The organism is Opitutia bacterium (assembly GCA_016217545.1).
Lineage (GTDB): Bacteria > Verrucomicrobiota > Verrucomicrobiia > Opitutales > Opitutaceae > Didemnitutus.
Window position 1 is genome coordinate 402,383 of sequence record JACRHT010000016.1, and the last position, 57,671, is coordinate 460,053.

General features: G+C 66.9%; 35 protein-coding genes (1 of these 35 cut by a window edge). 18 read left to right on the forward strand and 17 right to left on the reverse strand.

From position 1 onward, the window contains the following. From HZA32_14250 to HZA32_14280, 7 genes are all read right to left on the reverse strand, one after another. A protein-coding gene (locus HZA32_14250; protein ID MBI5425236.1) for a family 78 glycoside hydrolase catalytic domain crosses the window boundary here: on the reverse strand, positions 1–333 show its 5' end (the start). 2,397 nt of this gene lie to the left of the window's left edge; only the first 333 of its 2,730 coding nucleotides appear in the window; the start codon lies at positions 331–333; its stop codon lies beyond the left edge, outside the window. Positions 334–431: 98 nt separating this feature from the next. Next, positions 432–1,628 carry an MFS transporter gene (locus HZA32_14255; GenBank protein MBI5425237.1) on the reverse strand — a complete coding sequence of 399 codons (1,197 nt, stop codon included), beginning with the start codon at positions 1,626–1,628 and terminating at the stop codon, positions 432–434. 121 nt (positions 1,629–1,749) lie between these two features. Then, complete coding sequence (locus HZA32_14260; protein MBI5425238.1) at positions 1,750–3,810, reverse strand: glycoside hydrolase family 127 protein; 2,061 nt, start codon at positions 3,808–3,810, stop codon at positions 1,750–1,752. 16 nt (positions 3,811–3,826) lie between these two features. Continuing rightward, complete coding sequence (gene glpK, locus HZA32_14265) at positions 3,827–5,320, reverse strand: glycerol kinase GlpK (GenBank protein MBI5425239.1); 1,494 nt, start codon at positions 5,318–5,320, stop codon at positions 3,827–3,829. A gap of 114 nt (positions 5,321–5,434) precedes the next feature. Next, positions 5,435–6,472, reverse strand: a complete 1,038-nt coding sequence (locus HZA32_14270) for a transketolase family protein (protein ID MBI5425240.1) — start codon at positions 6,470–6,472, stop codon at positions 5,435–5,437. Positions 6,473–6,608: 136 nt separating this feature from the next. Next, entirely contained in the window at positions 6,609–7,442 is an 834-nt protein-coding gene (locus HZA32_14275; GenBank protein MBI5425241.1) for a transketolase, read from the reverse strand. Position 7,443: 1 nt separating this feature from the next. Then, the gene (locus HZA32_14280) at positions 7,444–8,868 is read right to left on the reverse strand and encodes a fucose isomerase (protein MBI5425242.1); all 1,425 of its coding nucleotides are present in this window, start codon (positions 8,866–8,868) and stop codon (positions 7,444–7,446) included. A 168-nt stretch (positions 8,869–9,036) separates the two neighbouring features. Between HZA32_14280 and HZA32_14285 the strand changes: the two genes are divergently transcribed. After that, the gene (locus HZA32_14285; GenBank protein ID MBI5425243.1) at positions 9,037–9,900 is read left to right on the forward strand and encodes a helix-turn-helix domain-containing protein; all 864 of its coding nucleotides are present in this window, start codon (positions 9,037–9,039) and stop codon (positions 9,898–9,900) included. Between the two features lie 452 nt (positions 9,901–10,352). On the opposite strand, the gene HZA32_14290 is transcribed toward HZA32_14285, so the two are convergent. Both HZA32_14290 and HZA32_14295 read right to left on the reverse strand, forming a co-directional pair. Then, a complete protein-coding gene (locus HZA32_14290) occupies positions 10,353–12,230 on the reverse strand; it encodes a right-handed parallel beta-helix repeat-containing protein (protein ID MBI5425244.1) in 1,878 nt (625 codons plus the stop codon). Continuing rightward, complete coding sequence (locus HZA32_14295) at positions 12,227–13,030, reverse strand: helix-turn-helix domain-containing protein (protein MBI5425245.1); 804 nt, start codon at positions 13,028–13,030, stop codon at positions 12,227–12,229. The genes HZA32_14290 and HZA32_14295 overlap by 4 nt, the downstream gene beginning before the upstream one ends. Positions 13,031–13,230: 200 nt before the next feature. On the opposite strand from HZA32_14295, the gene HZA32_14300 reads away from it, so the two are divergent. The 6 genes from HZA32_14300 to HZA32_14325 all read left to right on the forward strand — a co-directional run bounded on the left by HZA32_14300 (position 13,231) and on the right by HZA32_14325 (position 25,711). Then, positions 13,231–14,508 carry a hypothetical protein gene (locus HZA32_14300; GenBank protein ID MBI5425246.1) on the forward strand — a complete coding sequence of 426 codons (1,278 nt, stop codon included), beginning with the start codon at positions 13,231–13,233 and terminating at the stop codon, positions 14,506–14,508. After that, positions 14,505–16,895, forward strand: coding sequence for a prolyl oligopeptidase family serine peptidase (locus tag HZA32_14305; GenBank protein ID MBI5425247.1), 2,391 nt, complete (start codon positions 14,505–14,507; stop codon positions 16,893–16,895). Before HZA32_14300 ends, HZA32_14305 begins: the two co-directional genes overlap by 4 nt. A gap of 230 nt (positions 16,896–17,125) precedes the next feature. Beyond that, the gene (locus HZA32_14310) at positions 17,126–20,590 is read left to right on the forward strand and encodes a TonB-dependent receptor (GenBank protein MBI5425248.1); all 3,465 of its coding nucleotides are present in this window, start codon (positions 17,126–17,128) and stop codon (positions 20,588–20,590) included. A 119-nt stretch (positions 20,591–20,709) separates the two neighbouring features. After that, the gene (locus HZA32_14315) at positions 20,710–21,354 is read left to right on the forward strand and encodes a DUF3826 domain-containing protein (GenBank protein ID MBI5425249.1); all 645 of its coding nucleotides are present in this window, start codon (positions 20,710–20,712) and stop codon (positions 21,352–21,354) included. Between the two features lie 23 nt (positions 21,355–21,377). Beyond that, positions 21,378–23,195, forward strand: coding sequence for a polysaccharide lyase (locus tag HZA32_14320; GenBank protein ID MBI5425250.1), 1,818 nt, complete (start codon positions 21,378–21,380; stop codon positions 23,193–23,195). A 161-nt stretch (positions 23,196–23,356) separates the two neighbouring features. Then, complete coding sequence (locus HZA32_14325) at positions 23,357–25,711, forward strand: glycoside hydrolase family 95 protein (GenBank protein ID MBI5425251.1); 2,355 nt, start codon at positions 23,357–23,359, stop codon at positions 25,709–25,711. A gap of 228 nt (positions 25,712–25,939) precedes the next feature. On the opposite strand, the gene HZA32_14330 is transcribed toward HZA32_14325, so the two are convergent. From HZA32_14330 to HZA32_14365, 8 genes are all read right to left on the reverse strand, one after another. Beyond that, a complete protein-coding gene (locus tag HZA32_14330; GenBank protein MBI5425252.1) occupies positions 25,940–27,157 on the reverse strand; it encodes an acetylxylan esterase in 1,218 nt (405 codons plus the stop codon). After that, on the reverse strand, positions 27,151–29,862 hold the full coding sequence (locus HZA32_14335) for a family 78 glycoside hydrolase catalytic domain (GenBank protein MBI5425253.1): 2,712 nt from the start codon (positions 29,860–29,862) through the stop codon (positions 27,151–27,153). The genes HZA32_14330 and HZA32_14335 overlap by 7 nt, the downstream gene beginning before the upstream one ends. Next, entirely contained in the window at positions 29,859–30,899 is a 1,041-nt protein-coding gene (locus tag HZA32_14340) for an exo-alpha-sialidase (protein MBI5425254.1), read from the reverse strand. The genes HZA32_14335 and HZA32_14340 overlap by 4 nt, the downstream gene beginning before the upstream one ends. An 8-nt stretch (positions 30,900–30,907) precedes the next feature. Continuing rightward, on the reverse strand, positions 30,908–32,179 hold the full coding sequence (locus HZA32_14345; GenBank protein ID MBI5425255.1) for an MFS transporter: 1,272 nt from the start codon (positions 32,177–32,179) through the stop codon (positions 30,908–30,910). A 4-nt stretch (positions 32,180–32,183) separates the two neighbouring features. Continuing rightward, complete coding sequence (locus tag HZA32_14350; protein MBI5425256.1) at positions 32,184–33,152, reverse strand: glycoside hydrolase family 43 protein; 969 nt, start codon at positions 33,150–33,152, stop codon at positions 32,184–32,186. 92 nt (positions 33,153–33,244) lie between these two features. Then, entirely contained in the window at positions 33,245–34,855 is a 1,611-nt protein-coding gene (locus HZA32_14355) for a DUF5060 domain-containing protein (protein ID MBI5425257.1), read from the reverse strand. A 64-nt stretch (positions 34,856–34,919) separates the two neighbouring features. After that, positions 34,920–37,571 carry a pectate lyase gene (locus HZA32_14360; GenBank protein ID MBI5425258.1) on the reverse strand — a complete coding sequence of 884 codons (2,652 nt, stop codon included), beginning with the start codon at positions 37,569–37,571 and terminating at the stop codon, positions 34,920–34,922. Beyond that, positions 37,568–39,112, reverse strand: coding sequence for a glycoside hydrolase (locus HZA32_14365; protein MBI5425259.1), 1,545 nt, complete (start codon positions 39,110–39,112; stop codon positions 37,568–37,570). Before HZA32_14365 ends, HZA32_14360 begins: the two co-directional genes overlap by 4 nt. A gap of 472 nt (positions 39,113–39,584) precedes the next feature. Between HZA32_14365 and HZA32_14370 the strand changes: the two genes are divergently transcribed. From HZA32_14370 to HZA32_14420, 11 genes are all read left to right on the forward strand, one after another. Further along, positions 39,585–40,745 (forward strand): iron-containing alcohol dehydrogenase, encoded by a 1,161-nt coding sequence (locus HZA32_14370; GenBank protein ID MBI5425260.1) that lies wholly within the window; start codon positions 39,585–39,587, stop codon positions 40,743–40,745. Further along, positions 40,742–41,662 carry a dihydrodipicolinate synthase family protein gene (locus HZA32_14375; protein ID MBI5425261.1) on the forward strand — a complete coding sequence of 307 codons (921 nt, stop codon included), beginning with the start codon at positions 40,742–40,744 and terminating at the stop codon, positions 41,660–41,662. Before HZA32_14370 ends, HZA32_14375 begins: the two co-directional genes overlap by 4 nt. Continuing rightward, positions 41,644–42,801 (forward strand): four-carbon acid sugar kinase family protein, encoded by a 1,158-nt coding sequence (locus HZA32_14380; protein ID MBI5425262.1) that lies wholly within the window; start codon positions 41,644–41,646, stop codon positions 42,799–42,801. Before HZA32_14375 ends, HZA32_14380 begins: the two co-directional genes overlap by 19 nt. Then, positions 42,798–43,811 carry a 4-hydroxythreonine-4-phosphate dehydrogenase PdxA gene (pdxA, locus tag HZA32_14385; protein MBI5425263.1) on the forward strand — a complete coding sequence of 338 codons (1,014 nt, stop codon included), beginning with the start codon at positions 42,798–42,800 and terminating at the stop codon, positions 43,809–43,811. The genes HZA32_14380 and pdxA overlap by 4 nt, the downstream gene beginning before the upstream one ends. A 120-nt stretch (positions 43,812–43,931) precedes the next feature. Further along, positions 43,932–45,725: an exo-alpha-sialidase gene (locus HZA32_14390; protein MBI5425264.1), complete on the forward strand. Its 1,794-nt coding sequence runs from the start codon at positions 43,932–43,934 to the stop codon at positions 45,723–45,725. Positions 45,726–45,749: 24 nt separating this feature from the next. Next, entirely contained in the window at positions 45,750–47,291 is a 1,542-nt protein-coding gene (locus HZA32_14395; GenBank protein ID MBI5425265.1) for a sodium:solute symporter, read from the forward strand. Positions 47,292–47,296: 5 nt separating this feature from the next. Continuing rightward, positions 47,297–49,900, forward strand: a complete 2,604-nt coding sequence (locus HZA32_14400; protein ID MBI5425266.1) for a hypothetical protein — start codon at positions 47,297–47,299, stop codon at positions 49,898–49,900. 6 nt (positions 49,901–49,906) lie between these two features. After that, on the forward strand, positions 49,907–52,756 hold the full coding sequence (locus HZA32_14405; GenBank protein MBI5425267.1) for a glycoside hydrolase family 2: 2,850 nt from the start codon (positions 49,907–49,909) through the stop codon (positions 52,754–52,756). Beyond that, on the forward strand, positions 52,753–55,986 hold the full coding sequence (locus HZA32_14410; protein MBI5425268.1) for a DUF4982 domain-containing protein: 3,234 nt from the start codon (positions 52,753–52,755) through the stop codon (positions 55,984–55,986). Before HZA32_14405 ends, HZA32_14410 begins: the two co-directional genes overlap by 4 nt. A 20-nt stretch (positions 55,987–56,006) precedes the next feature. Then, positions 56,007–56,915: a sugar phosphate isomerase/epimerase gene (locus tag HZA32_14415; protein MBI5425269.1), complete on the forward strand. Its 909-nt coding sequence runs from the start codon at positions 56,007–56,009 to the stop codon at positions 56,913–56,915. A gap of 138 nt (positions 56,916–57,053) precedes the next feature. Continuing rightward, a complete protein-coding gene (locus HZA32_14420) occupies positions 57,054–57,302 on the forward strand; it encodes a hypothetical protein (protein ID MBI5425270.1) in 249 nt (82 codons plus the stop codon). Positions 57,303–57,671: the final 369 nt, after the last annotated feature.

The following is a 57,671-nucleotide window of genomic DNA, read 5'->3' on the forward strand; positions in this document are numbered from 1 at the left end:
CGCCGAGCGCGCGCTCGCACCGGTTTCATCCCAGACCTCCACCTGCCAATGGCACGCATCGCGCGACTGCAGCGCGCGACCCGCGTAGGCGATGTGCGTGGTTCGCGCACTCTCGACCCGGCCGCTGTCCCAGCGATCTGCGTCATCCGCGGCGAGTTTCCCAGGCGTCGAGGCGACGCGCACGCGGAACGCCACTTGGCGCGCGCCGCGACGGCGGCTCTCGAGGAGCCAGCTCAGCCGGGGACTACGCTCGTCGACACCGAGGGGATCGACGAGGTATTCACAGCGGAGGGAGATGACGCGGGTATCGGACACGATTGTTTCAGTTGTCATCGCGAGGTGCGCGAAGCGCACCGTGGCGATCCATCTAGCTGGATTGCTTCGTCGCTCCGCTCCTCGCAATGACAAGCCATGAGGAAACGATGCCGCGCTCAGGCGCGCTCGGCCTCGATTTGTTCGAGCGACTTGCCCGAGGTGTCGGGCATGAAGAAGTAACCGACCACGCCGCTGATCGCGAGGAACAGCGTGAGGAGGCCGGCGATCTGCTTGATGCCGGCGTGCGCGAGGATCGGCACGAAGAAGCTCCAGATGCCGAGGATCGTGCGCGCGATGCCGAATGTGAAACCTTGCGCGGTGCCGCGCAGCGCCGTGGGGAAAAGTTCCTGGCTGAACACCTTGTAGAACGCCTCGCCCGAGAGCGCGGCGCTGGCGGAGAACAGCACGATGTTGCAGATGACGGTCGTGATCGTGAACGGGAAGAACAGGAAAAGACCGTAGGAGATCGTCTGCATCACGGCACCGACGCCCCAGATCAGTTTGCGCGTCTCGTAGGACTTGTCCGAGTAGCGCATGAAGATCGTCACGGTCACGATCATCGTGATGACGAAGTTGGCGCTCGAGAGGCCGACGCTCATCGCCTGGCCGCCCGCGTGGAGCGTGGAGATGATGTAGGGGTTGAAAATGCCCGCGGTGCCCGCGGCGAGATTCCAGAAGAGATAGATCGTGGCGGTCCAAACGATGGCCTTGAGGTTCGAGCCCTTGAAGAGCAACGCGAGGTTCTGCCCGACGGCCTGGCCGGACTTCGCCGCCTGGGTCCAGCGCGCCGACTCGGCGAGGCCGCGGCGCAACGCCCACGTCACCACGGCGACGACGAACAGGTGGAGGAACACGATGCGGATGCCGAGCAGGCCGAACGGCGCGAGGGCCAATGCCATCCACAGGACGATCACCGGACCGAGACACCACGCGACCTGCGTGAAGCCAAGGAGCTTGCCGCGCGCCTTGTCGGGTGCGAATTCGCCCACGAGCGCGAGCGACGTCGGGACGTCCGCGCCGACGGCGACGCCGACGATGAACGTGCCGAGGAACAGCATCTCCTTGTTCTGGCACAGCGCGCAAAGGAGGATGCCGAACGCGTAGACCATGAGGTCGTATTGGTAGATCTTCTTGCGGCCGAGTTTGTCGCCGAGCCAGCCGCCGATGAGCGCGCCGAGCGCGCAACCGAGGGCGTTCGGGCCGATGGCCGCGAGCACGCCGACGGCGGTGTCGCTCATGCCGAATTCCTTCTGGAGGATCGCGAGGCCGGCGCCGAGGGCGACAATCGAGCCGGCGTCGAGATACGACGCCATGCCCGCGAGCGCGGACCATTTCCATTGCTGGGCGGTGATGGCGGTGCCGTCGCCGGCGGGGCCGGCAGGAGCGGAGGACGTGACTTGACTCATGGGGTTTGAACGGGGTTGCGGGAAACGTTTAGCGGGCAGGAATCCAGACGGTCATGTCGGCTTCGCCGCGATTGCCCCATGCGTAGTAAGGCACGGCTTTCACGGCAATGGTGCGCGGGGCTTGACCGTCAACCTGTCGATAGAGCTGCTTGCCGGTCCATTCCGGTCGCTGCAGCGCGAGGGCGTCGAAGGTGAGCGTGAGCACGGAAGCGTTGACGATGCGCTCGCGCTGCGCGGTGAAGTTCGCGGGCTTCTGCAGTGAAAGCGCCACGTCCTTCAGCTGCACGCCGGCCGGGAGATCGGTCGACTCGAGGCAGTAGACGAGCGGACCGTATTTGATCGTGACCTGGTCGACGGTCTCCTCGACGAGCGGGTTCGCTTCCCAGAGCGTGGCCTTGAACTCCATGTCGAACTGCACGACATCGCCCTTCTTCCAGGTGCGCTTCACGTCGGCGTAGGAGCCGGGCTTGCGCGCGGCGGCGACGGGCTGGCCGTTAATCTTGAGGGAGACTGCTTCGCTTTTGAGCCAACCCGGGACGCGCAGCTTCAGCGTCACGTCGCGGGCGGGCGCTTCGTCGACGATGATCTTCACGGCGCCGGCCCACGGGTAGTCGGTTTCCTGCCGGAGCTTGATCGGCGTGCCGTCGAGCCACTTCGACTCGAGCGTGCTGGCGGCGTAGAGGTTCACCCACACGGTGTCGGGCGAGAGCGCGTAGACGTAGTTGTGCATCTCCACGATCGTGCGGACGACGTTCGGCGGGCAGCAGAAACTCACCGGGATGTTCGCCTCGCGAGTGCGCGACCAGCGGAGCGGCACGTCGAATTCGCGGAGCTTCTTCAGCACGTTGACGTAGAAGTAGTGCGTGCCGTCGAGGCTGATGCCCGGGAGAATGCCGTTGTAGAGCGTCTGCTCGAACAGGTCCGCGTAACCGGCGTCGCCCGAGACGGCCAGCATGCGCCAGAGCCACATGCCGTAGCCGATGGTGGCGCAGGTTTCGTTGTAGGCGGTGAGGTTCGGCAGCTGGTAATCACGACCGTAGGCCTGATGGATCGTCTTGATGTATTTGTGCTGCGTGTAGTCGACGCCGTCGGGCGAGGCGCCGTCGTAGATCGCACCGGTCATGCCGGTGATGTAGAGCTTTCGGTCCGCGACGTTCTCGGAAATTGTCTCCAGCGTCTTGAGCAACGACTTGTCGCCATCCTCGGCGAAGACATCCGCGACACCGGCGTAGAGGTAGTTCGCGCGCACGGCGTGGCCGACGGCCTGGGTCATCTGGCGGAACGGCATGCGGTCCTGATTGTGGTCGCTGCCTTCGTTCGGCGGCACGAGGCTCCGAATCTCGATGAGTTGCTCCGCGAGCTTCAGGTAGCGCGGCTCGTGGGTGACGCGATAGAGCTCCACCACGCCCATGTAGTGCGACGGGCAGATGGCGTTACGCGCGAGTTCCTGCGGTTTCTCGGCGCAAAGCTTGTCGATGTAGTCGGCGGCCTTGCGCGCGCAGTCGAGCAGCGTGGTCTTGCCGGTCGCGCGGTAATGGACGCACGCCGCCGTCATGAGGTGCCCCATGTTGTAGGTCTCGAAGTGCTCGCGATCCGCGAACTCCTTCGTCTTTTCTCCGTTGCGCTGCGGGATGATCGTCTGCGTGTGCAGGTAGCCGTCCTCGCGCTGGGCCTTGGCGACGACCGCGATGATCTCGTCCATCTGCCGGTCGAGGGCGGGATCCTTCGTCACGGCGTAGACCTGCGCGAGCGCTTCGAACCATTTCAGAAAATCGCCGTCATTGAACGGCGGGCCGGAGAACTTTCCCTGCTCCAGCCCGGCGGCGATGCGGTAGTTGCGCCACGCGGGACTCGTCGCCGGGTTGCTCATCAGCTCGCCCATGTGCGGCACCATCGAGGTGCGCGCGACCTCGAAGCGCTCGCCGAGCAGGCCGCCCTGCCAGCGCACGTCGCCGAGATCGGGCATATACATCCGGGCCTGCGGCGAGCGCGTGGTGTCAATCAACGCCTTCTCCGCTGCCGAACTGGCGCACGGCGCTAGCGCGATCAACCCCAGGACAACGGGAACGAGAACAGCGGAGTGTTTCATGCGTGGGCGGACAAGTTCAGGGTTCGCGGGGGAAGATCGTCTGTCGCACCGCGTGACGCCAGCCCAACGCGAGCTCCGCGACGCGAGCATCGTCCATCATCGGACGATACACCCGGCCCGCTCGCGGCGTGGTCGCGAGCTCGTCGAGCGAGGAAAAAACGCCGAGCCCGAGCAACCCCGCACTGACGGCGCCAAACGCCGAGCATTCCGCGAACGGTGCGAGCCGCAACTCGGCGCCGGTGACGTCCGCCGTGAACTGCATCAAAAACCGGTTGTTGGTCGGGCCGCCGTCCGCGTGGATCGCGCTCACCTCGAGCGCGGCGTCGGACCGCAGGGCCTGCAGCGCGTCGCGCAACTGGAACGCGATCGATTCCTGGGCCGCGCGCAGCACGTGTCGGCGGTCGCTGTGCGTCGTCAGGCCAACGATCGTCGCGCGCGCATCGGCCTTCCAATACGGCAGACCGAGCCCCGAGAAAGCCGGCACGAGGTAGACGCCGCCATTGTCCGGCAGCTCGGTCGCCATCGCCTCCACGCCGTCGAGCGAGTCGACGAGTTTCAACTGGTCGCGCAACCACGTGAGCGTCGACGCCGCCGCGATGATGATGCCTTCGAAAGCGTAGGTCGGCGCGCCATCGCGCACCCAAGCGAGCGCGGTCACCACGCCTTGCGACGAACGGCGGAACTCGCCGCCGATGTTGAGCAACACCGACGAGCCGGTGCCCAGCGTCACCTTGGCGGAGCCACGCGCAAAGCAACCGTGCGCGAACAACGCGGCCTGCGAGTCGCCCATCACGCCGCAAATCGGGAGCGCCCGCGGCAGAATGCCGTCCACCGTGGTCGTCCCGAACCGCGCAAAACTCTCGCGCACCTCGGGCAGCGCCTGCGGGGGAACTTGCCACAGCGCGCACAGCTCCGCGTCCCAACGCAGGCGGCGCACGTCGAACAGGAGCGTGCGGCTCGCGTTCGTGTGGTCGGTCGCGAACACGGCGCCGCGCGTGAGACGGTAGATCAGGTAGGCGTCGACGGTGCCGATGAGCGCCGCGCCGCTCTCGAGTTGCGCGCGAAGATCGGGACGCTCACGCACGAGCCACTGGAGCTTCGACGCGGAGAAATACGGATCGATGCGCAGACCGGTGCGCGATTGGACGAGTTCATCGTGCCCGGCGGCGGCGGCTTCGGCGCAAAGCTTCTCGCTCCGGCGGCACTGCCAGACGATCGCGCGATGCAACGGGCGGCCGGTGGCGCGATCGAAAACGACGATCGTCTCGCGTTGATTCGTGAGACTGAAACCGAGGATCTCCCCCACCTCCGCGGCATGCCGCGCGAGCAGCGCGCGGATCGCCGCGAGGACGTTCTGCCAGATTTCCTCGGCATCGTGCTCGACCCAGCCCGGCTGCGGGTAGTGCTGCGCGTGGTCGCGCGACTCCTTGTCGAGCAGACGCCCATCGGTCGCGAAGAGCATCGCCTTCGTGGCGGAGGTGCTTTGGTCGACGGCGAGGACGAAGGGCATGGAATTCTCGAACCAGTTTTACCCACGAATGAACACGAATGAGCCCGAATGCCCGGAAATGACATCCACAGCCGATTCGTGTCCGTTCGTGTTCATGCGTGGTTTTTTCAGAACTCAGGGAGCCAGCAGTGCGAGCGCGGTGTCGCGCAGGGCCTCCATGCTGATCCCGTAGTGCCGGAACAGATCGGCTTGGGCGCCAGTGACAGTGTCTTCGTCGGGGAAGCCGACCATCTTGAACTTCGGGGCGAGGCCGGTTTGCAGCAACGTCGCGGCGACCGACTCCCCCAGCCCGCCCGCGAGCATGTGTTCCTCGACGGTGACGACCGCGCGACACTCCCGCGCCGCCGCGAGCACCGCGGCGGTGTCGAGCGGTTTGATCGTGTGGAAACTCAGCACGCGGGCGCTGACGCCTTTCTCGGCCAGCGCCGCGGCGGCGAGCAGCGCGTGGACGACGGTCTCGCCGCTCGCGAGGAAAGCGACGTCGGTGGTGGGAGCGAGCTTGCTCGCGACGGCTCCCGCTGAAGTCGGGAGCAAGCTCCCTCCCACAGGATAGATGACACGGGCACGTCCGGCCTCAAACGAGCCGTCCGCATGGGGAAGATCCAGCATCGCGGCCTTGCCAAAGCGCAGGAACACCGGGCGCTTCGCCGCGGCAGCGTAGCGGACGGCTTCGCGCGTCTCGAAGTTGTCGGCGGGCGCAATGATCGTGATGTTGTGGATCGCGCGCATCACGGCGAAGTCGTGCAGCGAGTGGTGCGTCGAGCCGAGCGCGCCGTAGCTGACGCCGGCGCTGATGCCGACGAGCACGGCGGGGACATTCGAGTAGCAGATGTCATTCTTGATCTGCTCAAGCGAACGCGCGGTGAGGAAGCACGACGGCGAAACGCCGAACGGTTTTTTGCCGCAGGCGGCGAGGCCGGCGGTGATGCCGACGAGGTTCTGCTCGGCGATGCCGACCTCCACGATCTGTTTCGGCAGCGCTTTGCCGTAGGGAGCGAGTTTGCCGGAGCCGCGCGAGTCGGAGGTGACGGCGACGATGTTGCGGTCGGTGGCCGCGAGCGTGAGCAAGGTGTCCGCGAACTCCTCGAGATTGGCGCGGCCTTGCTTGAGGCCGAGTTTCCCGGCCATCGCCTTGGCGGCGGGCGTGAACATGGACGGTGCGGGCGCGCTCATCGATTCGCCTCCTGGGAGAGCCCGCGTCCTCGCGGGCCGGGGTGCGCGGGTGTGAACCGGATAACGTTCGCGGCCCGCGGGGACGCGGGCCCTCCTGCGCAATGCCGGGGCGCGCTCATGCGGAGGCCTCCTGAAATCTCTTTTCGGCCGCGTCGAGTTCGGCGAGCGCCTGCGCGAGTTCGGCGTCGTTCGGGACGCCGTGGTGCCACTTGCCGACGTTTTCCATGAAGCTGACGCCCCTGCCCTTCACGGTGTTCGCGATCACGAAGAGCGGCTTGCCGGGGTGCGGCGTGGTGAGCGCGGCGGTGAGTTGCGCGTAGTCGTGGCCGTTGACCGTGCGAACGTCCCAGCCGAACGCGCGCCACTTCTCGTCGAGCGGCTCGTTCGACATGACGTCGCGCGTGTGACCGGTGATCTGGAGCGTGTTGTGGTCGAGAATGGCGACGAGGTTATCCAACTTGTAGTGCGCGCCGGCCATGGCAGCTTCCCAGTTGGAGCCCTCGGCGAGTTCGCCGTCGCCGAGCAGCGTGAACACGCGGTAGCTCGCGCCGTCCATCTTAGCGGCGAGCGCCATGCCGAGGCAGATCGGCAGGCCGTGGCCGAGCGCGCCGGTGTTCATCTCCATACCGCGAATTTTTCGCGTGGGATGTCCGACGTAGTAGCTCTGGTAGTGGCAGACGGTGGCGAGGTCGGCATCGGGGAAGTAGCCGCGATCGGACATCACGGCGTAGAGCGCCTCGACGCAGTGGCCTTTGCTCTGCACGTAGCGGTCGCGCGTGGGCGAGGCGACGGTCTCGGGCGCGATGTTGAGCACGCGGTTGTAGAGCGTGTTCAGGATGTCGAGGCACGAGAGCCCACCGCCGGTGTGCCCAGCCCCGGCCTCGTGGATGAGGCGGAGCATGCGGCGGCGCAGCGCGAAGGATTTGAGCGCGAGATCGCGGTCGGTCATGTCACTCCTGCGGCGCGCCGTGGTGGTAGACTTCCCAACCGAGGTAACGCTCGAAGGCTTCGGCCAGCACACCCGCGGTGCGCGAGGCGTTCATGACGACGTGGTGCTCGAAGCCTTCGCGGCAGACGTGCCGCATCAGCTTCTGCAACTGCGGCACATGGGCGACGGCACGGTTGCCGAAGGTCTTCAATTCGTCGTTGGTGAGCTGGCCCTCGCCGACGTAGGTGCGGATTTTGCCGGACACGTCGTCGGTCGTGATGCGGCCGTAAGTGAGCGGCGCGGCGGGCGTGCGTCCGTCGAGCGCGCCCCAGGTGTTTTCCACGCCGAGCGTGGAGCCGAGGATGGGCGCGTTGAGGATCTTGATGTCGGGGAGGAAGGACTTGGCCCAGTTGCCGCAGTGGAAGAGCACGCACTTGTCGTCGGCGGCGCCGTAGTTGTTGTTCCAGTCGACGAGGGCGCTCGGCGATTGCGAGGCGAGCTGCATCGCATACATCGTGAGCACGCCGGTGACGTCGACCTCACACGCGCTCGGGAGGAGATTCTCGCTCATCATGCTCATCGAGGTGCAGACGTTGCAGCCGTGGTTGGCCTGCAGCGACGTCCAACACTGGATGGCGGTCGCGTCGAGGTAGTTGGCGGCGACGAAATCGTCGAGCACGACGCCGAGGCGCGCCATTTGCGCGAGCTTCGCAGGCGGCACGGCGGTGGCGTTGGCGTAGGCGCGAATCTCTTCGATCTTGGCGACGAGCTTGGCGTCCTTGTCGCCGAGCTTGCCGGCGGTGCCGAGGATTTCAGAAAGGTCGACCGTCGTGACGCTGATGCCGTGGCGCTCGAGGATTTTTTCCGAGTAGCGGACGGTGTTGAACGCGCCCGGCCGCGCGCCGACGGCGCCGATGCGAACCTCGCGAAGGCCTTGCACGACCCGGCAGACCGCGACGAAGTTTTCGAGGTCGGCGCGGAACGAGGCATCGGCCGGATGCACGACGTGCTTCGTCGTGAGCGTGTAGGCGATGCCGGCTTGGCGGAGATTGTTGCAGACGGAAATCTTGCCGCACCACGAATCGCGGCGGCGCACGACGTCGAGTTTGTCGAGGTCGTCCGGGTAGCCTTGCACGAGCACGGGGACGTTGAGGCCGGCGAGCTTCAGCGTGTCGGCCACGCCCTTCTCGTCGCCAAAGTTTGGCAGGCACACGAGGACGCCGCTGAGGCGGTCGCGGTGCTGGCGGAAAAGTTCGGCGCACTTGCGGGCGTCGTGGTGCGTCTCGACGCTGCCGAGCTTCGTGGCATTCGGGTCGAGCATGACGGCCTCGATGCCGAGTTCGCCGAAGAGCTTCGTGATGTCCGCGCGCGCATCCGGCACCAGCCGGTCGGGGAAGAAGTCGCGGTTGCCGAAGATGACGCCGAGCGCCACGGGAGTTTTTTTCATGTGAACGGCGGACGCGGTTCCAGACCGCGCCGGATGGGGCTAGTGGTGAAGGAAAATGTCGGGGTGGACGCGGTCGCAGTTGACCGGCCGGAAAAGACTATCCTAACTTCCGGGTGGTTTCTTCCGCGTTTGCGCCTAATTCTGCCGGAATCCTAAGCCGGAAATTCGATGGTTCAGTTCGACCCCAACCGCCCCGATTTCACTCCCTACGGCTTCACCTGCGTCCGGTGGAATCCGTCGCCGATGCGCCGGCCGGACCACCACAATGAAATCGAGATCAACCTGCTGCAGTCGGGCTGGGTCACTTACCTGCTGGGCGGGCGGAAGGTTCGCATCCCCGCCGGGATGCTGAGCGCGTTTTGGGCGGCGGTGCCGCACCAGATCATCGATTTCGGGCCGAAGACCGAATACTTCGTCGCGACGATTCCGCTCTCGTGGTTCCTCCAGTGCCGCGTCTCCGAGCGGTTCGTGCAGCAGCTCATGCAGGGCGAGGTGCTGATGGAAAAGACGGAGGACCGCGCGGCGTTCGACGAGGCGCTGTTCGCGCAATGGGAGCACGATCTCGAGAACGCGAACGACAAGGTGAAAGACATCGTCATGCTCGAGATCGAGGCGCGGCTGCGCCGGCTCGAGTCGCGCCTGCCGGCCAGCGCCGAGGCGCGCAAGCGGCAACGGCTCGCGCTGCAAGCCGGCGGCTTGAACAAGGTCGAGCAGATGGCCTGCATCGTCGCGCAACGCTACACCGAGCAGCTCACCGTCGCGGAGATCGGCAAGGCCGTCGGCCTGCACCCGAACTACGCGATGAACCTTTTTAAAAAGGCCTTCGGCACGACGCTGATCGACTACATCACGACCCACCGCGTGTCGCACGCGCAGCGGCTGCTGGCGACGACGGACGAGAAGATCGTCGATATCGCCTTCAGCTCCGGCTTCAACTCGATCAGCCGCTTCAACGAGGCGTTCCGCCGCGCGTGCGGCTGCACGCCGCGCGAATACCGCGTCGAGCACGAGACCTCCGAGACGGAACGCTGACGGCGCGGACCGCGGCGCGACGAACCGGAGCGCGACTCCCTCATCGATCGTCCGGCTTGCTCGTCGCCGCGCGTATCGAGGATATCATTTCACGAGGAGGATTCTGTTCCTCGCTCGGAACACAGCTGCCGGAGGAACCCGGTCGCGGCGTTCCCCCGAACGCCGCGACCGAGCGCCTAACCAAACGACCGGCAGAGGGCGCGATCGCCGCGTTGGAACGGGCAATTCGCCAATCCGGTCTTTTCGGCAAAGGGATTCATCGTGGGAGGCTCGCACCCAGGCAGTGATTGGGCGCCCGGAGGGGAATGGCGCGCAACTGGGGTTGAGGTGACGCCCCACCCTACCCCACAAACGCGCTCGGCGCCTCCGGTCTTCGCACAAATATTCCCAGCATCCTAAGCGCGCCCGCACGCGCCGACCGGCGGCAATAGCCCGCCGCTGTGCGCGACGGGTCAGCGCGCGAGCTCGGCGGCGCGGCGTTGGCGCCACGCCGGCTCGAGTCCGGCAGCGGCCTTGATCGTCGCGCTCACCTGCGGGCCGTTGTTCGTCCACACGTTGCCCGGACCGGTGGCGTTTTGCAGGAATCGCTCGGCCGGGCACCAGTTGTCGCGCACGGTGATGAACGTCGAGCCTTCGTCCGTGTAGAGGTAGAACCAGTGTTCGGAATCGTGCACGTAGGGACTCATGACGATCTGATCGACGACGTTTTCGCTGACGATCGTGCCCGGCTGGTTGGAGAGCGTGTAGATGCCGGCGTTGTCGGCGGTGCGCGTGGCGATGCGTTGGAGCAGGTTCGCGTGCACGCGGTTGTTGCGCATTGCGTTCGGCGTGCGCGTCCAGCCGAAGCCCAGGCTGATGCCCGTGTAGGACGTGTCACGGATCTCATTGTGCTCGATCGCGGCGTCGCGCACGAAGCCGGCGATGATCCCCACTCCGCCCCAATCCTCGTTCGCGCAATCGGCGATGAAATTATTGGCGACTCGCACACCGGAGACCACGGCGCGCTCGTCCGCCGGCGCGTAAGGCAGATGCGCTTCGAAGCCGCCTTCGGCAAACGAGCCTAGCATCACGCCGTTGATTCCGATATCGCGCCCGACGCAGCCCTCGACCGCGCTGTCGCGCACGCCGGTCTGCAAATCGATCCCGTTCGCCGCGACGTGGCGCACCGCGCAATCGACCACGCGCACATCGCGCGCCGCGCTGACTTCGATCGCCGCCGGCGGACGCCCGAGCCACGCCTGATTGTCGAGGCTCCGCCAATCGGGCGTGCCCTTCGGCTTCAGCGAATACGCATCGAGCATGAACAAGCCGGCCTGCAGCGGCACATGGCCGAGCAGCGACGGGCGCAGCCAAGTGGTGTGAGCAAACTCGATGCCCTCGATCGTCACGTGCTCGACCGGCCGGTCGAGCGTGCCCGCGACGCGCACGAGCGTCTCGAGCGCCGGCGCAACCACGTCCGCGCGCGCAAGGTCCTCGTTCTCGCGCGGCCAGTAATAGACGACACCCGCGCGCTGGTCCGCGAACCACTCGCCCGGCGAGTCGAGAAAAACGAGGGAGTTGCTGAGGAAAAACGGTGCGTTCTTGCCGTCCTTGCCCGGCATGGGCGGCTGCGGCCACGGATGCTCGAATTCCACGCGGCTTTCCGGATCGTGAAACTCCAAGCGCGCCACCTCGCCGGTCACGGCGCGGCTCTTGATCCGGAGCACGGCAATTTCCCACGCCTGCAACAGAGTCATTTCCACGCCGCGCAAGTCCTCCGACAGCGCGAGGCTGGCGGGTATCTCAGCGCGCCGCGCCGTGCGATCCCAACCGGTCAAGCGCTCCATCTCATCGCCATTCGGCGTGCGCGCGCGAACCGCTTTGCGACCGTTGACCCACAGTTGGCGGAACTCGAGCAAGCGTCCGTTGAACGTCGGCAGCGGCGCCGCCCAAACGTGACCGCGCGCCGCGACCGGCAAACCCGCCGGCGCGTCGTCGACCTTGCGCCAGTCCTCCACGCGCACGCCGCCGCTGACCACCGGACGTTCGCCCGGAGCCGCGATGATTCTCGTCGGCGCGGTCACCATGCCGCCGTCTTCCGGGCGCAGGAAAACCGGTTCGTAGAGCGAGTAAGTGCCACCGCGCAGGACGACGCTCACGCCGTCCGCGGCCTCTGGCGCCTTGAGCCGGCGCCATTCACGACCCTGGCGCAACGCGGCGTGCACAGTCGCGAGTGGCGCATCGACCGTGCCGGGATTGGTGTCCGCTCCGTTGGGCGCGACCCAAATCTCACCGGCACCGGCGACGACGGCGCCGGCCAACGTGAGGGCGGCGAGACAGGCCGCTCTCATTTCTTCGTTCCCTCGTGCAGCGCGTGCTGCAGGCGATACTCGCGCGGCGTGCAGCCGCACGCGCGGCGGAACGTTTCGTTGAAGCGGCTGATGGAGTTGAAACCCGAGGCGAACGCGACCTCGACGATCTTGTCGTCGGTCGTCGCGAGCAGGCGCTGCGCATGCGAGATGCGGTGGTGCATGAGGTAATCGAGCAGCGTCGTCCCAAACGCCTTCTTGAACAGGCCCATCGCGTAGTTGGGATGCAGGCCCACGCTGCGACCGATTTCCGTCACCGTGAGTTGTTCGGTGTAGCGCTGGGCGATCACGCAGGCGATCTGCTCGACCTTGTTGAGTTCACCGCCTTGCAGGCTGGTGGCGCGCGCCTTGGCTTTCGGACCAGCCGAGCCGACCGCAAGCGGCAGCGCCCCGATCATGCGCCGCAGGCGGGCTTCCATCTCGAGCATGACGACGTGACGCACGTCGTCGTCGGGCTGCTGGAGATCCTGTTCCCATTGGGCGAAGAGATCCTGATCGTGGCGCTCGCGCGCGCCGAGTTTTTCGGTCAGCACCTCGCCGCGCAGCAGTGGCTGCACGAAGCGGTCCGTGAGTTTGCACTGCAGGAACCACGCGAGCGGAATCGTCGCCACGAAATACGAGGTCTCCTTCGCGAAATCGACGATCTGGTGCGGAATCGCCGCCCAGAACACGTTGAGCGAACCGGCGTCGAGCTGCACCTTCCGCCCGCCGAGCAGGTAGCTGACGTTGCCCTTGGTGAGGAGGTTCAGTTCGATCTCGTTGTGGTGATCCGGCCGCCGCATGGGCGAAGGCGTCCAGTGCACGCAGGAGAATCCATACGGCGTGAAGTCGGGGCGATCGGGATCGAAGGAGACGTAGGGCAAGTCTTAGGAACGCGACAGTAACAGCGGGAAAACCGATAGCAGGGAGCCGGAAAATTGGATAAGAATATTGGCAGGTCAACCCCCACAGTCCGTCGGGCCGAAATTTTTCCGTGCCATTGTTGAACCCTGTCGCTCGGCCATTGCGGGCAGCGCGCGCTGCGCTGCTCAGCCTGAGCATTGCCTGCGCGGCCGCCATCGTCGCGCCCGCCGCAACGCTCGCGTGGAAAAGCACCGCCACCGGCCGCGACGTGCCGGTCGAGCTGCTCGCCTCCCCTCGCAGCGATTCCGCGCCGGCGCCGCTCGTCGTCTATTTGAAGAATCTCGCCGCGCCGCGCCTCGGCACCGAGAGCGACGAGGCGATCGTCGCCGGTTTCCGGCGCGAGGGCTATCAGGTGGCGGTTTTCGACTACGGGAAGAATTCCCGCGCCCGCTGGCCGTGGATCAATCGCGACTTCGCGGAGCTGCGCGCAGCGATCCACCGGCGCGCGTTTCTCGCCGACGTGAAACTCGATCCGGCGCACATCTTCATCGTGCCGGCCGGCCACCGCCTGCGCCGCGACGTGCCGTTCGCGCGCGACGGCGCGCGCGTGCTCGCGATGGATATTCTCTACCCGGCGAAACCGGCGCGCCCCGTCGGCACCGTCCTCGAATTCTCCTGCGACAACGCCGATCGCATGGGCAATTTCTCGCTGCAATTCTGCACCGACACGCTGCTCGAGGGCGCGGCGACGGAGGGCTTCGCCACCGCGATGGCCGACCATCCTGTGCCCGCGCCCTACAAGGGATTCGACGCCATGCCGGAGTGCGCGCAACGCATCAAGGCCGCCGTGCGCACGCTGCGCGCCGCAGCCGGCGAGTTTCCGCTCGATGGCCGCATCGTGCCCGTCGGCTTCTCGCGCGGCAGCGGCATGGCCCTGATGCTCGCGACGACGCAGGGACGCGCGGAGTTCGACTCGCTCGGTGCGCATCGCGGCATTTCCAGCGACGTGCAGGGCGCCGTCGTGCTCTCGGGCCGCTTCACCTACCTCGACTTGCTGCCGCAGGACCCGATGATTCCGCGCTACGTCGCGGCGTGGGGCGAGCGCGCCGCGCACCTCGAAACGTGGCGCGCCCACGGAGCGCTCGACTACCTCGCCGCGCCGACCGTGCCGCTGTTCCTCAGCATCAACGCCACCGAGTCGCCCGAAGCCCTCCACCAAATGGAAGTGCTGCGCACGCGGCTCGGCGCACTCGGTTCTCCATTTGAATTTCATCCGGAGAACGAGCCACGCGGCCACCGCGTGCCGCTCGCCCCCGAGGTGCTCGATCCTTTGCTCATCTACCTGCGCGCGCGGCTCGGAGTGGCCGCGACCGGGCCCGCGCCCTCTTCTCCGCCCGTCCGTTCGCCTCCGCCATGAAACTACGGCTCGCAGCCCTGCTTCTGTTTTCAGCCGCGCTTACCCTCACCCGCGGCCAGGAATTTGCCCCCACCGGCATCACCAATGCCAACCGGGTGCCCGAGACGGCGCTGCCGCCGCCCGTCGTGCCTGACGCTGCCCGCTTCAACGACTACTTCGAACCGCTCCGCACGGAACACGCCGCGATTTCACCCGACGGCCGCTACCTTGCCTTTTCGATCCGCGAGGACAGCAAGCTCTACGTCGTCACCGCCGACTTGAACCAGCCCGACGCCGCGCGCGCCAAAATCCTGGTCGCCGACGACGCGACTTCGACCCCGGCGCAGATCGCGCATCAATTCGAGCCGACGCCAGCGCGCATCCTCTGGATGTCGTGGTCCACGCCGACGCGCCTGGTGATCCAGACCAATCGCGTGACCGACACCGCCATCGGCTTCCCGCCTCGCTGGATCAGTGCGTCCGGCGCCCTCTTCGGCCTCGACTTCGACGGCCGGAACGCCGGCCAGCTGGTCGGTCCGCGCGACCTCGCAGAGAGCCAACTCTCGCTCCCCAAGTCGACGCTCGTCGACCGCTTCACCGTGCAACGCGACGACACCTCGTTCGAACAACGGGTGAACACGCCCGACCGTCCCGCCGCGACCGACACCTCCGGCGGCAAATTCGGCAACGATCTCTCGCCGACCACTAACCCCGAAGTCAACTCGGCTCCCGATGCGGCCGCGTCGTCCCTCACCGAACGCCCCGGCAAGGAACCGCGCTCGCTGCGCACGCTCCGCCGCGATCCGCTGCACCCGGACGCCGTGCATCTCCTCGCAACCGGCGCGGGAGAGACGCGTTCGCTCCAGCTTCTCTCGGTCAACTCCACGACCGGCAAACTGACCGTCGTGAACAGCGACCGCGTCCGCGCCGACCAGGACTTCCTCCTCGATCAACAAGGCTTCATGCGCCTCACGATCCCGAACTCGATGCTCTCGAAGTTTCCGTTCCGCTACGACTACCTCGGCGCGAAGGCGGAAGGCGCAGGCAAGCCGCTCGCTGCCGCCCTCGGTTTCGGCGAATTCGCGATCTCGCCACAGAATTATTTCGGCGAACGCGAACTGCCGCTCGGCTTCGACTCGACGGGCGACGTGCTCTTCTACGCCTCCAACCGCGGCCGCAACACCTTCGCCGTCTACGGCCGCCATCTCAGCAACGGCCAGCCGGCCAACGTCGCGTTCGAGAGCCCGCACTTCGATCTGATCGGCGCTCCCGCCGACGCGTTTCCGCCGGACACGCTCGTGTTCGATCCGCACACGCAGGAATTCGCCGGCATCCGCTACGATGCCGCCATGCGCACCACCGCCTGGCTCAAACCCGAGTGGCGCGAAGTGCAGGCCACGCTGGAAAAGAAATTCCCCGGCCACGCGGTCGACATTCTCGATTGGGATGCCGCCGGCCGCCGCTTCATCATCGCGACGCAGAGTCCGGCCGACGCCGGCGCGTTCTACGTTTTCGACCGCGAGCGCAGCCAGCTCTCCCAATTCGCGCGCCGCGCCCCGTGGCTCGACGCGCAGCACACCTTCGCGACGATTCCGTGGCGTTACGAACGCGCCGACGGCACACCGATCACGGGACTCGTCACCGTTCCGACCAGCGCACGCATCAAGCCGTTTCCCATGGTCATCGTCTGCCCCGATGTGCCGTGGCAGCACGTGAGCTCGAATTTCCGCACGGAAATCCAGGCGCTCACCGACATGGGTTTCGCCGTCGTGCAATTCAACGGCCGCGGCGCGTGGGGGCTCGGCGTCAAGCACCGCGACGCACTCCGCGCCGGCTACGATCTCGTGCAGGTCGACGACATCCTCACCACCATCGACGAGCTGGAAAAACGCTTTCAGGTGAACCCGAAACGCGTCGCGCTCTTCGGCCGCGGACACGGCGGCTTCATCGCGTTGCGCGCCCTGCAGGATCATCCCGAGCGCTTCCGCTGCGCCGTCGCACTCGACGCGCCGATCGACCTCGCCGGCTGGATCCGCGAGCAATACTGGACCGAAGGCGCGGCGTTTCCACAACTCGTCCGCGGCGCCTTCGGCGACGAGGCGCGTCTGGCCGCGACACCGCTCAAGAGCCACCCGGAAAAAATCAAGAAGCCGATCCTCGTCCTCTCGTATCCGGGCCGCGAAGGCGAGTTGCGGCGCGGGCAATATCTCGCCGCGCGCGCCTTCGCCGCCGCGGCGGAAAAGAACACCGACGTCACCTTCGGCGACCTGCCGACCGACTACGCCCGCGGACTCCCGCGTGCGCGCGCCGGCTCGTTTTCGAAAGTCGAGGAGTTCCTCAACCTCCACGTCTACAGCTACAACGTGAAGCCCGGCGACATCCGCGAAGTGAAGGAGCCTGCGAAGTGATCCGCGCCGTCCACCACGCTGCGACTGCTCAACGTTCAGATTTGAAATTCCGGAATCCTCATCCCGGGCTTAGGAACTAGGCAGATTTCGCCCGCGTCTCGGGAGAATCGGGTATCCGCTCATGGTATAACCCCGATACCCAAACGACCGTGAGTCACCTCCTCACGGGCTATCCACCCCTCAAACCCTGCACACCGATGCGCTGCATACCACCCACCCGGGCCGGAGCGATGTTGAACCTTTGCGTCCGCTTCTCCCGCGTCCTCGCGCTGGCATTTGCCACCACGCTGATCGCCGTCTCCGCCACGGCCCAAACCTCCGCCACGGGCACGATTCGCGGTAACATTACCAATGCCACCAACGGCCAGACGCTGGAGAACGTCGTGCTGCGCATCACCGGCGGCAAGCAGGCCATCTCAAATTCCTATGGCGACTACGAGTTCGCCGGTGTGCCCACGGGCGACGTCGAGATTCGCGCCAGCTACGTCGGCGAGGCCGACATCGTCGCCACGGTGAACGTCGCCGCCGGCGACATCGTCCGCCGCGACTTCGTGTTCCGCGAGAAGGCTGCCCAGCTGCAAACCAACAAGGACGGCACCCTCGAACTCAGTCCCTACGTCGTGAACGCCGAGCGCTACCGCAACGCGCAGGCCACCGCCACCGCCGAGGAGCGCAACGCCGTCAACATCAAGAGCGTCGTCGCCACCGACCAGTTCGGCTACATCCCGAGCGGCAACGTCGGCGAGTTCGTCAAGTTTCTCCCCGGCATTCAGCTCGATTACGGCGCCACGGGCGGCAACAACCAAGGCTTCGCCGACAACGCGGCCAACGGCATCTCCGTCCGCGGCTTCGGACCCGAAGACACCGCCATCCTCATCGACGGCCTGCCGGTCTCCAGCACCCTCCCCGGCAATCTCACCCGCCAAGTCGGCCTCGACCAGCTCTCGATCAACAACGCCGAGCGCATCGAACTCATCAAGGTCGCCACGCCCGACATGCCCGCCAACTCCGTCGGCGGTCAGATCAATCTGATCACGCGCAATGCCTTCGAATACGCCAAGCCCACCTACAGCGGCCGCCTCTTCTTCAACTGGAACGACATGCAGTCCGACATGTTCAAGAAGACACCCGGTCCGGTGAACAAAAAGACGTTCAAGACCACTCCCGGTTTCGACGGCTCCGTTTCGTATCCGTTCAGCAAGACGCTCGGTGTTTCCTTCACCGGCGCCTGGAATCAGGAGTTCTCCGAGAGCTGGCGCGCCCAACCCCTCTGGAACAACAATCAGGCCGCGAACTACCAGAACGGCGCCTTCACCAATTCCGCCGGCCAAGCCAGCTCCGTCGCGAACCCGGTCCTCACGCGCTACCAAATCACCGACTCCCCGATGATGACCGAGCGCCGCTCGGGCAACTTCCGTGTCGATTGGCGCCCGACTCCCAATCAAACCATCCGCGCCAACGTTCAATACAGCACCTACGAAACGGCGGAAGCCAACCGCCGCCTCGACTTCCGCCCCACCATCGCCAACGGCGCGACGTGGGATAGCTCCCAAGTCGTCGGCACCACCGCCAACAGCACCACCGCGATGACCGTCACCACGCGCGACCGCATCGGCGACACCCTCAGCGGCCAGCTCCAATACGACGCCAACCTCTGGGGCTTCCAGATCAACGCCGCGGGCAGCTACTCCGTCTCGAAGAGCGACTACAAGGACGAGGAAAACGGCCACTTCTCCGAGGTGAACTTCAACCTCAACCCCGGCCGAGTCGCCCTCTTCGGCCTCGACCAAGGCATCCCGAATCAGGCCCTCACCTACACCCGCAGCACGAATCTGCCGCTGGACTATACGCAGCTGAGCAACTGGGCCTTCGACGGCACGACCGCCAAGTCCGGCGAGGCGCACAACGAGCGCATCATCGCACTCTACAAGGTCGACGTCTCCCGCCCCCTCGACTTCATTCCCTTCCTGGGCTCCAACAGCATCGTCGTCCAAGCCGGCTACCGCCACGACGAAGATCGCAACAAGAAGTCCGGCCGCGGCACCGGTTACCGCCAGATTCTCCGTCCGGGCGCCTCCTACACGATCGCCGACGTCGTCGACGACAACTATCTGGGCCAGAGCCCCGGCTTCGGCCTCGCCGCGCAGCAGTGGGGTTCGACCTACAAGCTCTACGAAGTCAACGCCGCCAAAAACATCTTCTACGTCCCCGACTTCGACGAGGCCACGCAGACCCGCGTCGAAAACTACAACAGTTTCGTCGGTCAGCAAAAGGACCTCAACGAAACCATCGATGCGTGGTATGGCATGGCCACCGGCCGCTTCTTCAACAATCGCCTGACGATTGTCGGCGGCGCGCGCCAGGAGCGCAAAGGCCGCGTCGGCCACAGCCCCTTCACCGACCCCAAGTGGGATTACCTGCGTAACTCCGACGGCTCCATCTTCACCGACGCGACTCTCGCGCCGAACGGCGTCCAGATGAGCGCCGGCAACGGTGTCGTCGAGAACGGCGTCGTTCTCACCCAGCCCACCAACCGCCCGCTCTTCGCCAGCACCGCCGAAGGCATCGCGCTCCGCCAGCTCCTCACCTCGAAGGGCATTGCGTTCCCGACCGTGCCCTACGGCCCGCCGACCGGCAACGCCGTGCGCGACCTCCGCTCCCGCATGCTGAACTTCCGCCCGGCTCGCGAAATCAACCAGCACATCACCGGCGATCCGTCCTACAGCATCAACGCCGCCTACCAGTTGACGAAGAAGATCGACCTCAAGGTCGCCTACTCCCGCTCCTTCAAGATGCAGGCGCTCGAGTCCGGCGTCGCCGGCGGCGTCGTCTCGGGCACGAACGACTTCACCATCACCGAATACACCAGCAGCGAATCCGCCTCGAACAACGGCGCGCTCGGCGAGATCAAGGTGGCCAATCCCTCGCTCAAGCCCGAAACCTCCCAGAACTGGGACTTCGAAGCCTCCTACTACACCGACGCCGGCGGCAAGCTCACCGCCAGCTACTACACGAAGTCCATCACGAACCAGACGATGAACTTCACCACCTACTCAGGCAGCCCCACATTCGCCGTGGTCATGGGCGCGCTCGGCCTCGACGCCACTGACTACGACAACTGGCGCCTCGTGACCTCCACCAACAGCACCTCCAAGCAGGAAACCTCCGGCTGGGAATTCGAAGTCCGCCAGGACCTCGGCATCCTCGGCCAATGGGGCCGCCGCTTCTCGGGCTTCCTGAGCTACTCGATGACCGACTTCCCCACTCCGGAGACGCCCGCGCCCTACACGCTGACGAACCCCAACGGCACCACCGTCACCATCACGCCGAGCGTCAACACGGTCACCTTGCGCTCCAACCGCTTCGGCGGTGCCGGTCTCCAATACGCCGGCGATCGCCTCTCCGTCCAGCTGCGCGGCACCTACAAGAACGACAACGAAATCGGCGCCGACCGCCTCAGCGTCAACGGCCAGATCTTCCGCAAGATCCAACCCGCCGAAACGCGCTTCGACCTCAACATGAGTTACCTCCTGAGCAAGCACTACAGCCTGTTCCTGAGCGGCCGCGACATCTTCAACGGCGAACGCGACCAAATCTGGCGTCACGACGGCGGCGCCCTGCCGGACTACGCTTCGCTCGCCGACCGCCGCCGCTTCGGCGTCACCTGGACCTTCGGCGTCAGCGGTTCCTGGTAATTTTGTTAGGGGGTTAGTTCGTTTGCAATGGGCCCGGTCTTTCACGGACCGGGCCTTTTTTCTCGAATACCGAAGTCATACCGTAGCGTCCCACCACCCAACCGCGTCTTTTCTCGCCCATGCTCGCCCGCGTTCTCCGCCCGCTCGCCTTCGCCGCCCTGCTCTCGCTCGCCCGCGCCGGCGACCCGCCGCCCCCGCCGCCGCCCGAGCTCGTGCAACGCGCCGAAAAAATCGTCACCACGCTCCACCTCGACGACACCGCGAAAGCCATCCGCGTCCGCGACCTCGTTGCCCGCCAATACGAGCAACTTCGCGGCATTCACCAGCTGCGCGACTCCGGCCTCAAGCTCGCGAAAGAGTCGCCCGACAAAGCCGAAGCCGAAAAGCGCCGCGCCGAAATCCTCGCCAAAACCGACGCGCACCTCGCCGCCCTCCACGCGAAATATCTCGCCGCCCTCGCCGCGGAACTCACGCCCACACAGATCGACGCCGTGAAAGACGGCATGACCTACGGCGTGCTGCCGCTCACCTTCCGCGTCTACCAGGAAATGTTGCCCAACCTCACCGCCGAACAGAAAGCGCAGATCCTTGCGTGGCTCACCGAAGCGCGCGAACACGCCATGGACGGCAGCACCTCCGAGGAGAAGCACGCCTGGTTCGGCAAATACAAGGGCCGCATCAACAATTACCTCGCGAAAGCCGGCTACAACATGAAGGAAGCCGAGAAGAATCTCACCCATCCCGCCGCGCCGACGGCCAAGTAATCCGCCCCGATTTCAACGTTCCCATGAAGATACGTCATCTCCCGCGCCACGCCATCGCCGCTCTCGCGCTCGGATTCGTCGCGACCGTCTCCTTCGCCCAAGGCTACCCGAAGGTCCCCGCCGACCTCAAAGCCGCCGCCGAAGCGCGCAAAGCCGCCGCCGATCAGCGCTCCGATGAAGCCTTCGCCAAGGCGCTGCCGGAAATCCAAGCTTGGGCGTCGAAGGGCAAACCCTACCTCCCCAATGCCGCGAAACCCGCCGATCTGCCGCAGGCCACCATCCCTGCGTTCCCCGGCGCCTGGGGCGGCGGCATGTATTCCTTCGGCGGCCGCGGCGGCAAGGTCATCGTCGTCACCAACCTCAGTGACTCCGGCCCCGGTTCGTTTCGCGCCGCCTGCGAGGAAGGCGGCCCGCGCGTCATCGTCTTCAACGTCGCCGGCATCATCCGCCTCAAGGACCACCTCCGCATCCGCGCGCCCTACGTCACCATCGCGGGCAACACCGCCCCCGGCGACGGCGTCTGCATCGCCGGCAACACCGTCGAGGTCGAGACCCACGACGTCGTCATCCGCCACCTGCGCTTCCGCCGCGGCGAGACCGACCCCGCTGATCGCGACGATTCGCTCGGCGGCAAGCCTGTCGGCAACCTCATCATCGATCACGTCTCCACCTCGTGGAGCCTCGACGAAAACCTCTCCGCCTATTTCCACTGGGCCACACCCGGCGGCGGCAAACCGGTGAAGACGCCCACCGTCAACATCACGATCCAGAACAGCATCTCCTCCGAGTCGCTCAGCACCTACCATCACGCCTTCGGTTCCACCATCGGCGGCCTGAACAGCACGTTCCATCACAACCTCTGGGCCTGCAACACCGGCCGCAATCCGAGCGTCGGCATGTATGGCGACTTCACCTTCGCCAACAACGTCCTCTTCAACTGGCGCCACCGCACCATCGACGGCGGTGACCACCGCAGCGCCTTCAACATCATCGGCAACTACTTCAAGGCCGGCCCCGGCACTCCGCCCGACGAAGATGTCGCCTACCGCATCCTCAAACCCGAATCCGAGCGCAGCAAGACCGCCGTAAATCACTTCGGCAAAGCCTACGTCGCCGGCAACGTCGTCGAAGGCAACGCGCGCGTCACGAAGGACAATTGGGACGGCGGCGTGCAGCCCGACGTCGTCAGCCGCGAGCGTAAGTTCCGCGAGCTGATGGAAGCGGCACCGAAGCCCGGCCCGAAGCGCGACGAGTTCGCCGCCAAGACCAAGGCGCAGGTCGACTCGCTGAAATTCTACCACGAGACCGAAGCCGACGCCCTCAAGGCCATCCGCGTCAACGAACCGTTCGCGCACGCGCAATTCCCGCTCACGTCCGCCCAGGAAGCCTTCGACTACGTCGTCGCGAACGCCGGCGCCTACTTGCCGACGCGCGACGCTGTTGACACGCGCGTGCTCGAACAAGTCCGCACGGGCAAGATCCCGACGCGCCAAATCTCTCCCGAAACGCCGAAGCTCGCGAAGTTCTACGGCTACCAGCAGAAGTTCACCGACGAACTCCCTGGCTACGTCGCCGCCGGATTCGTCACGAATCCGAGCGAAGTCGGCGGCTATCCCGAATACAAGGGCACGCCCTACGTCGACAGCGACGGCGACGGCCTGCCCGACGCCTGGGAAACCACGCACGGCCTCAACCCGCACGAGGCATCCGACGCGCTCAAGGACGCCAACGGCGACGGCTACACCAATATCGAAAAATTCATCTACGGCCTCGACCCGCGCGCCCCGAAAACCGACTGGACCGACCTGAAGAACAATATCGATCCACTCGCGAAAAAATAACCGCGCTTCCAAGGGCCGTTGCGACCAACGGCCCTTTTCGTTTCGCGGGGTAGCCCGCGACCTCTGGGCGCGGGTCCTCCGCTCCGCCTCCCCGACCACGTTCTCATTCGCAACTCCGGTAGGGGCGGTTGCCCTCAACCGCCCTCCCTCCGCCCTCCGCCATGCGTGTTTCCGCCCTCACCGCCGCGCTCTTCCTCGCCCTCGCCGCACCGCTCCGCGCCGAATCGCCCGCACCGGCTCCGCTTCCGGGCTCTCAGCTCTCCGCTCTAGACTCTCAGCTCTGGTTCACCCACCCCGCTGCCAAATGGGAGGAAGCACTCCCGATCGGCAGCGGCCGCCTCGGCGCCATGGTCTTCGGCGGCACGGAGCACGAGCGCATCCAGTTCAACGAAGACACTCTCTGGCTCGGGAAGCCCCACGACTACGTCCGCGCCGGCTCCGGCGAAGCGCTCCCCGAAGTTCGTCGCCTGCTCGCCGCCGGCGACGTCAAAGGCGCCGAGACGCTCGCGCGCACCAAAGTCCTCGGCGATCCCGTCCGCCAAAAAGCCTATCAACCCTTCGGCGATCTGCGTCTCCATTTTCCCGGCCACGCCGGCGCGCAGAACTACCGCCGCTCACTCGATCTCGACACCGCCCTCGCTGTCACGCGCTACACCGTCGACGGCGTGACGTTCACGCGCACCGTCTTCGCCAGTTATCCGGACAACGCCCTCGTCGTCCGCCTCGAAGCCGACCGCGCCGGCGCGCTCACGTTCACCGTCGCCCTCGACTCCCCGCACAAAGATTCCCGCACCGAGGGTGGGACGGGACCGGGACGAGTGCGTGAGCCTCGTCCGCTGGGCCCGCCGCAACTCACGCTCGCCGGCCGCGTCCAAGCCGACGGCCTCCGCTTCGAGGCGCGCGTCACCGTCGATCACGACGGCGGCACTGTCATCGCCGCCGACCGCACTCTCACGCTCACCGGCGCAACCTCCGCCACGCTTCGCCTCGTCGCCGCGACGAGTTTTAAATCCTGGCAGGACATCTCGGCCGATCCGTCCGCCCGCTGCGCCGACTATCTCGCGCAACTCGCCTCGCGCCGTTACGCCGACCTTCTCGCCCGCCACATCGCCGATCACCAGAAACTCTTTCGCCGCGTCGCGCTCAACCTCGGCCACACCCCCGCCGCCGAACTCCCCACCGACGAGCGCCTCCGCCGCGCCAAGGCCGCCGGCAACATCGACGCCAACCCCGCGCTCGCCGCGCTGCACTTCGCCTACGGCCGCTACCTTCTTATCGCCAGCAGTCGTCCCGGCTCGCAGCCGGCGAACTTGCAAGGCGTCTGGAACGAACTCCTCAACCCGCCGTGGGAATCGAAATACACCACGAACATCAATTTTGAGATGAACTACTGGCTCGCCGAGACCACCGGCCTCGGCGAGTGCCACGAGCCCTTCTTCACCGCCATCGACGACCTCCGCGTCAGCGGCGCCCGCACTGCCCAAAAACTCTACGGCGCCCGCGGCTGGGTTCTCCACCACAACTTCGACCTCTGGCGCGGCACCGCGCCGATCAACAACATCGACGGCATCTGGCCCACCGGCGGCGCCTGGCTCTGCTGGCACCTCTGGGAACGCTACCTCTTCACCGGCGACCGCGACTTCCTCGGTGAGCGCGCCTACCCGGCGATGAAGGACGCCTCGCTGTTCTTCGTCGACAGCCTTGTCCGCGAACCGAAGCACAACTGGCTCGTCACCTCGCCGTCCTTCTCGCCCGAGCAAGGCACGATGACCATCGGCCCCGCGATGGACACGCAACTCATCCGCGCGCTCTGGCGCAGCACGCGTGACGCCGCGCGCCTCCTCGGGCGCGATGCGGACTTCGCCGCCGAACTCGACACCAAACTCCAACAGCTCCCGCCCGACCTGATCGGCAAGCACGGCCAGCTTCAGGAGTGGCTCGACGATGTCGACGTCCCCAACAACGTTCACCGCCACATGTCGCCACTCTGGGCGCTCTACCCCGGCGACGACTTCACGCCGGCCCGCGCCGACGTCTACGCCGCGGCAAAAAAGCTCCTCGCATGGCGCGGCGACGGTAGCACCGGTTGGAGCTACGCGTGGCGCATTCCGCTCTGGGCGCGCGTCGGCGACGGCGACATGGCCTATCGCCAACTCTCCCTCCTCCTCACGAAACGCACGCTCCCGAACCTCTTCGATCTCTGTGGCCCGTTCCAAATCGACGGCAACTTCGGCGCCACCGCCGGCATCGTCGAGATGCTCCTGCAAAGCCACCAACGCACCGCCGACGGCACCGTGATCATCGATCTTCTCCCCGCGCTCCCGAAAACCTGGTCGACCGGCAGCGTCACCGGCCTGCGCGCCCGCGACGGCTTCATCGTCGACCTCGCGTGGCGCGACGGCCGTCTCGTCTCCGCCCGCATCGCGGCGACCCTCGACGCTAGCGCCCTCGTGCGCTTCAACGGCACCGAAAAGCTCATTCCCTTCACCCGCGGCGAGATTTTCGGCGTGCTCTAAAGCCGACTCTGTAGCCGGGCTCGCTGAGCCCGGTCGGCGCTTCTTCCCTCGGGAAAGCCCCTTCCCGGGGTCAGCGACCCGGGCTACATTATTTTCTGAAAACGTCGGAGCACTCCTCCGTTACGCGAGTGCGCTTGCAAGGCAGTCCGCGACCTCCGGGCGCGGACGCCTCGGATCCGCCCCAAAGCAATCCCGGCCGCGCGTGACGAGCCTCGCTTTCGCCGCGTTTCAGCGCTGCAACGCCCGCAACGCCGCTTCCGCCGCCTCCACGCTTCTCAGCGCGCCGGGCGGCAACTCGTCCGCGCTCTTGAACACCCGCAGCGTGTCTGCCGACTCCAGCGCGACGTGCGCCTCGTCGAAGTCCTTCCTCAATCCGAACTGCTCTGCGAGAAACCGATACATCGCCGCGCGCTTCGACGGGCCGTAGTCGTGGCCTTCGGTCGGCAGGTGAACGTTGCCCACCTGTCCCGTCGCGTCGAAGAGCCCGTAGACGTGCTGCAGGAAAGGGAATTCGCTCGCCGGCGTGAACTGCGTCCAGTCCTTGCCGTCGGAAATCACGAGCTGCGGCCGCGGCGCGGCCAGCGCCGCGATCATCGCGTTGCTCGCGAAGTGTTCCGCACTGCGATGAATCGGAAGGCCGCTCTCGCACGGGCAACCGCCGAAGAAATACGACGACACCATCACCACCGGCGCGCTCACCGCGACGCGCGGCTCGAGCGCCGCGAGCAAAAACGCCTGCGTGCCGCCGCCCGACTCGCCCGTCACGGCGATTCGCTTTGCGTCCACGCCGGGCAACGAGGCGAGAAAATCCACCGCCCGCAGCGCCGTCCACAGCTGCATCGTCAGCGAAAACGGCCGCCGGTGCGCCTCCGGGCCGAACGCGGTCAGCGAGTCGCCGTAGCCGAACATGTCGAGCGACAGCACCACCGCACCCATGCGCGCGAGCGTGGCGCCGCGCCGTTGCACGCTCTCCGTGAAGCGGCCGTGCCGCGCCCAGTCCTCCGGCGCATTCACGCCACCCGTGTGCCCGTGCGTCGTCAGCACCGCCGGCGCGAGCTTCCCGGCCCGCAGCGGACGATAGAGATTCCCACCGACGAATACACCCGGCACGGGCTCGAACATCACGTTCTGCACGGTGTAGCCGTCGTGCGCGCGCGGCTCGCTCGCCATCGCGTTCAGTGGCGTGCGGCGCGGCCACGGCGCGAGATTGGCCCCCTGCTGGATCTTTTGCCGCACGAGATCGGCGTAGGTCGTCCAGACGGCGCGGGTGTCGAATTCCTTCGCCGCCGCGCGCAGCACGGCGTCGCCCTGCTCCGGCGTCAGAAAATAGCGCACGCACAGCGCCGGTCCGGTCGCCGGCGCGGGCGGCACGGATGACGGCAACCAATTCACCGCGGCCGACGCGAGCGCCGCGAACGAGAAAAACACAGCCAAGAACTTCACCATGGGGTTTCGAAGGAGTAGACGCCTGACGCCACTTCGATAACGGCGCGGTCTCCCTCGGCGCGAACGAATTTTACCCCGCTTGCCTGCGCCAGAGGCCGGCCGCCTTCGCGCACCGCGCTCGCATCGCGCGTCGGCAGATAGACGGTCGCGCTCGCGTTGGCCGGCACGGTCAACCGCAGGGCGAATTTTCCGTCCGCGCGCTCCCAACGGACGCGATAGTCGCCGCGCACGGTCCGCTGCGTGACCTCGGCCCACGTGAGATCGCCGACCGGCTGCGGCCGCACGATCGCGTGCTTGAAGCCCGGCGCTTCCGGATCGGGCGCGATGCCCGCGACCCGCTGGTAGAACCACTCGGTGATTTGCCCGAGCATGAAGTGATTGTGCGAGGCGCCGAGCGACGCGTGCCACGACTCCGCGAGCGCAGTCGCGCCGAGCTTCAGTTGATAACCGTAGCCCGGTTTCTCGTCCTGATTGATCAGGCGGTAGATCACGTCGTCGCGTCCCGCCTGCGCGAGCGCCAGCAAGAGGTAACGGAAGCCAATGTCGCCTGCGGTCGCGTAGCCCTTGGCCTCGACGTCCTTGATCAACGCGGCCAACACCGCGGGCCGATCGCGCTCCTCGACGAGCCCCATCGCGAGCGGAATGCAGAGCGACGCCTGCGACGCCGTGCCATAGAGGCCGTCGCCGCGCCGGAACTTCGCGGTGTAGGCGCGCCGGATTTCCTCGGCGCGCCGAGCGTAGCGCGCGGCATCCTCGCCGCGGCCGAGCAGTCCTGCCGTGCGCGCGAGCGTGCGCGCGTCCTCGTAGAAAAACGCCGTGGCCGTGATCGGTGGCGGCGTGAGGTTCGCGCGCTTGCCGCTGTTCATTTCGTAATCATACCAATCGCCCAGTCCGTCGCTGAGAATGTCATGGTCCGCGCGCGACTCGAGAAACGCGAAGTAGCGCTGCATCGCCGGGTAGTAGTCGCGCAGGAGCGACTCGTCGCCGGTGAAGTCCCGTTGCTGCCACGGAACGAACAGGAACGCCGCGCCCCACTCGGCCGCGTTGCGGAAACCGCCTTTGAACTCGACGTATTCGGGCGCGATGTTCGGGACGAGTCCGTCGGGCAACTGCGCCTCCACCATGTCGCGCATCGCCTTCGCGTAGGTGCGCGTGACGTCGAACTCGTGGCGGATCGCGGGGCCGTTGAGGTGGAATTGCTCGATCCAGCCGAGTTTCTCGCGGTGCGGGCAGTCGGTCAGAACGGAAACAAGGTTCGACGATTGCGCCCACCAGACCAAATCGCGGATCCGATTCAGGAGCGGATTCGACGTCGCGAACTCGCCGACCGGCTGCGCCGCCGCGCGCACGATCACCATTTGCAATCGATCGATCTTCGGAGCCGCGCCGCCGGGCTGCGCCGGCAAGAGTTCGGCGCGCACGTAACGCGAACCGAGATAGTAGAACTGCGGGAACCACGTCTCCTCGCCGTCCGTCGCCTTCGTGTATTGCCACCACGCGCTGCCGCGATGCGCGCCGCCCATCGTGCCGCGCTCGATGCTGCCATCCTCTTTCACGACCTCGCCCGGCACCAGCCGCACCGTCGAGCCCGCCGGCCCGCTCACCGTGAGCCGCGGCATGAACGACGTGTTTTGCCCGAAATCGAACAACACCGCGCCATCCGCGAGTGTGCGCACGCTCACCGGCTCGCGCGTCTCGATGGCGCGCAGCGGCTCATTGGCGAATGACAGACCGCGCAGCGCACCGAGGGGCGCCGTCGCGAGCGTCACCGGCCTCCAGCCGTCCGCCGCCGCGCCGACGCGGTTCCAGCCGGCCGGCAACCGCCGCGCGTCGTAGTCCTCACCGCCGTAGATGCTCGACCACGTGATCGGCCCCGGATGCGTGCGCCAGTTCTCGTCGGTGCCGACGAATTCCACGCTGCCGTCCGCGTATTCGAGCCGGAGTTGCGCGATCGCGCGCAGTTCGCCGAATTTGCCCGTGAACTTCGCGAAGCGGCTGTCCCTGCGCTCGACGTGATACAGGCCGCGCCCGAGCGCGAGGCCGATGGCGTTGGCACCGGCGGCCAGTTGCGCAGTCACATCGTGCGTGTCGTAGAGCACCGTGTCGTGATAAGAGGTCCAGCCGGGCGTAAGCAGATCGACGCCGATCTTCGCGCCATTGAGAAACGCCTCGTATTGCCCGAGACCGGTGACGTGCAGCACGGCGCGTTTCAGGCCGGGCTTCACCGTGAACTCCCGTCGGAACAAGGCACCTTCCGCGTTCGGCGCCGCTTCGATCCATTTCGCCCGCCAGTCTTCCGGTCGCAATACGCCCATCGTCCACTGCGCGGCTGCGCTCCAGGGCGTCGGCCGCCCCGCGGCATCCCACGCGCGCACCTTCCAGAAAACGCGCTGCGAGGTGGCGAGCGGAGTCCCGGCGTAAGCGATCCAAGCGGTCGCGTCGGACGCGATGCGTCCGCTGTCCCACAGGTCTCCGCGATCCGCCGCGAGTTGCTCGGGCGTCGAGGAGACCAACACCTGCCACGCCGTCTGGCGCGAGCCGCGCGCGGCGGCATCGTCATCGCGCACCTGCCAGCTCAAGCGCGGCGTCGCGGCGTCGACGCCCAGCGGATCGACGGCGCTCTCGCATTTCAGATTCACGACCTGCAACGCCGCCGAGGCGGCCGTGACCGCACAGAAACAGGACAACGCGGCGAGCAGCTTCATAGTTTTTTCGGATCGATCACCACGTGTTTGATGCGCGTGCGATCCCACGTGTAGGTGATGTGAGCGAGCCCGTCGCGCGCTTGGATGACGGCGGGATACGCATACCCGGCCTTGTTCGGCTCGGTCTCGAGCGTGAGCACGCGCTCCCAATGCACGCCGTCCTTCGAAATCGCCACGTCGAGCGGCCAGCGGTCGCCCTTCGCCTCGGCGGCGCGATGGCCGCTGTGATTGTAGACGAGCAACTGACGCCCGTCGGCGAGCGTGACGGCATCGGTGCCGGAGTTTGGGTTCGGCAGATCGATCGCCGTCAGCGGGGACCACGTCTTGCCGCCGTCCTTCGACCACGTCTGCGCGTTCACGCCTTGCCGCGTGCGGGCGACGGCCTGCAGGCGACCGTCGGCGTGGAAGAGGACGCTCGGCTGGATCGCGTCGAAATGCGGGCCTTGCGCGACGGGCGGCGTGCGCGTCCACGTGACGCCGCGATCGCGCGAAAGCTCGAAGTGCATGAGCCAGCCGTCTTCGTTGCCCTCGGTGCTTGAAGGCGACAGCCAAGTGCCATCGGCAAGTTCGACCGGCTTGTTCTTGATCGGGCCCAGGATGCCGTCGGGCAGGCGCGTGGGCTTGCTCCACGTTTTGCCGCCGTCAGCCGACGTCACGACCATGCCCCACCATTTCGACGGCGACGGGCCGACCTTGTAGAAGAGGAAAAGCGGCGCGTTTTTCGGCGCGAAGAGCACCGGGTTCCACGTCGGCTCGCGTTTGCCGTCGGGCTGGAGGCCGTTCGCCACCTCGACCGCTTCGGTCCAATGGCCGTCAACGTGGCGCGAGACCCAAATGCCGACGTCCGGCGCGCGCTCCTTGGTGCCGCCGAACCACGCCGCCGCCAGCTGGCCGGGCGCGATCTCGACGATCGTCGACGCGTGGCACGAGGGATACGGGGCCTTTTCGAAGATGAATTCGGCTTTCACGACGGCGTCGGCCGGCGCCGCCGGGAGCGACATCAGGCCGAGCGCAAGAAACAGGACAAGGTAACGCATGGGAAAAATCACGCCGCCGCCGGGGCCGCCGGGATATCGCGCCGCGCAAACACGAACACGGCCCCGAGCAGCAGCACCGCGCTGACGACATAGACAACGCCGCCGAACGCGATCGCTTCGCTCATGTTGTCGACGTCGCGCGCGTGGCGGCCGTATTTCGTGGCGAGACCGACGGCGATCGGACCGAGCGCGCCGCCGCCCCAGCCCACTGTGTTCATGATGCCCGCCGCCGTCGCGCGCGCGCGCGGCTCCACCACATCGTAGAGCGCGGCAAAGATGTTCGCGTCGTAAAGGCCCTTGCAAAGGCCGAAGATCGTCATCGCCACCAGCAGCGTGCGCACGTCCGTGGTCAATCCCACGAGCGCCACGAAACCCGCGCCGACCACCAGGCCGATCGCCTGCACGAGGATGCGCCCGCCGGCGAAGCGCCGCACGAGCCTGTCCGCCAGCCAGCCGCCGACCGGCACGCTCAACGCACTCGCCAAGTGAATGAAAACCGAGCCCGACAGGCCTGCCGTCGTGAGTCGGAAATGAAACTTCTCCGTCAGAAACGTCGGCGTCCACGTCAGGAAAACCGTCGCCACGAGATTCGCACCGAGGAACGCGAGCATCAGCAACACCGCGGTCGGCTTGCGGAAGATGCCGGCCAGCGTTTCGCGCACGCCCAACGGCGCGGGCTGCGGTTCCTTCGTCGTCGTTTCCGCCTCGCCGCGCACCGGCTCGCGCAGGAAACGCCAGAGCACGAGCGCGAGCACGATGCCCGCGCCGCCGAAGAAATAGAACCCGACGCGCCAGCCCATCTCCTCCGCGAACCACGCGCCGAGCCAACTGCCGCCGATCGTGCCGGCATAGACGCTCGATTGGTGAAACGACATCGCACGCGACCGCGTCGTGCGATCGTGGTAGTCGCTCACGAGAGACATCGTCGCCGGGAAATAGAAGGTCTCGCCGAAGCCCTCGAGCGCACGCACGGTGACGAATTGCCAGAACTGCGTGCACGCGCCCGTGAACACCGTCACGCCGCTCCAGAAGACGCAACCGCCGAGAATGAGCATCTTGCGCGACACGCGATCGGCGATCAGCCCCGCCAGCGGCGCGCCCGCCGCGTAGACCCATGCGAACGCCGAGCCGATGATGCCGAGTTGCACGGCGTCGAAGCCGAACTCTGATTTCAGTCGCGGAAAAACCGAGAAGATCGCCTGCCGGTCCGCGTAGTTGAAGAAGCAGACGAACCACAGCATGCCCACGACCGCCCACTTGTAGTTACGGTGCGCGGGCATGACGTCAGCGTTGCTGCGGTTGCGCCGCAGGCCAGGCCGCGAGCAACTGCTCCATCTCGGCGCGCGAGACCGCGACGATGCAGCCGTGGCGCGCGTGCGCCGGCAGCTTGATCCGGTCGCTCACGTCCTCCCAATGCCGCAAGTCCCGCGAGCGCACCATGCCGATCGCGTCGAGCCGATGCTTGTCGAAATAGACGCGATATTCGCCCCCGACCTTGATCGCAGTCGGGCCTTCGGCCCAAAAGTCGCCGGTGAGCGCAGGCGAAGCCTCGCCCCACGGGCCCTCGGCGCTCTCGCCGCGAATCAGCCGGATGTTCTTTTCCGTCTTCGGCTGCACCGTCTCGTTCTTCACGAACATCAGCCAGCGCCCGTCGTCGTCGCGCAGCAGGTTCGCATCGATGACATTGAAGCCGCCGTCGTAGAGCAGGCGCGTCGGCTCGAACGTCACGAAGTCCTCCGTCGTGGTCGCGTAGATGCGGTGATTGCGCTCGGGGCGCGTGTTCGAGAGTTCCGTCTCCCGAAATTTGCCGAGGATCGTGGTCGACCAGAAAATCAGGTAACGCTTCCGCGCATCGTCCCACACGATCTCCGGCGCCCAGCAGTTTTGCGCCTGCGGCTCGTGCGCCATCATCGGCAGCGTTTTTTGCTCGGACCAATGGACGAGGTCGCGCGACGAGGCGTAGCCGATGTCGCGTCCCGTCCAGCCCGTCGTCCAAACGAGATGCCACGTGCCGTTCGGGCCGCGGTAGAGGCACGGATCGCGCATCAGTTTCTTCTCGCCGGCCGTCGGCGTGATCAGCGCCTGGCCGCCGTTGAGCATCTCGAACGCATAGCCATCGCGGCTCCACGCGAGCCGGAAACCCTCCGCCTCCTTGTCGTGGTAGAAGTAGGCGAACAGGTAGCAGGTCTCGGGCAACGGCGCCTCGCTCGCGCGGGCAAGCGCGCCGCCAATCGCCCCCCAGACAAGCGTCATCGCGAGGCACGCGCAGCGTGCCGCGGCGATCCAGCTGGATTGCCGCGTCGCTGCGCTCCTCGCAATGACACGCATCGAACTGATTCGGCGGCTCATGATCCCGCGAGCAACAGTTCGAGTTTCACGGGCTGGCCGTCCGCGCCGATGCGGCGGACGCGCACCGCCATGCCGGGCTTGCCCGGTAACGGCACCTTGCGGCCCTGCACATCAACGAAGTGGTAGTTGTCGAGCTTCTTGGTCACGAACTCGCCCTCGACCGGCGTGACGGTCATGGCCCAGGTGTCGATGACTTCGACGACGTAGCGTTGACCGTCGGCCACGCCGTTCTTGTAGAGCTTGAATTCCCACTCCGTCGGCTGCGCGCGGCCGAAATACGTGAGGTAATACGTCGCCGGCACGCCGGCCGTGTTCGGGTCCTGCCACTTGTCGATCGGGTCGATGCCCGCCGCGGGGCCTTCCTCGAGCATCTTCCGCAGGAACGCCAGCCGCGGCGCGCTTTGGCCCTTCAACGTGCCACCAAACGACGTCCACGTGTCCTCGTTCTCGAGGAAATAATCGCCGTGACCGACGTAGGTGCCGGCGACGGTGCCGCACCAGAAGCGGTGCACCATCTCCTCGCCGCTGAGCTGGCCCCAGCGATACGGACTCCGGCCTTCGTATTTCACCTCGTCGTAAACCACCGGCTTGCGCCAGACACCGCGATACATCTCGGCGCGACCGGGCTCCTCGACCGCCGCGCCGTTCTGGATGGAGGCGTGCGTGACCCAGGCCTTGTTGTTGTCGTAGAGCGCCGCGCCGTTGTGGATCGAACGCAGATGACCATAAGGATCGCACGCCTGCACCAGCGCGCCGATGCGGTCCCAATCGGCCTCGGTCTTGGTGCGGAGGAAATCGTATTCGTTGGCGAGCGACCACCAGACGTTCCGGAACGCGCCGAAGCGCGCGACGACGTAGCGGACGTAGCGCTCGTCCGCGGCGGCGTCCATCGTCTCGAAGCCCCACTTGCCATAGGGATTGAAAAGGATCACGTCGGCCTCGACGCCGAGATCGCGCAGCTGCGCGATGCGCTGCTCGTAGTGACGGAAATAGTCCGGATTGAACCGCGTGTAGTCCCAGCCGTGCGGCGGCGTGCCGGCGAACGGCCAGCGCGGCGGCGCGAACTTGCCCTGAAACGGATTCGGCTGCGGCGTGAGCAACATGCGGGCCTTGTTGAACGGCGCGGCGGCGAGCGTGCGCAGCGTCTCCTCCTGGACCGCGTCAGGCGTGTCGGTCCAGTTGTAGATCGTCGTGCCGATCTGCTTGAACGGCGTGCCATCCGCGTAGGCGAAATGGAAGGTGTTGAACACGCGCACAGGCCCGTGATTGCCCTTGGCCGGCGCCGTCGCGGTGAACGCACCGAGCTTGCCGGTCAGCGGCCAGCGATTGCTCTTCGTCTCGTAGCGCCACTCGCCGACCGCATTCGGCATGAAGCGCACTTTGTAGACGCCTCCGCCGTCGTAGAAACCCGGCACCTCGAGCGTCGTCGCGCCGTTCGTGAACACGGCGCTTAGCCGCACGTCGACGAATGGATTGCCGTCGTCGGGGCCTTTCAGTTCGAGTTCGAAGACGCCCCATTTTTCGGCGGTGGCGGGCGCCGCAGCGAACGAGGGCAACGCGACGGCTAGAAGGAAGAGACTCACGAAGAACGAATGGATGACTTTCATGGGACCGAAATTTTCAGACGGATCGGAAGGTGGTCGCGCGCGAAGAGTTCTTTCCAGCGCACATTCACGGCTGCACGTCTCCTGCTTCCGGCAAGCCCGTGAGGATCGCTTTGCGCGGAAACTTCGCGCGATACTCCGCGGCCATCGCGGCAATCGACGCGGCGTTCGGGCGGCCGTTCTTCCACAAACGCAGGTGCTGCCGCGGCGCGAGGTCCGTGCCGCCGCGCGGCGCGAACTCCTCCCCCTTCGCCGTGCGGAACCAGTAGGTAAAATCGATCACGTCGACGATGCTCGCGCGTTTCGCGTCCGCGAGGATCGCGTCCTGCACGTCCTTGCACGCGCTGAGCGCGATCAACGGATGCCTGCCGGTCTCGGCCTCCCACTCGGCCACGACGTCGAGCCAGAACTGCATGAAATGCAGCGGCCCGCTGTTCTCCGCGCTGAGCGTATGGATCACGTTCGGCTCGTCCGCGAGATTGGCGAGGCACTGGCGAATGTAGGCGCGGTGCAGCGCGCGATACGCCGGATCGGAAAGATCGTAGAATTCGGCCGCCATTTTCACCGTGTCGCCGTCGAAGGGCGGCGGCTCGGTGAAGCGCGTGCCGTTGACGTTGTTCGTCGGACGCCACGGCGAGTCCACCCAGTGCGCACCGGCCTCGAGGATGTTGTGCTGGAAATACATCTCGTTCACGAGCACGAGTCCCTTGTGCCGCGCGAGCGCCGCGAACTCCCGCAGCCGCGCGAAATACCACGCGTTGTATTTGGTCAGATCGTAGCGGCTCAACCCGTCCCACGCGGTGCCCTGCCCGCTGCGCGCGAACGGCTGCTCGAAAAACGGCGGCCACACGTCGCCGTCCGGCCGGCGCATGCGCTCGTGGTCCATGCGGCGGCGCTCATACCAGAGCCCGTAGTGATGCCGCAGCACGACCTGCTTCTTCTCGACCATCGCGTCGGTGAGGTCATCGAGATCGTCGGTGAAGACCGGCCCACGCTGGCCCGGAGCGAAGCGCGTGAGGGCCGGTTTCGTCGGCTCCGCGCCGGCGTAAAGATAACCGCGCCACCAAGAGATTTCCTCCTCGCGCCCGCTCAAACGTTCACCGCCGACGGTGAGCAAGCCGTTCACCAACGCGAGCGGCTGGCCGGACGCAACTGCCCGCGGGGCCATGCGCGCGGCGAGATCGGGCACCGCTTGCTCGAGCGCCGGTGGATTCGCCGCCGCGTATTCGCGCGGCGCAAGGGCCTGGGTGGACGCCGCGCCGAGACGGGCAGCCAGTTGCGCGCGATACAGACTGTCGGGACGGATGAACTCGTTCACCTGGCTCCAATAGCCGTCGCCCACAAATTGTCCCCACACCCCATCGGCCCAGTTCTGCGCAGTCGGCGGCTGCCGGCAGATCACCACGGGCGCGGAGCACTGCCAGAGCATCGAGTTCGCCGCGGCCCAGCCCACGCCCTGATTCCACGTCTCGCGGTTGTTCAGCTCGAGCGTGCCACCGTCGAGCGTGACCTTGTCGAACAGGATGCCCGAAGCCCAACTGCCCACCGATCCGCTGAAACCCGTGCTGCGCTCGGCGCGACACTCGAGAAACACGTTCGGTCCGCCCGCAAGATAGCCCACGGTGAAGTCGTTGCGCCCGTCTTCTGCGCGGCACCGCAGGAACAGCGTCTGCTCGCCGCTCGTGTGGAAGGTGTGCCGGCGATAGCCGCCCAGCTCCGAGACGGGCGCGACCGACGCGCAATCCTGCACCGTCACGCGGCGGCAGCCGGCGCCGAGGTTGAAGGTGGAGCCCGCAAAGTGCGCCGCCGTGACGTTGGCGATCCACGCATCCTCCACCTGCTCGAAGCCCACCGCTTCCCACGCGTGCTGCTCGTCGAGCGGGTTCGCGGCGTCGTAGGCCGATTCACAGCGCAGATTCTCCACGCCGATGTGACGCAACGGGCCATCCGGCTCGCGCGCAGCGAGTTTGCCGCCGCCGAACTTCGCCTCGATCGCCGTGGTGATGGGCGCGTCGACCGTGACGGCGTTGCCGTCGATCGCGACAATCGTGCGCGTCCAGCTCAGCGTCATGGCGGCGGGCTTCCACGCGAACTGCTGCCTCCCCGGCGCCACGTCCATGCCGAGCGCGTGCACCCATTCTTTCGTGGTCGGACGCGTGACGGAAACGGTTTTGCCGACCTCGAGGCCGCGCACGTCGTCGAGGGTGAAGCGCGTCGCTCCGACCGGCACGCGGGCGTCGGTGATCCCGCGCAAGCTGCCGAAATCAGACGGTGCCGTCCCGCGCGCGGAGATCAGCGCCCGACGATCGGTTCCCGCAGCCACCAACACCGTCTTCTCGCCCGCGCCCCGCAACACCACGCCGCTCGCGCGGATTCGCAATCGGCCCTCGAGCACGAAACGCCCCTCGCTCAACAGCACCGCGCCGCGCACGCCATCGGCGTCGACGGGCAAGCCCGCGACGAAATCCAGCGCCGTCTGCAACCGCGCCGTGTCGTCCGCGCCGCTCGGCGCGACGCGCACGCGCGCCGGCACCTGCGGCAACGCCACGCCGCCGCCCGCGTAGCCCGCCGTCGAAAAATCCGGCACGCGATCTCCCCTGGCATCGGCGACGTATTCCACCTTGCCGTTCGCCTCGCGCACGACCGGCGGCCGTTGCACGGCCAGCGCAAACGCCGGTCCCGCGAGCAACAAAACACCGAGTGAAAGTCGTAGTCTCATGGCTGGGGCAACTGCGCGGTGATTCGGCTCAGATTTTCCGCGTGGGCGGCAAGTTTGCCATCGACGAACAGTCGGAAGCCGCGCGCCCCGAACCGGCCGCCGTCGCGATCCCATTCGATCGCGATCTCGTGCCCGTGGTAGCGCACGCCTTCGAGGCGAAACCAATCCCACGCATCCGGCGGCAACAGCGGCGCCACTTCGATCACGCTGTCCGCTCGCGGACGGAGCCCGATCACGTCGGCGATCAGCAGATCGGCGAAGGTCGAGTGGTTGTAGAAACGGCTGCGCGGATTCGCGCCCATGATCCACTCGCCCGTTTGCTCGTCGAGATACTCGCCGATGTAGGGCCGCCCGTCGTAGCGGTGGCAATGCACGTAGGTGCGAAACGCCTCGAAGTAGTCGCGCGCCGCGACGACGTCCTGCGGATACTCGCGCAACACCCGGCCGAGCGCCGTGAGCGTCTGCGACGTCGCGAACGGCCACACCGCGCCGTCCCACTCGCACGTGCGAATGCCGCGCGTCCGGAACGTCGGGTCGCGCCGCTCCGCCGTGGTGAGACCCGCCGGCGCCTTGAAGCCCTGTTCGTCGAGCAGTTGCTGCCACGCCGCCTCGTAGCCCCGCCCGCTTTCCGGCAGGCTGAAATACCACGGAATGAAACCAATCTGCTCGCGCACCGGGATGCGTTCGAGCTGTTCGGTGCGCGACGTGAAGAAGGTTCGCTCCGGATCCCAGAGGGTATCTTGCACGAGCCGCCGCAGCTGCGCCGCTTTGGCCGCGAACTCCGCGGCAACGTCCGTTCGTCCCGCTTCCCGCGCGATCGCGGCAATGGCGGTGGCGTTGCCGAACATGTAGCTGCTGATCGTCGGGCGGACGTTCTTCACTTTGCGCCCGCCGCTGATGGATTCCTCCATCGCGTCGCGCACGTCGTATTGCCAGAAAAGCCCGTCGGCGCGCCCGTTCTCCTTTTCCCAGGCGCGGTAGTCCGCGACGAGATCGTCGAGCAACGCCGTCGCGCCCTTCATGTCGCCGGTCGCGAGCGCGCGCTGCCAGACGGCGAACGCCAGCCACTGCGAATATTTGTGCAGGTGCGGCTGCGGGCGGCCGCTGTCGCCGCGCAGCCAGTAGAGCAGGTAGTCGTCGGCGAACGCCTGATCGCGCATCCACCGCAACTCCATCAGGTGATGCCCGAGCGCGCTGCTGATCGGCCGCGGCTTCGTGATGAACTCCGTGAACACCCAGCGCCCGCTCGTCGCGTCGCGTTTCAGGTGCTTGCGCAGCGACCACCAGCGGAACCAATAGATCTCCTCGACCTCCGCGTTGGAACACGTGAACGACGGCACGTTCGCCCGCAGCCACGCGGCCGCCTCGGCATTCGGCACGGCGTTGACCACGCTCTCGTCCTCCATCGCGTTGAACCGGACCACATGCGCCGCGATCGCGTCATCGCCGGCCGCCCGCGCGCCCAACCACCGCACGGCGCAAAGCGCGACGAGCAAAGGGAGGCGGGGTGACAGCGAGGGGAACACAGCGGGGAACGACACCGGAAAAGACGCGCGGACGAGCGTCTCGATTTCGCCCGCGATGTCCAGACAGGTGCCACCCGGCCTCAAGGCCGGAATCTGAACGCACCATCGTAGCGAAACCCCTCCCGAATTACTCCCGGCGGCAGGAATATTTCTTTCGGAATCATAATGCACCCCAGCGAACCCATCCCGACCTCGATTTGCCCCATTGCCCGATGCCACCTTTCCGAATCCCGGCCTGCCAGCGACTAACGAAACCACGCGCTCCGCCACGCCGCGCGACGTCGGGCAAAGCCGGCGCGCGCGTCACTATTTTTCCACTCGGGAAGCCGCCGCGTTCCGCCGTTGCCATCGCAATTTTCGCAGTCACTGGATATCCGCGCCCGCTTCTCGCCACGAGTCGGGTCCGTCTGCTCATGAGTTGTTCCCACCCCTCTCGCTCCGCTTCCGCCGGCCCGCTGCGCGCCGTGCGGTCCGCCCGGCGCACCGCATGAACAACGCCCGGCCCATCACCCTGCTCCAGCCGGGTCGCATCGCTTTCGGCGCCGGCTGCGTCGCGAACGCCGCGCTCGAGTTCTCCCGCGGACAGCATTGCCGCGCCGTCGTGGTGACCACCGCCGCCCTCGCCGCCGCGGCCGAGTCGCTGGCGCGGACGTTGCGCGACGCCGACATCGCCACCGAGATTCTCGTCGAACCGGCGGCCGAACCCACCGTCGCCAGCTGCGAGGATCTGCGCCGCCGCACCCGCGCCGCGCAACCCGACGTCGTTTACGCCCTCGGCGGCGGCAGCGTGCTCGACGTCGCCAAGCTCGCCGCCGCGCTGCACGACCGGAGCGAGCCGGTGGCGCAATTCTTCGGCAGCGGACTGGTTCCGCCCCGTCGCACCGCTCTGGCCTGCCTGCCCACCACCGCCGGCACCGGCAGCGAGGTCTCGCCCAACGCTCTCCTCCTCGACGAAGCCGCGCAGGCGAAGAAGGCCGTCATCAGTCCGGTCCTCGTGCCCGACATCGCCATCGTCGATCCCGAGCTGATGCGCACGCTGCCTCCCGCGCTCACCGCGACGACCGGCATCGACGCGCTCGCGCACTGCCTCGAAGCCTACGCGAATCTCTCCGCGCATCCGGTCGTCGACCACTATGCGCTGGAAGGCGTGCGCCTGATCGCGGCCCATCTCCCGCGCGCCGTCGTCGACGGCCACGACATGGCCGCGCGCTCCGCGGTCGCGCTCGGCAGTCTCTACGGCGGCCTCTGCCTCGGCCCGGTGAACACCAACGGTGTGCACGCCCTCGCCTACCCGCTCGGCGGCGAACATCACCTGCCGCACGGCCTTTCGATTGCGCTCATGTTGCCGCACGTCGTCGCCTTCAATTGCGCCGCCTTGCCCGAGCGCCACGCGGCGCTCGCGCGCGCGCTGGGCGCCCCCGAGAGCGACGACGCGCAGCAAACCGCCGCCGAATTGCCGGCGCGCCTCCGGTCGCTGCTCGCCGCGTGCCGCATCCCGATGGGACTCCAACATCACGATATTCCCCGCCACCGGCTCACGCATCTCGCGGAGGCCGGGTTGCTCGTCACCCGCCTGCTGAAGAACAACCCGCGCCCCGTCTCACGCGGCGACGCCATCGCCATCTACGAAGCCGCCTACAGCGCATGAAAACTTCCCCGCACGACGGCGTCATCGTTCCGCTGGTCACTCCGGCCACCGCGGACGGACGCCTCGACGAATCCGGCGCCGAGCGCCTCGTCGCCCACGTCGCCGGCCACGGCTGCGGCCTGCTCATCGCCGGCACCACCGGCGAGGTCGCGTCGCTCCCCGATTCCGTGCGCCGCCGGTTCGTGGAGATCGCTGTGCGCGTCGCCGCCGGCCGCGTGCCCGTGCTCGCGTGCATCGCGCACAATTGCTTCGCCGACAGCGTTGCCCTCGCGCGCGACCACCTTCGCACCGGCGCCGATGCCGTCGTCGGCATGCTGCCCAACTACTTCAAACTAGAGCCGGCCGAGATGCAGCGCTACTTCGAGCAGCTCGCCGCCGCGACGCCCGGCCCGCTCTACCTCTACAACATTCCCGCGACCGTCGGCATGTCGATCCCGCTCGAGGTTTTCGCCGCTCTCTCCGCGCGCGAAAACATCATCGGACTGAAGGACTCCGAAGCCACGCCCGGCCGCAAGGAGGCGCTCGCGGAGCGCTTCGCCGGTCGCGCCGACTTCGCGCTTTTCATGGGTGCCGCCGCCCACAGCGCCGCGGCGATGCGGATCGGTTTTCGCGGATTCGTCCCAAGTTCCGGCAACTTGCGCCCCGATCTCGCGGCGCGACTCTACGCCGCCGCGCGCGCCGGCGACTGGGCGCAGGCCGAACAGCTGCAACGCGACTCCGACGCGGTCACCGCCGTCTATCAGAAGGGACGCACGCTCGGCCAATCGCTCGCCGCGTTGAAGGCCGCGCTGCACTTGCAGGGCGTGTGCGGACCCGAGATGTTCTCGCCGCTCGCCCCGCTTTCTCCTGAGTCCCGCACCGGCCTGCGCACCGACCTCGATTCCCTCCCCTGCCCACCATGCCCCGCCTGCCGCTGATCGTCATCGCTGATGACCTTACCGGTGCCGCCGAACTCGCGGCCCTCGCTCACCAAGCCGGTCTTCGCGCCGTCGTGCTCACCGAGCCGCCGCGACGCGCCGTCGCCGCCGACGTGATCGTGTGCGACAGCGGCACGCGCCTCGCCACTCCCGCTGCCGCCGCCCGCGCCGTCAAACTGCTCGCCCGCCGCGTCCGCGCCATCCCGAACGCCGGCATCTTCAAGAAGGTCGACTCCGTCCTCCGCGGCAACGTCATGGCGGAAATCGAGGCGTGCATGGACGTGCTCGGCCTCAAGCGCACGCTGCTCGTGCCGTGCAATCCTTCCCTCGGCCGCATCATCAACAACGGCCGTTACTTCATCGCCGGCGTCCCGCTCCACAAGACGCCGTTCGCGCGCGAGCCGCATCATCCTCGCAAGACCTGCCTCGTCGACCGCCTCCTCGCCGACGGCACCTTCGACGTGAAGTGCTATCACCACGCCGAGGAGCTGCCCCAGAGCGGCGTGAGCGTCGGCGAAGCCAGCAGTCCCGCCGATGTCGCGCTGTGGGCCTCGCGTCTCGATGCCGAAACCTTTCCTGCCGGCGGCGCGGATTTCTTCCGCATGTGGCTCCAGCACCTGCGCGCGGGCAAGCGCATCGCGCCTTCCGCCCCACCGCAAATGCAGGCGACGCTCATGCTCAGCGGCACCGCGACTCCGACCGATCCGGTCACGCCGCTGCCGGGCCCAGCCCTCGCGCTCGATCCCGTGAAACTGCCGAAACCCGGCCCGCTCGCCGCCGCTGCACTCGCGCACTTGCGCGCCGCGAAGCTCGTTTCGGTTTTCATCCAGACCACGGGAAAAGGCGGCAAGGGCTCCTCGCAGGCGATCAACCGGATGTTCCTCAATCTCGTCCGCCGCGTCCGCCCGACCAAGGCGTTCGACCACGTCCTCATCGCCGGCGGCACCACCACCGCCCTCGTGCTCGAATCGCTCGACTGGCACCGCCTCGAGGTCGTCCACGTCTGGGGACCGGGCGTGGTAACGCTGCGTCCCATCGAGGCGCCGGCCATCCTCGTCACGACCAAGCCCGGCAGCTATCCGTGGCCGGTCAGCCTGCGCCGCCATTTCGCCGCCACCGTCGAACTCGCCGCCGGATGACCTCCGCTCCGCTCATCGCGCTGACACTCGGCGATCCCGCCGGCACCGGCCCGGAGCTGATTCTCAAGGCCCTCGCGCAACCCGACGTCCGCGCCCTCGGCCACCTGCTCGTCGTCGGCGACGCCGCCGTGCTCGCCCGCGCCCAACGCTACACCGGCACGACGCTGCCGATCCGCACCGTGAAGAAAGCCGTCGATGCGCCCGAATTCGCGGCCGACGGCATCGCGGTGCTCGACCTCGCCAACGTCGACGCCGCGCACCACCAACTCGGCCGCATCGACCCGATGTGCGGCCAAGCCGCTTACGAATCCATCAAGCGCGCCACGGAACTCGCGCTCGCCAGCGAAGTCGGTGCCATCGTCACCTCCGCCATCAACAAAGCCGCGCTCAACGCCGCGGGCCATCACTTCGACGGCCACACCGGCCTGCTCGCTCAGCTCTGCGGCGCGCCCGGCGCCACGATGATGCTCGTCGCCGACACGCTGCGCGTCAGCCACGTCTCGACCCACGTCTCGCTGCGTCAGGCCATCGATCGCGTCCGTCCCGAGCGCATCGTGAAGGTGTTGCAACTCACGCACGACGCCGTGCGCCGCCTCGGCATCGAAAACCCGCGCCTCGCCGTCGCCGGCCTCAATCCGCACGCGGGCGAAGGCGGACTCTTCGGCGACGAGGAGGAAAAGTTCATCGCGCCCGCCATCGCGCAGGCCCGCGCGCTCGGCCTCGATGCGCACGGACCGTTCGCCGGCGACACCATTTTCTTCCGCACGCTCCAGCGCGAATTCGACGCCGCGGTCGCGATGTATCACGACCAGGGCCACGTCGCCGCGAAAATGCTCGGCATCTGGCGCGGCGTGAACGTCACGCTCGGCCTCCCGATCATCCGCACCTCCGTCGAGCACGGCACGGATTTCGCCAACGCCGGCACCGGCCGCGGCGATCCGCGCAGCCTCGTCGAGGCCATCAAACTCGCTGCCAGCATGGCGCGCAACCGCAGTGCCGTCGTCGCCTAAGAAGTTCCCGACATGCGCAGAACGAGCACACGCGTTTCAACAGGTAGGCCGAGTCCTCCGGACGAGCCGCTGACTGCCCGCGCGCCTGCGGCGGCTCGTCGGGGACGACTCGCCCTACCTTTGGCCGCGATTGTTTTAGCGACGACCTCACTCGCCCCTGCGGCAACGACCGCGACGCCGCCGTTCGTCTTCACCGGCGCCGAACGTGCGGAATCCACCGCCGACGGCGGCCTGCGCCCAGTCGTCGGCGTGCAGAACATCCAAATCTACCGCGCCAACCGCACGCACCCCGCCAACAGCGATAAACTCGGCCACACCTACTTTCACCAGCCGATGCTCGCGTGGTGGCGCGGTCGCTTCTACGTCGAGTTCCTCAGCAACCCCGTCGGCGAACACCAGGGCGCGGGCTCCACCTGGCTCACGAGCTCGGCCGACGGCATCGCCTGGGACGAGCCGCGCGTGATTTTCCCGCCGTTCGACCTGCCCGACGGCACGCCGACGCTCGCGCACCAGCGCATGGGTTTCTACGTCGCGCCCGACGGCCGGCTGCTCGCGCTCGCGTTCTACGGCAAGTTGCCCGAGCCGAACGACGGCACCGGCATCGGCCGCGCCGTGCGGGAGGTGCACGCCGATGGCTCGCTCGGCCCGATCTATTTCATCCGGCTCAACGCGAAGCAGCCCTTCGCGAATTTCACTCCGCCTTACCCGCTCTACACCGCGTCGGCGGATCGCGGCTTCGTCGCCGCGTGCGACGCGCTACTCGCGAACAAGCTCATGACCGCACAGTGGTGGGAAGAGGACCAACTCGACGACAGCGGCTTCTACACGATCAAAGGCAAGGCGCTCTCCTTCGTCCATCGTCCCGACGGCGCGGTGCTCGGCGTCTGGAAAAACGCACTCGTGGCGCTCACGCGCGACGAAGGCCGCACGTGGACCGAGAAGCGGTTCGGGATCAGTCTCCCGAACAACGCCTCCAAATACGCGCTCACCCGCACCGGCGACGGCCGCTTCGCGCTGTTCCTCAATCCGACCAATCGCCTCCGCTTCCCGCTGGCGGTGATGACCAGCGACGACTGCGAGCATTTCGCGCAACTGCTCACCGTGCACGGCGAGACGCCCGACCAGCGCTTCGCGGGCAACTTCAAGAATCTCGGCCCGCAATACGTGCGCGCCATCGCCGAGGGCAACGGCACACCGCCGGATCACGCGCAGGCCACTTGGGTGACTTACAGCGTGAACAAGGAGGACATCTGGATCGCCCGCGTGCCCACGCCGATCACCGGCGCGGTTACCGCGCCCGTCGCGGACGATTTTGAACACGACGCTGTCGGCGCGCTGCCCGTCGGCTGGAACGTCTACAGCCCGCTCTGGGCCCCGGTGCGCGTCGTCGACGCCGCCGGTGCCGCCGGTCATGCGCTCGAGTTGCGCGACGAGGATCCTTACGACTACACGCGCGCCACGCGGGTGTTCCCGGTCACGCACGGGCTCAAGGCTTCCTTCAAGATTCTCCCGCGCCAGACGAACGCGCGCCTCGAAATCGAACTCTCCGACGCCCGCGGCAACCGCCAGTTGCTCCTCGCGCTCGGCGAAGATGGTCGCGTCTGGGTTTCGCACGAGGGCGTGTGGACCGACAACGGCGCCTACCGCGCGGGCGAATGGCTCGCGATCGCCTACGACGCCTCCCCGAAGCCCGCCTCCGACCGCGGCGACCTTTTCCTCAACGGCCAGCCCGCCACGCCGCGCGCGATCGGTCCGACCGAGGCGACGACGAGCGTGGAGCGCCTGTCGTTCCGCACCGGCACGGCACGCACGCGGCCGTTCGGCGGACGCGATCTCCCCGGCGCGGATGAGAAGGCGCCGGCCGCTTCCTTTTTGATCGACGACGTCACGCTCACACCGGTGGCGTCGCCGTAGCTTTCGCTGTTCGTCACCTTCCCCATGAATTCCCTCCGCTGGTTGGACCTCGCGGTCATCGCTGTCTACATGATCGGCATGCTCTGGCTCGGCCTGCGCTACACGCGGCGCCAGAAAACGACCGAGGATTACTTCGTCGCCGGCCGCTCGATCCCCGCGTGGGCGATGGGTGTTTCGATCTTCGCCACGCTGATCAGCAGCATCACGTTCATCGCGTATCCCGGCGGCGCCTTCGGCGGCAACTGGGCCGAACTCGTGCCGGGTTTCATGGTGATCATCGTCCTCGTGCTCGTGGGCTCCGTCATCATCCCGTTCTTCCGCGAGGTCGTGCGCATGAGCGCATTCGAGTATTTCGAGAAGCGCTTCGGTTACAGCGTGCGGCTCTATACCTCGCTCGGGTTCACGCTCGGACATTTCTCGAAGATGGGCTTCGTCTTCTACCTCGTCGCGCTGACCGTGCAGAGCCTCACCGGCTGGGACATGTCTGTCGTGATCATCGCCTCGGGCGTCGTCACCGTCGTCTACACCTACGCCGGCGGACTCGAGGCGGTCATCTGGACGGACGTCGCGCAGGGTTTCATCATGTGGTTCGGCATCGCGATCAGCCTCGGCACCCTGCTCTACCTGATGCCCGGCGGCGCGGCTGCGGGCTTCCAACTCGCGTGGGACAACCACAAGTTCGACCTCGGCACGCTGCAGTTCGATTTCACGGCGAAAAGCTTCTGGGTCATGGCCGCCTACGGCTTCTTCTGGTATCTCCAGAAATACACCGCCGACCAGACGATCATCCAGCGCTACCTCGTGGCGAAGGACGATCGCTCCGCCATCCGCGGCGTCGCGCTCGGCGCTCTGCTGTGCATCCCGGTGTGGGCGCTTTTCCTCCTGATCGGCACGCTGACGTGGAGCTACTACAAACTCTCCGGCGAGGTGCTGCCGCCGCACATCGTGAAGCCCGACCAATTTTATCCGCATTTCCTCACCACGCATGTGCCGGCCGGGCTGGCCGGCGTGATCATGGCGTCGCTCTTCGCCGCGGCGATGTCGACGATTTCGTCCGACCTGAACTGCTTCGCCGTGGTCGGCGTCGAGGACTTCTACGCGAAGCTCCGGAAGAACACGACTGATCGCGAACGTCTCTTCATGGGCAAGGTGATCGTCGCCGTCACGGGCGCGCTCTGCACGGTGGTCGCGCTCTGGCTCGCGCAGACCAAGGGAACTGCCCTCTCGCTCTATTTCACGGCGACGTCCGTCCTCGCCGGCGGACTTTTCGGAGTGTTCGCGCTGGCGTTCCTCAGCACCCGCGCGCACCTGCGCGGTCTGTGGGTCGGCATCGTCGCCTGCATCTTGTTCACCGCCTACGCGACGTTCACCTCCGGAAAATCGCCGGTGCTCGACCTCGGCGCATGGAACTTCAGACTCAACGGCGTGCTCATCGGCGTCATCGGTCACCTGCTCGTCGTCGTCGTGGGCTACGTCGCCAGCCTTGTCCTCCCCGGCCCACGCGCACCCGCCGGCATGACGATCTGGGGCTGGCGCGAACAGCGCCGCGCCGCCGCGCAATCCTAGAAACCATGCTCGTCCGCTTTTTCGCCGTCCTGCTTTGCTGCACGCTCACCGCGCGGGCCGCGATCACACTCCCTGAAAGCCCCTCGCCACGCGTGCGCTACGGCGCGGAGCGCTTGGAGAAATCGCTCAAGGCAGGCTCGCCTCGCATTGTTCTCTCCCACGACGTCCTGCTCGGCGGAAAAATCGGCGCCGAAGGTTTCCAGATCAGGACCGAGCGTAACGGCTCCGTGATCATCGCGGCGCTCGAAGACTCCGGCTTTCTCTACGGCTGCCTCGAGCTCGCCGAGCGCTTGAAGTCCGGTCAGCCGATCCCCGAGAACTTCACCGACGCCCCGCAATTCGTCCTGCGCGGCCCGTGCATCGGGATGCAGAAGACTTACCTGCTCCCCGGCCGCAAGGTCTACGAATATCCCTACACGCCCGCGGAATTCCCGTTTTTCTACGACAAGGCCACGTGGACCGAATACCTCGACTACCTCGCGAGCTTGCGGATGAACACGCTCTACCTGTGGAATGGCCATCCGTTCGCTTCGCTGGTGAAACTGCCCGAGTATCCGGAGGCATTGGAGGTTTCGCCGGAAGTTTTCGCGCGCAACGTCGAGATGTTCCGCTGGCTCGCCGCCGAGTGCGACCGCCGCGGCATCTGGCTCGTGCAGCAGTTCTACAGCATCCTCATCTCGAAACCGCTCGCGGAGAAACACGGCCTCTCCACGCAACTCTCCGCCTGGAACGATCTCGCCGCCGACTACACGCGCAAATCCATCGCCGCCTTCGTCCGCGAGTATCCCAACGTCGGCCTCATGCCATGCCTCGGTGAAGCGTTGCAGGAGCAGGCGACGCAAACGCGCTGGATGACCGACGTCATCCTGCCCGGCGTGAAGGACGGCATGGCCGCCGCCGGACTCGCGCACGAGCCGCCGGTCATCATGCGCACGCACGCCACCGACGCCACCAAGGTCATGCCCGAGGCGCTGCAGGTTTACCGCAACCTCTACACCGAGGCGAAATTCAACGGCGAATCGCTCACCACGTGGGAACCGCGCGGCGTCCGCCAGCAACTCCACCTCGCGATGAGCCGCCTCGGCTCCACGCACATCGCCAACGTCCACATCCTCGCGAACCTCGAACCGTTCCGTTACGGCGACGTCGAGTTCATCCAGAAATCCGTCGTCGCCATGCGCGACCGCCTCGGCGCCCATGGCGTGCATCTTTATCCGCTGTTCTATTGGGATTGGCCGTATTCTCCGGACATCGTCACTCCGCCTACCGTTGTAGCCGGGGTCGCCGACCCCGGCCCGGCCTCGCCGAGGCCGGCCTCATCGCTCAAGCAATGGGAGCGCGACTGGATCTGGTTCGAGGCTTGGGCGCGCTACGCGTGGAATCCCGACCGCCCCGCCGGCGCCGAGCGCACCTACTGGATCGCCCGCCTCGCCGAGCGCTACGGCCCCGCCGCTGCGCCACACATTCTCGACGCCTACAACGCCGCTGGCGAGTGCGCCCCGCGCATCCTGCGCCGCTACGGCATCACCGAGGGCAACCGTCAGACGATGTCGCTCGGCATGACGCTCGATCAGCTCGTGCGCCCGGAAAAATACCGCGAGTTCCCGGAGCTTTGGGAATCGCAGTCGCCCCCGGGCGAACGTCTGAAGGAATTCGCGGAGCGCGAAGCGAAGAACCTGCCGCACATCGGCGAAACGCCGCCGCAGATTAACCTGGAGATCTTGGATTTTTCGGCGCGGGCGTTAAACGCCATCATCGAAGCGGAACCACTCGTGACCCAAAACCGCGAGGAGTTCCGACGCCTCTACAACGACATCTATTGCCTTTCGGCCTTATCTTCCAGTTACGCCGCAAAAGCGACCGCGGCGCTTGAGGTTCTCCGCTACGAACACACGAAGGACATCGCACACATGCGCCGCGCGGAGCTGCATCTCGATATGAGCCTTCAAGCCTACCGCACGCTCACCGCGCTCACGAAGAACACCTACAAGGCCGCCAACTCCATGCAGACCGCCCAACGCCGCGTCCCGTTTCCCGGCGGCGTCGGCGGCAAGGCCGCGAACTATCATTGGACGCAGCTCCTGCCGCTCTACGAGAAGGAGCTGGCCGACTTCCGCGCGCAAGTCGCCGCGCTCGCCAATCCCGCCGCCGGCCGCACCCACGCGCCGCTCGCGCCCGCGGAGTTCAAACTGCTCACGCCAGGCCTCGAGGCTTTCACGGCGCAGGTGGGCAACACGGCCTTCAGCGACAGCGACGCGGTGATAACCTCCCTCGCACCCGAACTCGAGGGCCTCCAAGGCATCAAGCTCTCGCTCGCCGCGACACGCTCGGCCGCGCCGCTCAAAATCCAGTTCTCCTGCGCCAAACCGGTGCGCGTGCTCGTCGGCTACTTCCAGGCGAGCGGCCCTGAGTGGCGCAAGGCGCCCGAACTCGAGACGGATGCCACGGCCGGCGAACGCGGTGGCGTCGAAGCGCTGCTCACGCGCGCCGTCGAATTCGACTCTCTGCCCGCTTTGAATATCCACGCATTCGACTACCCCGCCGGCACGCACACACTGGACGTGCGCGGCACCGGCGCGTTCGCCATCCTCGGCATCGTTCAACCCTAGTCCGCCATGCGCCTCGTCCTCCGTCTTCTCGCCGCCTCGCTGCTCGCGCTCGCCGTTTCCCAAGTCGAAATCGACGGCGCCACGCTAAAGACCGAAACACTCTACCTCTCCGGCACCGGCAGCCACGACGCCGTCGCGTGGGACTTCTTCTGCACCGGCGGGCGCAACAGCGGCTTCTGGACGAAAATCGCCGTGCCGTCGTGCTGGGAACAACAGGGCTTCGGCACCTACGACTACGGCGTCGAACTCAAGCCGAGCAAGCGCCTCACCACCCAGCAGCGCGTGCCCGACGAGCAGGGCCTCTATCGACGCGAGTTCACCGTCCCCGCCGAGTGGCGCGGCCGCGTGGTGCGTCTCGTTTTCGACGGCGTCCTCACCGACACCGAGGTGAAGCTCAACGGCCAGCTCGTCGGCCCGGTCCACCAAGGCGGCTTCTACCAATTCCGTTACGACATCACGGACAAACTTCGCTTCGACGCGCCCAATCTCCTCGAAGTCGCCGTCAGCAAACATTCCGCCAACGCTTCGATCAACATCGCCGAGCGCATGGGCGATTACTGGAACTTCGGCGGCATCTTCCGCCCCGTGCGCCTCGAGGCGCTGCCGCAGCAATTCATCGAGCGCGTGGCGATCGACGCGCGCGCCGACGGAGCGTTCCGCGCGGATGTTTTCCTCGGCGGCAATCTCCCCGCCGGCAACCAGGTCGTCGCGCAGATCAAATCCCTCGCCGGCGAGCCCGTCGGTGCGCCGCTCTCCGCCGCGGTGGCGAGCGGCGAGCATCAGGTCACGTTGCGCGGGCAAATCCCCGCGCCCGCGACTTGGACCGCCGAGACGCCCAACCTCTATCTCGTCGACGTCACGCTGAACGCCGGCACGTTCGTCCCGTCGGGCCACACGCTCACGCAGCGCTTCGGCTTCCGCACGTTCGAGCTGCGCCCGGGCGATGGCTTTTATCTGAATGGCCGCAAGATCGTCCTTAAGGGCGTGAATCGCCACAGCTTCTGGCCTGAGACGGGCCGCACGCTCTCGCCCGAGCGTCACCGCGAAGACGTCCGCCTCATGAAGGAGGCCAACCTGAACGCCGTGCGCATGTCGCATTACCCGCCCGACGCGGAGTTCCTCGACCTCTGCGACGAGGCCGGGCTCTACGTGCTCGACGAACTCGGCGGCTGGCAGGGCAGCTACGACACGGAGACGGGACGCCGTCTGATCGCGCAGATGGTCGCGCGCGACGTGAATCACCCGAGCATTCTCTTTTGGGACAACGGCAACGAAGGCGGCTGGAACACGGAGGTCGACGACGAGTTCGCGAAGCACGATCCGCAGCAGCGGCCCGTCCTCCACCCCGGCCCCTTGTCGCCGCCATTCTCGTTCCGCGGCGTCAACACCCGCCACTACCGCGAATACGACGAGACCGCGACGTTCACCGGTGGCCCCGACATCTTCCTGCCGACCGAATTTCTCCATGGCCTCTTCGACGGTGGCCACGGCGCCGGGCTCGACGACTTCTGGCCGCTGATGAGCGAGAAGCCGCACGCCGCCGGCGGTTTCCTCTGGTCGTGGATGGACGAGGCCGTCGCCCGCACGGACGAAAACGGTCGCCTCGACGCGAAGCGCGACCTCGCTCCCGACGGCATCGTCGGCCCGCACCACGAGAAGGAAGGCAGCTTCTACACCGTGCGCGAAATCTGGTCGCCGGTGCAGATTCCGGTGCGCGAGCTGCCCGCGGATTTCTCCGGCGCGCTGCCCGTCCGCAACCGCTACGACTTTCTCAATCTCTCCGCCGTCACGTTCGAGTGGCGCTTGATGAAATTCGCGCCGCCGGGCGCGCCGCTGTTCCACCGCACGCTGCTCGCGCTCGGTCGTTTCGCCGGTCCGGACGTCGCCGCGCGCGCCGACGGTGAACTCAAGCTCGCGCTCCCCGCCGACTGGCGCGACGCCGACGTGCTCTTCCTCACCGCGCTCGATGCGCGGCAGCGCGAACTCTGGACGTGGTCCTGGCGCTGGAAATCCGGGGCTGCCGCGATCGGCGTGGCCCAGGAAACGCAGAGCGCCGTGACGCTCACGCAAAACAGCTCCGAGATCGTCGCCACCACCGGCCGCAATACCGTCCGCTTTTCGGCGTTAACCGGCCGGCTCACCGCGCTCGAACGCGACGGCCACCCGCTCTCGCTCGGCAACGGCCCGCGGCTCGTCGCGTTTCGGCGGCAAGAACGCACGTTCCAACCCGTCGCGCCCGCCACCGGCAAGCTTGTCAGCCTGCAGGCGAAGATGGACGGCACTTCCGCCGTCGTGACCGCGGTCTCCGACGGCGGCGTGCGCACGGCCTGCTGGACGATCGCGCCGAGCGGCGATGTGCGCCTCGACTACGAGTTCGATGGCCCGGGCGCGGTCGACATTCTCGGCGTCGATTTCGATTACCCCGAAGAGAAGGTGAAATCCAAGGAGTGGTTCGGCGATGGCCCGTATCGCGTGTGGGCCAACCGCCTCAAGGGCGGCTCGCTCTGGCGTTGGGACACCGAATACAACGACAACGTCCCCGGCCAGACGTGGCAGCTCCCCGAGTTTAAGGGCTGGTTCGCGCGCTGGCAATGGATGGCGCTGACGACGACCGAAGGCCGTTTCGCGCTGCTCAACGACGGCGGCTCGCCCTACGTCGGCGTCTACTCGCCGCGCGACGGCAAGAACAACCCCGTGCTCACGCTCCCGCGCCTCGGCCTCGGCGTCTACCAAGTCATCCCCGCCATCGGCACGAAGGGCTCGCTGCCCTCGAACCTCGGCCCGCAAGGCCAGCCGCAGAACATCACGGGCCCCGTGAAGGGCTCGCTCGTGATCCGCTTGCTCGATCAACCGTGAGTCTCCGTCCGCCAGCAGGTAGGGCGAACCGTCCCGGTGAGCCGCTCGCAACCGATACCGCGGATCACGCCCGCGAATCGCCGCGGCTCGTCGGGGACGACTCGCCCTACCGCCGCCTGTGCGCCTTCGCGTTCTTCCTCTGCGCACTTCTCGTCGCTCACGCCACGACCGAACTTCCCGCCGGCCCGCGCCGCGAATGGCCGCTCGCCGGCGGCTGGCGCACCGCGATGGACGAGACGAATCGCGCTCGCTTCGATGGCTTCGAGCAACCGGCGTTCGACGACTCCGCGTGGCAAACCGTCGCCGTGCCGCACAACTGGGACGACTACGCCGGCCTGCGCCGCCTCGTGCACGGCAATCTCCACGGCTACGCGTGGTATCGCCGCACGTTCGAAGTGCCCGACTTCGCCGGCCGCCGCGTCTTCCTGTTCTTCGAAGGCGTAGGCTCCTACGCGACCGTCTGGGTGAACGGCCAACTCGCCGGGAAGCACGTCGGCGGACGAACGACCTTCACGCTCGAAGTCACGGACCTCGTCCATTTCGACGCGCCCAACGTTCTGGCCGTCCGCGCCGATCACCCGGCGGGCATCACCGATCTGCCGTGGGTGTGCGGCGGCTGCTCGAGCGCACCCGGCTTTTCGGAGGGCAGTCAGCCGATGGGAATTTTCCGCCCTGTCACCCTCTATACGACGGACGAAGTGCGCGTCGCCCCCTTTGGCGTGCATGTCTGGAACGACACGGAGGCGACCGCCCGCGCGGCGACGCTGCACTACACGATCGACCTGGACGGCATCCACGGCCCGCGCTCCCTCGTCGTCGAAAACCGGGTTCTCGACGCGCAGGGCAAGATCCTCGTGACCCACCAAGCTCCCGTGCGCTTCCCCGGACAATCGACGACGCTCCGGAATTCGCTGCCGCTCGGTTACGTGACCTTGTGGTCCGCGGAGCAGCCTTACCTCTACACGCTCGAAACCACCGTGCGCGACAGCGGGAATCGCATCTTCGATCGCGTCCGAACCCCCTTCGGCATCCGCACGATCCACTGGCCCGCGCCGGACGCGCCGCTGCCCGCGCCGTTTTTGCTGAACGGAAAACCCGTCTTCCTCAACGGCACCTGCGAATACGAGCACAACCTCGGCGCGAGCCACGCTTTCAGCGCGGAACAGATCGCCGCGCGCGTCGCGCAGATCCGCGCCGCCGGCTTCAACGCCTTCCGCGACGCGCACCAGCCGCACAATCTCCGCTACCAAACCTACTGGGATCGCGACGGCGTATTGTGGTGGCCGCAGTTCGCCGCGCAGGTGTGGTTCGACACGCCGGAGTTCCGCGCGAATTTCAATCAGCTGCTGCGCGAGTGGGTGCGCGAGCGCCGCAACAGCCCGTCGCTCGTCCTCTGGGGCCTCGCCAACGAGAGCAAGCTGCCCGCCGACTTCGCCGCCGAGTGCGTCGCGCTCATCCGCGAACTCGACCCGACAACCTCTTCGCAACGCCTCGTCACCACCTGCAACGCCGGCAAAGGCACCGACTGGAACGTGCCGCAAAACTGGTCCGGCACCTACGGCGGCAAGCCGGAGGAATACGCGGAGGACCTGAAACGCCAGCGCCTCGTCGGCGAATACGGCGCGTGGCGCAGTCTCGGCCTGCACTCCGAAGGCGGCTTCATTGCCGACGGCCCGCGCAGTGAATCGCGCGCGGATGCCCTGCTCGCCACGAAGATTCGCCTCGCCGAATCCGTGCGCGCCGAGGTGCCCGGACACTTCCACTGGCTCTTCGTCACGCACGAGAATCCGGGCCGCGAGATCGGCTCGAAAGGCCAGCAAGGCAGCGACGGCTGGCCCGAACTCGACCGCCTTGGCCCCGCCAACAACAAGGGCCTGCTCACGCTTTGGGGCGAGCCCACCGACGCGTTCTTCCTCTACCGCGCCAGCTACGCGCCGAAGACCGATCCGATGGTCTACATCGTCTCGCACACCTGGCCCGACCGCTGGGACGCGCCGGGTGTGAAGCGCGGCCTCGAGGTTTACTCGAATTGCGACGAGGTTGAGCTCTTCAACGGCGCCGGCACGCGCTCCCTCGGCATCCGCCACCAAGGCGGACCGGGCGTGCCCTTCCGTTGGGACGACGTCGAAATCGCGACCGACCTCCTCTACGCCGAGGGCCGCATCGGCGGCAAAACGCTCGCGCGCGACGCGATCTACCTGCGCAACCTGCCCGCCGCGCCCGCCGCGGAGCGCCAGGCACTGGTCGGAGAAGAGACCGTCTCGACGCGCGGCGCGACCGACTGGAACTACCTCTATCGCGTGAACTGCGGCGGCCCGGACCTCGTCGACTCGCACGGCCAAACCTGGTTCGCCGATCGCGATCTCGCGCCGGGCGATTCGTGGGGCGCACGCTCGTGGGCGGCCGACTATCCCGCCCTGCCGCCGCGCTTCGGAAGCCAGCGTCAGTTTTTCGAGCCTGTGCGGGGCACGCGCGACGAAACGCTTTTCCAGACGTATCGCTACGGACGCGAGAAGCTCCGCTATGAGTTCGCCGTCCCGCCGGGCGACTACCGCGTCGAACTCTACTTCGTGGAACCGTGGTATGGCCGCGGCGGCGCCCAATGCGATAGCGCGGGCGGCGGCGGCGCGCGCGGCTGGCGACTCTTCGACGTCGCCGTGAACGGCGTCACGGCGCTGCGCGATGTCGATCTCTGGGCCGAGGCCGGCTATGCGCACGCAGTGAAGAAAGTCGTCGACGCCACCGTGCGCGACGGGCGCCTCGTGATCGCGTTCCCGCGCGTCGCCTCCTACCAGGCGGTCATCTCCGCCATCGCCATCGCCACACGCGATCCGCACGCGCGACTGGCTCAACCCCAGCAACGCTCGGTCGCGCCGCCGCAAAAATCGGCCACGCTTTCGGTCGCCGATGCATCCGCAGCCGCGCAAATGCTCCCTGCCTCCGCCGCCACGCGCAAAGGCAACGAACTCGTCTGGACCGTGCGCCTCGGCCTCGGCGGCGCGCACGATTTCGCGCTGCGCTACACGAACGCGGGCGAGAGCCGCGACGTGGAGTTCCGCATTCTCGCCGCCGACGGCTCACTCATCGATCACCGCCTGCTGCGCCTGCCGCCGGCGAGCGAGCCGCGCGAGGTGCGCATCGACGGCGTCGGCATGAACGCCGGCGACTTCAGCGTCATCGTCTCGCCCATCACCGGACCGCTTACGGTCGAGGCGCTGCGCGCGAACTGACTCCCAAGATGAAACCACTCATGCTCACTAAGACCTCACTAATCCTGCTCTGCATTAGTGCCTCATTAGTGTGCATCAGTGGCTTTTCCGCCGAAGCGTCCGCTCCGCCGACTGACGCGCGCTACCCAGTGGCCGTCTGCGATTGGATGATTCTCAAGCGCCAGAAGCTGGGCGCCTTCAAGCTCGCCCGCGAAGTCGGCGCGGACGGCGTCGAAGTGGACATGGGCGGGCTCGGCAACCGCGCGACGTTCGACAGCAAGCTCGGTGATCCGGCGGTGCGCGCGCAATTTCTCGCCGAGGCGAAAAAATACGGGCTGCGCATCAGCTCCGTCGCGATGTCGGGCTTCTACGCGCAATCCTTCGCCGAGCGCGACGGCGTCGAGCGCATGGTGCAGGACGCGATCGACACCGCGGTGGCACTGAAGGTCCGCGTGCTATTCCTTCCTCTCGGCGTGCAGAGCGACCTCGCCAAACGCCCCGAATTGCGCCCCGCCGTGGTCGCACGCCTCCGCGATGCCGGCCGCCGAGCCGAGGCCGCCGGCGTGGTCATCGGTGTTGAAACCTCGCTCGACGCGCCGGCCGAAGCCGCGCTGCTCGACCAGATCGCGAGTCCCGCGATCAAGAGCTACTTCAACTTCTCCAACGCGCTCCAGAGCGGCCGCGACGTCCATGCGGAGCTCCGCGCGCTCGGCCGCGACCGCATCGTCCAGATCCACGCGTCCAACACCGACGGGCATTGGTTGGAAAAGGACCCGCAGGTCGACTTGCCGGCCATCCGCCGCACGCTCGACGAGATGGGTTGGCGCGGCTGGCTCGTCGTGGAGCGCTCGCGCGACGCGGAGCGCCCCACCGACGTGCGCTACAACTTCACCGCCAACGTCGCTTACCTGCACCGGATTTTCGGCGGGGACGCGACCGCGACTCGCTGAAGTTCCGCCGCCCCGCCAGCGAAGGCACAACCAGTGGTCGCCGCGACGCGGGGGTCACCGACAAAGGGCGGCAAGCCTCCGACAAAGGCCGCGCATCGCCCGGCGTCCCTTTGGGCTATCCTGCGGGCGTTTCCCGCCATGAACACCAAGCCCACGCTCCTCGCCAAGTCCCTCGTCGCCGCCTTCAGTTTTGCGCTGATGGCCGCCGTTCCGCTGCTGACCGTCCAATACGCGGTGGCCGCCCACGCCGAGACGAAGGCCCCGGAGGCCGCCAAGGCCCCATGCCCGCGCACTTGCCCGACCGGGGAAAAGAAGGCGTGCACGAAAGAGAGCGGAAACTGTTCCCAGCAGGGCTCCTGCAAAGCCGAGAACTGCGGCAAGAAGTAAGTCCGCCGGCCGGTCCACCCAACCCGGCCTGAGGCGCTCGAGTCGCCTCCTCCCTCACCAAAAAAGTGAAGGCCGCGTCGGGGATCGAACCCGAGGGGCTATCATCCCCTGCCATCCCAGCGTGCAGCGCAGCCTGGCTTCAACGTAGCGTAATACGCCCGCGTGCGAAACGCAGGGAATGCGCTTCACGCTGCATCGGTTGCGCCCCCCGCCAAGGGTTCACTCCCCGTGTTTACTGCAATCCCCGATCACGAGCCACGCCAGCACAGCGGCGGACCCGAGAAAAATCCACACGGTTAGGTCAAATGACATGCCTGTTCGATGCGGCGCTCGCTGTTTCGTTCAAAATTTCTTCCGCCTGACGCATTT

Bases quoted from the DNA above. Each gene is read 5' to 3' on its own strand.
- HZA32_14255 (MBI5425237.1), bottom strand. From the start codon at position 1,628: ATGGCGTCGTATCTCGACGCCGGCTCGATTGTCGCCCTCGGCGCCGGC.
- HZA32_14260 (MBI5425238.1), bottom strand. From the start codon at position 3,810: ATGAAACACTCCGCTGTTCTCGTTCCCGTTGTCCTGGGGTTGATCGCG.
- glpK (MBI5425239.1), bottom strand. From the start codon at position 5,320: ATGCCCTTCGTCCTCGCCGTCGACCAAAGCACCTCCGCCACGAAGGCG.
- HZA32_14270 (MBI5425240.1), bottom strand. From the start codon at position 6,472: ATGTTCACGCCCGCCGCCAAGGCGATGGCCGGGAAACTCGGCCTCAAG.
- HZA32_14275 (MBI5425241.1), bottom strand. From the start codon at position 7,442: ATGACCGACCGCGATCTCGCGCTCAAATCCTTCGCGCTGCGCCGCCGC.
- HZA32_14280 (MBI5425242.1), bottom strand. From the start codon at position 8,868: ATGAAAAAAACTCCCGTGGCGCTCGGCGTCATCTTCGGCAACCGCGAC.
- HZA32_14285 (MBI5425243.1), top strand. From the start codon at position 9,037: ATGGTTCAGTTCGACCCCAACCGCCCCGATTTCACTCCCTACGGCTTC.
- HZA32_14290 (MBI5425244.1), bottom strand. From the start codon at position 12,230: ATGAGAGCGGCCTGTCTCGCCGCCCTCACGTTGGCCGGCGCCGTCGTC.
- HZA32_14295 (MBI5425245.1), bottom strand. From the start codon at position 13,030: ATGCGGCGGCCGGATCACCACAACGAGATCGAACTGAACCTCCTCACC.
- HZA32_14305 (MBI5425247.1), top strand. From the start codon at position 14,505: ATGAAACTACGGCTCGCAGCCCTGCTTCTGTTTTCAGCCGCGCTTACC.
- HZA32_14310 (MBI5425248.1), top strand. From the start codon at position 17,126: ATGTTGAACCTTTGCGTCCGCTTCTCCCGCGTCCTCGCGCTGGCATTT.
- HZA32_14315 (MBI5425249.1), top strand. From the start codon at position 20,710: ATGCTCGCCCGCGTTCTCCGCCCGCTCGCCTTCGCCGCCCTGCTCTCG.
- HZA32_14320 (MBI5425250.1), top strand. From the start codon at position 21,378: ATGAAGATACGTCATCTCCCGCGCCACGCCATCGCCGCTCTCGCGCTC.
- HZA32_14325 (MBI5425251.1), top strand. From the start codon at position 23,357: ATGCGTGTTTCCGCCCTCACCGCCGCGCTCTTCCTCGCCCTCGCCGCA.
- HZA32_14330 (MBI5425252.1), bottom strand. From the start codon at position 27,157: ATGGTGAAGTTCTTGGCTGTGTTTTTCTCGTTCGCGGCGCTCGCGTCG.
- HZA32_14335 (MBI5425253.1), bottom strand. From the start codon at position 29,862: ATGAAGCTGCTCGCCGCGTTGTCCTGTTTCTGTGCGGTCACGGCCGCC.
- HZA32_14340 (MBI5425254.1), bottom strand. From the start codon at position 30,899: ATGCGTTACCTTGTCCTGTTTCTTGCGCTCGGCCTGATGTCGCTCCCG.
- HZA32_14345 (MBI5425255.1), bottom strand. From the start codon at position 32,179: ATGCCCGCGCACCGTAACTACAAGTGGGCGGTCGTGGGCATGCTGTGG.
- HZA32_14350 (MBI5425256.1), bottom strand. From the start codon at position 33,152: ATGACGCTTGTCTGGGGGGCGATTGGCGGCGCGCTTGCCCGCGCGAGC.
- HZA32_14355 (MBI5425257.1), bottom strand. From the start codon at position 34,855: ATGAAAGTCATCCATTCGTTCTTCGTGAGTCTCTTCCTTCTAGCCGTC.
- HZA32_14360 (MBI5425258.1), bottom strand. From the start codon at position 37,571: ATGAGACTACGACTTTCACTCGGTGTTTTGTTGCTCGCGGGACCGGCG.
- HZA32_14370 (MBI5425260.1), top strand. From the start codon at position 39,585: ATGAACAACGCCCGGCCCATCACCCTGCTCCAGCCGGGTCGCATCGCT.
- HZA32_14375 (MBI5425261.1), top strand. From the start codon at position 40,742: ATGAAAACTTCCCCGCACGACGGCGTCATCGTTCCGCTGGTCACTCCG.
- HZA32_14380 (MBI5425262.1), top strand. From the start codon at position 41,644: ATGCCCCGCCTGCCGCTGATCGTCATCGCTGATGACCTTACCGGTGCC.
- pdxA (MBI5425263.1), top strand. From the start codon at position 42,798: ATGACCTCCGCTCCGCTCATCGCGCTGACACTCGGCGATCCCGCCGGC.
- HZA32_14395 (MBI5425265.1), top strand. From the start codon at position 45,750: ATGAATTCCCTCCGCTGGTTGGACCTCGCGGTCATCGCTGTCTACATG.
- HZA32_14400 (MBI5425266.1), top strand. From the start codon at position 47,297: ATGCTCGTCCGCTTTTTCGCCGTCCTGCTTTGCTGCACGCTCACCGCG.
- HZA32_14405 (MBI5425267.1), top strand. From the start codon at position 49,907: ATGCGCCTCGTCCTCCGTCTTCTCGCCGCCTCGCTGCTCGCGCTCGCC.
- HZA32_14415 (MBI5425269.1), top strand. From the start codon at position 56,007: ATGCTCACTAAGACCTCACTAATCCTGCTCTGCATTAGTGCCTCATTA.
- HZA32_14420 (MBI5425270.1), top strand. From the start codon at position 57,054: ATGAACACCAAGCCCACGCTCCTCGCCAAGTCCCTCGTCGCCGCCTTC.